Raw genomic sequence first — 54,992 nt, forward strand, 5'->3', positions numbered from 1 at the left:
GCCAGCGGCGTGCGGGCCCTGATGCGGCAGGACCCCGACATCATCATGATTGGCGAGATCCGCGACCTGGAAACAGCAGAAATGGCCATTCAGGCGGCCTTGACCGGTCACCTTGTGCTCTCGACGCTTCACACCAACGACGCGCCGAGTGCCATCAGCCGCCTGCTGGAGTTGGGTGTGCCCCACTATCTACTCAAGGCGACAATCCTTGGCGTGATGGCACAGCGACTGGTCCGTACGCTGTGCCCGCACTGCAAGGCACCGGTGGAGCTCGACGAGGTGGACTGGCAGACCCTGACCCGCCCTTGGCAAGCGCCCGTTCCCAGCGGCGCGCATCGGGCGGTAGGCTGTGCCGAATGCCGCGACACGGGCTACAGGGGCCGCGCGGGGGTGTACGAAATCATGTTGATGTCTGATGCGGTAAAGACCTTGATCACTGCCGACCTGGACCTTACAGCCCTCCGCAGACAAGGCTTCAAGGACGGCATGCGCAGCTTGAGGCTGTCAGGGGCACAGAAAGTCGCCGCGGGGCTGACTACCGTCGAAGAAGTGTTGCGAGTCACACCGCAGAGTGAGCAGCGATAAGCTGCTTCTCCGTTACAACAATCAGTCGCAGAGAGCGCTCCGATCACCGTATCCTCTGTTCATTCGGATTCTTTTCAGCAACCGTCAACAGGGACATGTTATGCAAATCGGCAGTGTGGTTTTACTCTTCGTCGCCTTGGCCATTGCCATCGTTTTCATGGGTTTCAAGGTGGTGCCACAGGGCTACCAGTGGACTGTGGAGCGCTTCGGTCGTTACACCAACACCCTCAAGCCGGGCCTGAACATCATCGTTCCGGTCATGGACCGGATCGGTCACAAGATCAACATGATGGAAACCGTGCTGGACATCCCGCCCCAGGAAGTCATCACCTCCGACAACGCCACGGTTCAGATCGACGCCGTGTGCTTCTATCAGGTGGTCAACTGCGCCCAGGCGGCGTATGAGGTCAACAACCTGCAGCATGCCATTCGCAATTTGCTGCAAACCAACATCCGCACCGTGCTCGGCTCAATGGAACTGGACGCCATGCTGAGCCAGCGCGACGGTATCAACGAGCGCCTCCTGCGGATCGTCGATGAGGCCACGGCACCGTGGGGCATCAAGATCACCCGGATCGAAATCAAGGACATCAGCCCGCCCGCGGATCTGATGGCGGCCATGTCCGGGCAGATGAAAGCCGAGCGGATCAAGCGCGCGCAGATTCTCGAAGCCGAGGGCTTGCGCGCCTCCGCCATTCTGACGGCCGAGGGCAAGAAGCAGGCGCAGATCCTGGAAGCGGAAGGCGAGCGTCAGGCTGCATTTCTGGAATCCGAGGCACGCGAACGTCAGGCCGAAGCCGAGGCTCGGGCGACTCAGGTCGTGTCGGAGGCCATCGCCGCCGGTGATGTGCAGGCCATCAATTATTTCGTTGCGCAGAAATACATCGATGCGCTGGGCAAGCTGTCCTCGGCCAATAACAGCAAGGTGATCCTGATGCCGTTGGAAGCCAGCCAGATGATCGGCGCGGTGGGCGGAATCGGCGAGATTGTCAAAGCGACCTTTGACAAGCCCAAGACCGATACCGGGAAGCGAGTCTGAGCCATGTGGGACTACCTGCAAAATCTATCGTTCTGGGACTGGCTGGGGTTCGGCACGGTATTGCTGATTTTGGAAGTATTCGGCGCGGGAGGCTATTTGCTGTGGATCGGTGTCGCAGCCGCAGCCGTGGGCATCCTCACGTACATCGCGCCGACCCTGAGCTGGGAGCTGCAGTTTCTGCTGTTCGCGGTCTTTGCGGTGTGCACAGCGCTGTATTGGTGGCGGCGTCAGCGCAGCGTATGGCGCAAGTCCGATCAGCCGGGTCTGAATATGCGGGGCTCGGAACTGATCGGCCAGACCTTCGTCGTGCACGACGCGATTGTCGATGGGCGAGGCAAGATCAAGGTCGGCGATGGCGTGTGGATGGTGGTCGGCCCCGATACGCCTGCAGGTGACCGAGTCAGAGTGATCGCTCAAGACGGGGCGATTCTGAAAGTCCAGGCGCTCTGACCTGTTCCGTGCTTGCGGAACTAGATGGAGGCTGGGCGTATCAAATCGTTTCAGAACAACCCCAAGTCGGAGTAACCCGTCATGCGTCTAAAACTCGCTGTAGCCACATTAGCCCTGCTGTCCCTGCCAGTCGGTTCCGCCATGGCTGACGGCTTCCTTCGTGATGTCATCTCGTCCGGAGCCACCACCGGTTCGACCTACCTGACCTTTCGGCATCACAAGCTGATTGTGGCAGCACAGGACGATGCGGGCAGCTTCGTCGCCAGCAACGGCGCCATTCGCGGCCCTTATCTGGAAGCGGCGCTGGATCAGGTGCGCAAGGATAATCCGAGTCTGAACGCATCGGATATGGACTTGGCCAATGCGATTCTGGCCAAAAACCTGGTTGCCGAACAGTAACATCCATTCAAGCCTGTTGGCTTGCCGCCAAGTACCGAGTCAATCTCTGCCGAGGCTGACTCTTTCTGGTCGGCGGCAAGCTCGCGTGCCCAACCAAGCACGCGCAAGAATCATTCGCCGATAGCAGCCTTGTACCCTGCAGCATCCAGCAATTTTGCCAAATCCCCAGTGGCGTCGCTCGGCTTGACCTTGAAGATCCACGACTGATAAGGCGAGTTGTTGAGCTCTTCCGGGGTATCGCCCAGCGCCTCGTTCACCTCAACCACCTCACCGGCCACCGGCGAATAGATGTCGGAAGCCGCCTTGACCGATTCAACGACACCCGCTGCGTCGCCCGCCGCGAAGACCTTGCCGATTTCCGGCAATTCGACGAACACCACATCGCCCAGTGCTTCTTGCGCGTGGTCGGAAATACCGACGACGATCAGATCGCCCTCCTGCTTCGCCCACTCGTGGCTCTCGGCAAAACGCAGTTCGGCGGGAATAGTGCTCATAATCTTTATCCTCTCTACTTCATCAGGTCAGCGGAAAACCCGCCAAGGGTGGCTGTTCAAAACAGGTTAAATCAGGGCTCTGCCGTGACGCACGAACGTCGGCTGAACCACGCGGACCGGGTACCACTTGCCCCGAATCTCCACTTCGGCTCGGTCGGCAGTCGCCGTCGGCACGCGCGCCAGCGCAATGGACTTGCTCAGCGTAGGAGAGAAACTACCACTGGTGATCTCCCCTTCGCCAATTTCCGCTATGCGGACGACCTGATGGGCGCGCAGGACGCCTCGCTCTTCGAGCACCAGCCCTACCAGCTTCGAGCCAACGCCTTTTGCACGCTCGACCTCCAAGGCAGCCCGACCGATGAAGTCGCGCTCCGGTGGCGACCATGCGACGGTCCACGCCATGTTGGAGACCAAAGGAGTTACCTGCTCGTCGATTTCCTGGCCATACAGGTTCATGCCGGCTTCCAGGCGCAATGTGTCCCGCGCCCCCAGGCCAATCGGCGAAATACCCGCACCCACCATGTCGTTGAAGAAGCGGCAGGCCTGCTCGCTCGGCAGGATGATCTCCAGGCCGTCCTCACCGGTGTAGCCTGTGCGAGCGATGAACCAGTCGCCTTCCTGCTGCCCCTCGAACGGTTGGAGCGTATGGATCAGTTCGGTGCGAGCCTGAGTGACGAGCTCGGCGATCTTCTGCCGGGCATGCGGCCCCTGAATGGCCAGCATGGCGAGTTCGGAACGATGAGCGAGGTGGACGTCGAAACCGGCCCGATGAGCATTCATCCAGGCCAGATCCTTGGCACCGGTGGCCGCATTGACCACCAGACGATAACCCGCTTCGGTCAGGTAGACGATCATGTCGTCGACAATCCCGCCGTGGTTGTCGAGCATCGCGGTATAGAGTGCACGCCCGGTACGCTGCAACCTGCCGACATCGTTGGCCAGCAGGTGCTGTAACCACGCCTTGGCCTGGCTGCCAGTGATGTCGATGACGTGCATGTGCGACACGTCGAAAATACCGCAATCGCGACGCACCTGATGGTGCTCCTCGACTTGTGAGCCGTAGTGCAACGGCATGTCCCAACCGCCAAAATCGACCAGCTTGGCGCCAAGGGCCAGATGCAGGTCGAACAGAGGGGTGCGCAATCCCATGGGTTTCTCCTTCCGGGCCAGGACGTTGCAAAGCCAGTGCGGTCTCACATCGCCCTGTAGCGAAGACGCGATCCATCACACCACCCACCGCAATTCCCCCGGATCTGGGGGCTGACACCTTTGCGTACTTGCGGAATTGTCTGACAGACCTTGTCGATTGCGGCGCATTGTAGCCGCATGGGGGGGACCCCGCACCTAGCCGATAGGTCTGGCCGAACGTCTGATCAGGCCAATCACGGGGAGTAAACCGACAATCACCAGCGTCAGTGCCGGCAAGGCGGCACGCGCCCATTCACCTTCGCTGGTCATTTCGAAGATGCGCACGGCCAGCGTATCCCAGCCAAACGGCCGCATCAGCAGCGTCGCGGGCATCTCCTTGAGCACATCGACGAACACCAGGAGGGCCGCACTCAGCGTCCCGGGAATCAGCAGCGGGAGATAAACTCTGAAAAACAATCGTGGACCACTGACACCCAGACTGCGCGCCGCTTCCGGTAGCGACGGCCGGATGCGTGACAGGCTGTTTTCCAAAGGGCCGTACGCCACCGCGATAAACCGCACCAGGTACGCCAGCACCAGCGCGGCCAGGCTCCCTAGCAGCAAAGGTTTGCCCGCTCCGCCGAGCCAAGCGGACAGAGGCACCACCCAGACCCGGTCCAGGTAACTGAAGGCGAGCATTATGGATACCGCGAGTACAGAGCCTGGCAGCGCGTAACCCATGTTGGCCAGGCTGACGCCTGCGCGGATCCCACGGGTTGGGGCGAGGCGACGAGCGAACACCAGCAGCATCGCTACGCTGACGGTCACCAGTGCGGCGATGCTTCCCAGATAAAGGGTATGCAGGATCAGCCCCGTGTACCGCTCGTCCAAGTCGAAACGCCCCCTTTGCCAGACCCAGACCACCAGTTGCAGCAGCGGTACGACGAATGCGCAGCAGAACACCAGCCCACACCAGCCAGCGGCGGCCACTGCCTTGATGCCATGGAGGTGATACAGCGCCTGGATGCGCGGCCGCTCATTGCTCGCCCGGCTGGCTCTTCGAGCGCGGCGCTCGCCGTATAGCACCAGCATCACAGCCAACAAGAGCAGACTGGCGAGCTGCGCGGCACTCGATAGGCTGAAAAAGCCATACCAGGTTTTGTAGATTGCGGTCGTGAACGTGTCGAAGTTAAACACCGAGACGGCGCCAAAATCGGCAAGGGTTTCCATCAATGCCAGTGCCACGCCTGCCCCGATCGCAGGGCGGGCCACCGGCAATGCGACGCGCCAGAAGGCCTGCCAAGGCGTCTGCCCGAGCACACGGGCCGCCTCCATGAGGCCTTTGCCCTGAGCAAGAAACGCGGTGCGCGCCAGCAGGTAGACGTAAGGGTAGAAAACCAGCACCAGCACGACGATGACCCCGCCGGTGGAACGCACGCGAGGAAACCGGACCCCCGCGCCGAACCATTCACGCATCAGGCTCTGCAGCGGGCCGGAGAAATCCAGCAGGCCTACGAATACGAAGGCCAGGACATAGGCGGGAATGGCAAAGGGGAGCATCAGCGCCCAGTCGAGCCAGCGTCGTCCGGGAAACTCACACAGTGCCGTTAGCCAGGCAAGGCTGACACCCAGCAACGTCACGCCGACACCCACGCCCCCGACGAGTGTCAGCGTGTTACCCAACAGCCGAGGCATCTGGGTTTCCCATAGATGGGACCAGATCTCGTAATCGATGGTCTGCCAGGATAGAAACAATACGCTCAGGGGCAGCAGCACCAGTGCTGCGATGGCGTAAACCAGAGGGTACCAGCGGCGCTGGGCAGGATGAGCCAAGGGGGAACCCACACGTTTCAGGATTTACATCGCATTGCTGGGGATGAGCTAGCGCGTCTGACCCAGCGGTCTCATCGCGCGCAGATTCATCCCCACCACTTCGTCATTCGGACATCAGAGTGATCGTACGGGCGGGGAGCAAGGGTCAATTCCAGCCGGCCCGGTCCATCATGCGAATCGCCTCGGCCTGACGCCGACCTGCAATTTCCACGGGGATGGTGTCGGCCTTGAACGCCCCCCAACTTGCCACCTCTTCGGAGGGCGGCACGTTCGGGTTGGCCGGAAATTCCTGATTGGTGCCCGCGAAAATGGCCTGCGCTTCAGGCCCGGTCATCCACTCCACCAATGCCTTGGCCGCCTCGGCGTGGGGTGCATATCGGGTCAGCCCGATCCCCGAGAGATTCACATGAACCCCACGATCATTCTGGTTAGGCCAGAACAGGCGGACGGCCAGTTCAGGGTTCTGTTTGTGCAGTCGGCCGTAATAATAGGTATTGACGATACCCACATCGCACTGCCCGGCGTTGATCGCTTCGAGCACCGCAATGTCATCGGAAAACACGTCAGTGGACAGGTTATTGACCCAACCCTTGAGAATTTTTTCCGAAGCCTCTGCGCCGTGAGTTTCGATCAAGGTGGCAGTCAGCGACTGGTTATACACCTTCTTGGCGGTGCGTAGGCAGAGACGCCCTTCCCACTGTTTGTCAGCCAGCGCCTCGTAGGTCGTCAGATCCTCGCGCTTTACCCGGTCGGTCGAGTAGGCAATGGTGCGCGCGCGCAGGCTCAGGCCCGTCCAGGCGTGAGTCGAAGAGCGGTACTGTGAGGGAATGTTCTGATCGATCACCGGCGATGTGAACGGCTGCAGAATCCCCATTTGCTCGGCTTGCCAGAGGTTACCAGCGTCTACCGTAAGCAGCAGGTCAGCTGTCGCGTTCTGCCCTTCGGCTTTGATGCGCTGCATCAGCGGCGCTTCCTTATCGGTGATGAACTTAACCTTCACGCCAGTCTTTGCGGTATACGCATCGAAAACCGGCTTGATCAGCTCATCGATGCGGGATGAATACACCACCACTTCATCGGCGGCCTGTGCAGCACTGCCGAACACGGCCAATGCCAGGGCAGCCAGAAGACGCTTGCTCGCCTGCATGCGGAGGATCTCTTGCGTTTGAAATGAGGCGAAATGGTAGTGAATCTCATCCGCGAAGTCCGTCTGGAGCCGTTACCAGATGTTGCAGCGCGGGTGCGCCTTGACACTCACAAGCGCCATAGGAGCGTAGGCACGCCGGCCAGATCAGTCTTCTGAAACCAACCCTTGATCGCGCAGCCGGCAAACGCACTGGTGCTACAGGCGCCGCTGTCGAATGCTTTCTTCAACGCCACAACATCCACGTTGTTGATGTAGGCGATGCCGTGCCTGAGGCTATCTTCGCTGCCATAGCCACCATGCTCCATTTCATCAAGCGCAGCCTGCTTGCTCCATCCTTGAATGACGATGCGGTACATGGCCGACACCAGGCCGGTCCGATCCAGCCCATGCTTGCAATGGATCAACACCGGGCCTTTTTGCTGCGCCGTCTGGATGGCGCGCAAGCTTTGAAGGATGTCGGCGTCATCGATATGCGCGGCTTGCAGCGGGATCTGCACCTGCGTCACTGATGGATCGGTCAGCCATGTGTCATCGCTCTCTTTGAGAAAATCGACCACGGTAACCACGCCCAGCGTCTTCAGAAGAGGAAGCGACGCAGCGTCAGGCAAGCGGCTGCGATAGAGGCTTGGGGTGATTTGGTAAAGGTTGTAATGCTTGTCGATGGGTTGCGCCCATTCGCCCGGACGCATTGCAGGCGTCTGGAGATCTTCAGCCTGAACGAGCCCGCCCATGCACAACCCAAACAGTGCAGCCGCAAAACAAGCAAACAGTCGAATGCGCATCGTGGCATACCGTCCAACAGAGTGGTGGTTAAGATGCGGTCAGTGTGAGTAGCTGTGGGTCAAGATGATGTGAGACGGATGTCAAAGGATCGTTGAGCCACTGATCGGCGGGCTCACTCAAAGCGGAGAAAAGGCATGGAGCCAGTGAATGATTCGCGATACTGTATATAAAAACAGTACTCGTGAGGTGAGCATGTCCGTTCAGTTGCCCCCGCGTGGCCGCGGCACGGCCACCAATCCCCACAATCGTTTCGCACCCAACCGCTCGGTTGCCGAGGACGATGGCTGGTACCAGGAAGCACCCTTGACGCAAGGCACGACGGTGACCCTGGAAACCGCCAAGAGCATCATTGCGCGCAACACCTCGCCGGACATTCCGTTCGATCGCTCGATCAACCCCTACCGCGGCTGCGAACACGGCTGCATCTATTGCTATGCGCGTCCTTCCCATGCCTATTGGGACATGTCTCCCGGCCTGGATTTCGAAACGAAGCTGATCGCCAAGACCAACGCCGCCGCGCTGCTCGAACAACAGTTGTCCAAACCCGGCTACCAAGTGGCCCCCATCACCCTGGGCGCTAATACCGATCCGTACCAGCCCATCGAGCGGGACTACAACCTCACTCGGGCCACACTCGAAGTGCTGCTTCGCTATCGTCATCCGGTCACGATCATCACGAAAGGGTCACTCATCCTTCGCGACCTGGATCTTCTCGCCGAACTGGCAAAACTCAATCTGGTGTCGGTATTCATCAGCCTCACGTCGCTGGACGATGAACTCAAGCGTATCCTCGAACCTCGGGCTGCCGCGCCCAAGGCCAGGCTGCGCGCGATCCGCGTCTTGCGCGACGCAGGCGTACCCGTCGGAGTTCTGATAGCGCCAATGATTCCGATGATCAACGACATGGAGCTGGAAAAACTCATGGCCGAGGCCAAGGCGGCCGGGGCGTTGAGTGCCAGCTACGTCATGCTGCGTTTGCCACTGGAGGTGGCCCCGCTGTTCGAGGAATGGCTGCAGGCACATTATCCGCAGCGAGCCGAGCACGTCATGAGCCTGGTGCGCCAGAGTCGAGGCGGCCAGGTGTATGACAGCCGTTTCGGATCGCGGATGCGAGGTGAAGGGGTGTTCGCCGAACTGCTGGCGCAGCGCTACAGTATGGCGGTGAAGAAATTGGGCCTGAACCGGCGCGACAGTTTCAAATTGGACTGTGAAGCCTTCTGTCCGCCGGGCGGCCAGATGTCTTTGTTGTGACTCCGATGTCGTCTTGACTGTCAGTTGCTCACGACCCGTGCGACGCTCTCTGGCGCAGCCCGGTGCGCAGGTGGTACCGGTCTCGAGGGCGCTGCATCCTGCAAAATGGACTGCTACAGGCGTGGGTACAGCCGCAGGTTAAGATTTTCTTAAGCCAAACCCGCGAGCTAGAGCGATGCATTCAGTTTCAATTAAGTTTCTATCGCTAAGGTGTTTCGCAAGTGACCGACTGGTCGCGCACAGATGGAATTGTCCGTCATGCCAGAAAAAAGTGGGTCGTCCACAGGAATCACTGGAAACTCCACTTCAATCCGACAGAGAGGATGAGACATGAGCAACAGGGATAAACAGCCTCAGGCCGCCGCACCCCAGGCCTCGGGCAAAGCCGAATCCGCCAACGAGGCGCTGCAGCACATCGTCGATGGCTTCAAGCATTTTCGCCATGACGTTTTCCCGCAACAGGAAGAACTGTTCAAAAAGCTCGCGACTGCCCAGCATCCGCGCGCGATGTTCATCACCTGTGCCGACTCACGCATCGTCCCGGAACTGATCACCCAGAGCTCGCCAGGCGACCTGTTCGTGACCCGTAACGTCGGCAACGTGGTTCCACCTTACGGCCCGATGAACGGTGGCGTGTCCACCGCCATTGAGTACGCCGTCATGGCGCTGGGTGTTCAGCACATCATCATCTGCGGCCACTCCGACTGCGGTGCCATGCGTGCGGTGCTCAACCCGCATACCCTTGAAAAGATGCCAACGGTCAAAGCCTGGCTACGTCACGCCGAAGTGGCCAGGACCGTGGTCGAGCACAACTGCAGCTGCACCGGCGAGCACGAAACCATGCACGTCCTCACCGAAGAGAACGTCATCGCCCAGCTGCAGCACTTGCGCACTCACCCATCCGTGGCCTCGAAGCTCGCCAGCGGCCAGCTGTTCATTCATGGCTGGGTCTACGACATCGAGACCAGCGAAATCCGCGCCTACGACGCCGAGCAAGACCGCTTCCTGCCGCTGGACAGCGAAGATGCCATTCCGACGGCGACGCCGCCGCGCGCGCGATATTGATCGCCGGCTGATCGCAGGCTCACCCCCGTGAGCCTGCATCGGCACTGACCGCTTCACCCCCACTCAAGCCTGTAACGGCCGCGCTTCGCACGCGCCGTCGGGATTTGTCACGCCTGAAGTTTTTCCGGAGAGTCGTCATGGCTACTGCAGATCTGAAGTCGTTGTTGCCACGGGAGCTACTGGCGTCCGTGGTGGTTTTTCTGGTGGCCCTGCCGTTGTGCATGGGAATCGCCATCGCGTCGGGCCTGCCACCGGCAAAGGGCCTGATCACCGGGATCATCGGTGGCATCGTGGTCGGCTGGCTAGCGGGCTCGCCTTTGCAGGTCAGCGGTCCGGCCGCTGGGCTGGCGGTCCTGGTGTTCGAGTTGGTGCGTGAACACGGCATGGCCATGCTTGGGCCGATACTGGTGCTGGCTGGCCTGCTGCAGCTGGTCGCTGGACGACTCAAACTCGGTTGCTGGTTCCGGGTGACCGCCCCGGCTGTGGTCTATGGGATGCTGGCCGGTATCGGCGTGCTGATCGTACTTTCCCAGGTGCATGTCATGTTCGACAGTGGCCCGAAACCCTCTGGGCTGGACAACCTGATTGCCTTTCCCGAGACCTTGTTCGGTGCCATCGGGCCAGGCAGCGGTATGCAGGCGGGCCTGCTGGGGCTGGGCACCATTGCCGTGATGTGGTTGTGGGAAAAGGCTCGCCCTTCGTCGCTGCGCTTCGTTCCCGGCGCGCTGCTGGGCGTGGGTATCGCGACAGCGATCAGCTTGCTCATGAACTTAGACGTCAATCGTGTGGAAGTCCCGGCCAACCTCGCTGAAGCCATCGATTGGCTGAGCCCGGGGGATCTGCTCAACCTCGCCAACCCCGCCGTACTGATTGCCGCGATTGCCGTGGCGTTCATCGCCAGTGCGGAAACACTGCTGTCGGCAGCCGCCGTGGACCGAATGCATAACGGCCCGCGCTCGGATTTCGACAAAGAGCTCAGCGCTCAGGGCATTGGCAACATGCTCTGCGGTCTGGTCGGCGCATTGCCCATGACCGGGGTGATCGTCCGCAGCTCGGCCAACGTCCAGGCGGGGGCCAGAACGCGCATGTCCACGATCTTTCACGGCCTCTGGTTGCTGGCGTTCGTCATGTTGCTTTCGAGCGTGTTGCAAAGCATCCCGGTGGCAAGCCTGGCCGGTGTGCTGGTGTTCACGGGCTTCAAGCTGGTCGATCTCAAGGCGCTACGCGGACTGGGTCGGTATGGCCGGATGCCAATGTTCATCTACGCCGCCACGGCCAGTTCGATCATCCTCACTGAACTGCTCACCGGGGTACTGATCGGGTTCGGTCTGACCCTGGTCAAGCTGGCACTGAACGCATCGCGCCTGAAGATCAATCTGGTCGACCTAGAGGCCGAGGGAGAAATGGAACTGCGCTTGAATGGCGCTGCGACCTTCCTCAAGGTGCCCGCACTGACGCAGGCTCTGGGCAGCGTCCCACCGGGCACCACATTGCATGTCCCGCTGGGCAACCTTCGCTACATCGACCACTCTTGCCTCGAACTGCTGGAAGAGTGGGGACGGGCCAATGCGGCTCAAGGCTCGCGCCTGCTGCTGGAACAACGTCTGTTGAAGCGCCGTGTCGAAGGACGCATCCGTACCTCGATCGGCGGCGCAGCGATGCATTGAAGCGTGGCTGCCGGAGAGGTGTGGGGTGAGGCGACCGTCCTGGACGCCTCACCCCACCGCCGATCAGGCCGGACGGAGGATCAGAGCCTTGCCAGCTCCGGCAGATCTCCGGCCAGCCCGAGGGCCTGCCTGACGAACAATGCCTTGGCTTCGGTCGACCGGTTGACCATTTTCAAACCGGTGTTGCGCAACCAGCGAAGCGGCAGTGGATCGGCCTGGAATAAACGCTCGAACCCCTCCATGGCCGCCATCAGCGCCAGGTTATGGGGCATGCGACGACGCTCGTAACGGCTCAGTACTTTAACGTCGGCCAATCGTTCGCCCCGCTCCGCTGCCGACTGCAGCACTTCGGCCAGCACTGCAGCGTCGAGAAAACCGAGGTTCACGCCCTGCCCCGCCAGCGGATGAATGGTGTGGGCGGCGTCACCGATCAGCGCCAGCCCCTCGGCTACATAGCGTTTGGCGTGTCGCTGACGCAGCGGTACGCACAGGCGCGGATCCACTGCGAGGACCTTGCCGAGGCGGCCTTCGAAAGCGTTCTGAAGCTCATGACAGAAGGCTTGCTCTCCTAGCTTCATGAGGCGCTCTGACTCATCCGGCGTCACGGACCAGACAATGGAGCACCAGTGCTCTGCGCCGCGGGCAAGGGGCAGGAAGGCGAGCGGGCCTTCGTCCGTGAACCGTTGCCACGCCGTCTGGTGATGGGTTTCGGCCGTCTGCACGCTGGTCACAATGGCATGGTGCATGTAGTCCCATTCCCGCGTGGCGGTGCCGGTCATGCGGCGTACCGTCGAGTTCGCTCCATCAGCGGCCACCACCAGTGGGGCACGCAGTTTGCGACCATCGGAGAGCGTCAGCAGCCAGTCATCTGCGGAGTGGCGCATCTGCTCCAGCCGCGCATTGGCCAGCAACCCGATATCGGTGTCGTGCAAGCGCTCTATCAAAGCATCTTGGACGACCTGGTTTTCCACGATGTGGCCCAGCACATCGGCATGCACGCTGGCGGCTGAAAAATGCACGTTGCCGGTGCCGCTGCCGTCCCAAACGTGCATCTCGCCATAAGGACTGACCCGCCGCGAGGCGATACCTTCCCAGACGTTCAGGCGCGTAAGAATTCGCTGACTGGCCGCCGACAAGGCACTGACGCGCGGCTCGAAGGGTGCTGAATGATCGAACGGTTTGACGCTTAACGGGCTGCCGTCAACCACCAAAATATTCAGACCACTGTTTTGCAACGCCAGCGCCAACGCGCTACCGACCATTCCGGCCCCGACAATCAGCAGATCTGCGCGCGTTTCCATGCTTTATATCGTTCTCGCCTGTGGCATCGGCCACGAATGAATGGAGGGGTTAAACATCGGTTCGCGTTCCCAGCCCCATGGCTTGACGCGCAAACCAGCTCTTGGCCGAAGGCAGAAGGTCGAGCCCCAGCAGGCCAAGGTTACGCCCGGCGGCGATCATGGGTTCGCGGCTGCCGAACAAGCGCGTGACCTGATCGGAGAACCCGACCGTCACCTTCTGGTCCCGGTACTGGCGATCGCGGTAGGTCTGCAGGGTTGCCAGGTCTCCGGGGGAGGCATGGCTGGTCAGCAATGCGTGCGCCAGCGCCGCGGCATCCCGCAGCGACAGGTTAAAGCCTTGCCCCGCGATCGGATGCAGGCTGTGGGCAGCGTTGCCCAGCACCACCAGGTTCGAGCGTACCTGCTCTTCGGCCTCAATCAGTGCCAGCGGATAACTATGGCGTGCACCGACCTGCTGCAATGCGCCCAGGCGGTAACCGAATACGCTCTGCAATTCGGCAAGAAAGCTGCGGTCATCCAGGGCCATCAAGCGTTTTACGTCTTCGCCTGTGCGCGTCCAGACCAGCGCACAGCGGTTTTCCGGCAGCGGCAATAACGCCATCGGGCCGTTATCGGTAAAACGCTCGAAGGCTTGGCCCCCATGGGCCTCGCCGGGCGTAATGTTGGCGATCAGCGCGCACTGGTCATAAGGCACGGTGCGAACACCAATGCCCAATTGTTCGCGCAGGGACGAGCGGCCGCCATCGGCGAGGACCGCCAGGTTGCAATCGATTTCGCTCTCGTCGCTCAGGGTCAGGCGATAGCCGTTCGACAGCGCTTCCATGGCCTTGACTTCGGCGGGCACGCGCCAGCTGATGACGTCCCTGTCCAGCCCCTGCCACAGGCATTGCCCGAGCCAGGCGTTCTCGACCACGTAGCCTAGGGCGGGCACCCCTTCCTGCATGGAGGACAGGCGCGTCGCACCGAAACGGCCCTGGTCCGACACATGAATCTGCAGAATCGGTTCGGCGCGACGGGCGACCTGCTGCCAGAGGCCCAGGCGCTCGTAGATCTGACGCGCACCGAACGACAGCGCGGACGACCGCGCGTCGTAGCTTGGCTGCCAGGCATCGCCGGGGGCGAAGGGTTCGATCAGGACGATCTTCCAGCCGCGCGCCTTGGCCCCGGATTGGAGGGCCATGGCGAGGCTGGCACCCACCAGCCCTCCGCCGACGATGGCCAGGTCAAAACGGCTCATGCAACCTCGCTTCGCGCAGCGGCCATCAATGCCTCGATGTCGGCCACAGACTTGGGTACGTCGCCGGTCAGAATTTCACACCCTTTTTTGGTTACCACGACATCGTCCTCGATTCGCACACCGATCCCGCGCCATTTCTTCGCGACGTTCTGGTTGTCCGGCGCCACGTAAATGCCCGGTTCGACGGTCAGAGCCATGCCGGCCTCCAACACTCGCCACTCACCGCCGACCTTGTATTCGCCGACGTCATGGACATCCATGCCCAGCCAATGCCCGGCGCGGTGCATGTAGAAAGCTTTGTACGCTTCACTGGCAATCAGTTCATCCACATCGCCTTGAAGCAGACCCAGCTCGACCAGCCCCGCCGTGATCACCCGCACGGTGGCCTCGTGGGCCTGGTTCCAGTGATTGCCCGGCTTGATCTCGGCAAACGCGGCCTCCTGAGACTTGAGCACCAACTCGTAGATCGCCTTCTGCTCCGGCGAGAACCGGCCGTTGACCGGGAAGGTGCGAGTGATGTCGCTGGCGTAGCAGTCGATCTCACAACCGGCATCGATCAGCACCAAGTCGCCCTCCTTCAACGCGGCGTCATTCTCCTGGTAATGAAGGATGCAGGCATTGCGGCCGGAGGCGACGATGGAACCATAGGCTGGCATCTTCGCCCCGCCTTTGCGGAACTCGTAATCCAGCTCGGCCTCCAGGCTGTATTCATGAAGACCTGCCCGGCTCGCCTGCATCGCCCGGACATGAGCACGGGCGGAAATACGCGCCGCTTCTCGCATCACTTTCACTTCCGCCGCCGATTTATACAGGCGCATGTCGTGCAGAAGGTGATCCAACGCAACGAATTCCTTCGGTGGCTGCGCGCCCAGATGGGCCTTGGAGCGAATCACGTTGATCCACTCCATGACATGGCGATCGAACTCGGGATTGTTGCCCATCGACGAATACACCCGATCCCGACCTTCGATCAGGCCCGGCAGGATGTCGTCGATGTCGGTGATCGGGAACGCATCGTCCGCGCCGTAATCCTGCACCGCCCCGTCTTGCCCGGCGCGCAAGCCATCCCACAACTCGCGTTCGGCATTGCGCTCTCGGCAAAACAGCACGTACTCGCCATACTCCCGACCAGGAATCAGTACGATCACCGCTTCTGGCTCGGGGAAACCACTCAGGTAATAAAAGTCACTGTCCTGGCGGTAAACATGTTCGACATCACGATTGCGGATGGCCACGGCCGCCGCAGGCAAGATGGCAATGCTGTTGGGCTCCATCTGCTCCATCAAGGCTTTGCGGCGACGGCCGTATTCGGCTTTCGGGATACGGATCATGGGCAAATACGGTCCTCCTGAAGGCGTACGGTCGGCGGTTATCGCACCGTTGACGATCGGATAGCCGGGGGTGGGGAATCAGTGCAGCGAAGGCTTCGCTTGCGGCTCGACTTTCTTGTTGAATTCGGTGAACAGCAGCAGAGGCGCAACGCGCATGTATTCCATGACTTCCATGTAGTCGTTCTCGGCATCTTCGGACTCTTCCAAGGCGTCCTGAATCTGCGCGATGGCCGCCAAATCCTGCAACACGCCCTGGGCGTCTTCGCTCATGCTCTGACCGCCGATCCTCGCGAAACCATGAAGAAAACCCTGGCACCACTGGCCAAGGGCCGCAGCGCGAGTGGCCAGCGGTTCGTCGTCATCCGGAAGCAGCAGCACGACGGCCATTTCGTCGCTGGTCAGTTCACCTTTGACCATCTCCTGCAAGCCAATCAGCGCTTGACGGACATTGGCCTGTGGCTCGGTTTGCAGCAGCTCTTGCGCGTCGTCGAACCAGCCATCGGCGTCAAAGCCGGCGCCTGCGCAACTGCGGCCCAGCAACAGGCCGTGCAATTCGGCGGGAGAAACGGGATGACCTGCGCCGCTGAGCAGGGCGGCGAAGGCGTTGTAAGGGGAATTCGGATTAGGCATGGGCAACTAGGCGCCAAGCGGCGCAATGTCTAGAATGAAGGGCTTGTATCGTAGCACCGGCAGACGCGCGCAAGCTATCCAGGCGACAGTGAAGGCAGTTCCTGAGGCCAGCTCCTGCACCACTCATCAGAAAACTATCAGTGGAAAACGATGGAAGACAACGACCTGCAAGCGCTGATGGCCCGACTGGAGTTATTGATCGGCCGTGTCGAGCAACTAAAAAGCCAAAACGGACTCCTATTAGCTCAGGAAAAAAGCTGGCGCGAGGAACGCGCTCACCTCATTGAAAAGAACGAAATCGCCCGGCAGAAGGTCGAGTCGATGATTTCGCGCCTCAAGGCCCTGGAGCAAGACTCATGAGTAACGGCAACAGCATCACTGTGCAGATCCTCGACAAAGAGTATTCGATCATCTGCCCTCAGGAAGAGCGCACCAACCTCGTCAGCGCCGCACGCTACCTCGATGGCAAGATGCGGGAGATCCGCAGCAGCGGCAAAGTCATCGGTGCCGACCGCATCGCCGTAATGGCAGCCTTGAACATCACTCACGACCTGCTGCACAAACAGGAACGTCCCGAATCGTCGACCAGCGGCGCAACCCGCGAGCAGGTACGCGACCTGCTGGACCGCGTAGATCTGGCCCTTGCCACGGATTCGGATAAAGCACAAGGCTGATTGTTCGGACATCATTCGGTATACTGACGCCCGCTCCCTGGAGTGCTTGCCAGTCGGTCATGTCCCTGAGCCGATACGCACAACCACGGGGGTTGCACGTTGGGGCTGGTGTGCATGTCCGCTCGACGGAAAGCCTTAAAGCCTCCTGCAATCTCCACCTTGAACTTTCGGGTTCAAGGGCTACACCGACAGCGGTTCGTCGGGGAGCCCCGAATTCCAACCCGCGCCAGGCCACCTGCCTGGCAGTAGGATCGTGAGTCTCTGACGCGCGGTCCTCACGCTCTCACGGACCCGCCGCATGACCTCCTCTGGCGCCGCTTCCCTGACCGACTCCGCCCTGCTTTCCCGCCCCCAGTTACGTCGCCTCCTGCGCAAAACTCGTCGCTCGCTCAGCCGCGCTGCGCAGCGAAAGGCAGCCGAGGGTTTGTATCGGCAACTGGCGCAGAATCCGCTTTTCCGTCGTGCCCGACATGTTTCTCTGTACCTTCCGATGGACGGTGAAATCGATCCGCGCCTCTTGATGCGGGAGGCGCAACGGCGTGGCAAGAAAACGTACCTGCCCGTTCTGAGCCCTTGGCCGCGCACGCGCATGGTCTTTCAGCGAATTCGGCCGGGCGACCGTCTCAAACCCAACCGTTTCCGCATTCCCGAACCCCACATCAACCTGCGTCAACAGCGCAGAATCTGGGCGCTGGACTTGATCCTGATGCCGCTGGTGGGCTTCGACGATCAGGGCGGGCGCCTTGGGATGGGCGGCGGCTTCTATGACCGGAGCCTGGCCTACCGTGCACGAAGGGGCGCCTGGCAGAAGCCCGTCTTGCTGGGACTGGCTCATGAGTGTCAGAGAGTGGAAAAACTGGCTATAGCCAGTTGGGATGTGCCGTTGCAAGGAACGGTGTCGGACAAGCGCTGGTATATCGCGTAATCGGGATCAATGCCCGATTCTGTTCCACCGGCTCAGCACGGTGGTGCGCTTGCGTCAGAGCGGCGGAGGCGAATTGTCCATCCCAGCGTTGCTGCAGTGACCCGCTCCATTGCCGAGCGGGCTCACTTCCATAGCCCAATGCGCAGTCTGCGTTCGGTTAACGATGAACGGGTTGCTGTTGCTGCTGAGTGACCTCAACCGGTGCATCGGTTTTAGACGCCCACAAACTTTGCGCGTAACCGGTAGTGACGATACCCAAGCCGAACAAAATGACCAAAATCCATAGTAAATCCGGCTTGCGTTGCATTGATCGCCCCCCTTTGGCAAATCAAAATCCTGACGTCCACGGCATGTTTTGTGAGGCCGCGTAACGGTGTAGCGCTGAAAATGGCGGCATTCTGCGGTAACGTGATCCAACACGCAAATGCTGGCGTCAACCGACTGTCGGTTTGTCATAAAAGCGTCGGACAACCTGTCCAGACCACCCTCCGGAGCCCTAGAAAATGGCCTATTGGCTGATGAAATCCGAGCCCGACGAGTTGTCGATCACTGACTTGCAAACTCTCGGCCAAGCTCGCTGGGACGGTGTGCGTAATTATCAGGCGCGCAACTTTTTAAGAGCGATGGCGCCGGGTGACGCGTTCTTTTTCTATCACTCCAGTTGCCCTGAGCCAGGCATCGCGGGCATTGGAAAAATCATCCGGCCTGCGTACCCGGACCCCACTGCCCTGGACAAAGGCAGTCACTACTTCGATAGCAAAGCCAGCGCGGAAAAGAACCCATGGAGCGCCATCGATGTTGGCTTCATGGAAGCCTTTCCCAAGGTGCTTGGCTTGGGCTATCTCAAACAGCAGGCTGCACTGGAGCAACTGCCTCTCGTACAAAAAGGCAGCCGCCTCTCGGTCATGCCGGTAACGCCCGATCAATGGGCAGCGGTGCTGGCACTGCGCTAATTCCGCCCTGTAGGCGCGGCAGCGATTTCAAATACGCCACCGTCGGCAAGCCGTAATGCTACAGAGAGGCAATGCCACTCACTGCGCAATAAAGTTGTTGAACAGCAAATCATCTACCACAGGCTTGCCGGTCTCTTGGCTCAGCACCTGCTGAGTCTGCTTCAACGCCTCCTGACGCAGTTTCTCTTTGGCGTCCACGTTGCTCATGCTGTCGACGGTTTGCTGGGTGAACAAGGCGACCAACTGGTTGCGAATCAGCGGCTCATTGGCCTTGACCAGCTTCTGCGCTTCAGCGCCCGTGACACGCAGGGCCACGTCGGCCTTGTAGACGTGCAGTTTCGGCCCACCGTCAAGCGCGTAGTTACCTACGAATGGCGGGGTCAGGGCCACGTACGAAACCTTGTTCGGGTCGTCCTTCTCGCCCCCGCCCTCTTCGGCCATGGCCACCACGGGCATCGACAACGCCAGCACCATCAGAATCCACGCTTTCACAGTCCACTCCTCATTCGGTTCGCGCCATAGCTTACTTCAGCTTATGCACGCCTATCAGGCCGGGGCATGCTCGTTGACCCCTAAACCTCTCTACCTACACTTATCGGCCATCACTGGAAAAGGAATAGCCCTCGATGAAAGCCGTGCTCTGTAAAGCCTTTGGCCCTCCGCAAACGCTGGTGCTCGACGACGTTCCGCCGCCCGAGCCGAAGAAAAACGAAATCCTGCTGACGGTGCACGCCGCCGGGGTCAATTTTCCTGACACGCTGATCATCGAGGGCAAATACCAATTCAAACCACCCTTTCCCTTTTCGCCTGGCGGAGAAGCCTCGGGGGTGGTCGCGGCGGTGGGGGAGAAAGTCAGCCACCTGAAGGTTGGCGACCGCGTCATGGCGTTAACCGGCTGGGGCAGCTTTGCGGAGCAGATTGCCGTTGCCGGTTACAACGTCCTACCCATTCCAGAGGCGATGGACTTCACCACCGCCGCCGCATTCAGCATGACCTACGGCACCTCCATGCACGCCCTCAAACAGCGCGCCCACCTGCAACCGGGTGAAACCCTGCTCGTCCTCGGCGCCTCAGGCGGCGTAGGCCTGGCGGCGGTCGAAATCGGCAAAGCCATGGGCGCCCGCGTCATCGCCGCCGCCAGCAGCGCCGATAAACTCGACGTGGCCAAAAACGCAGGCGCCGACGAACTCATCAACTACAGCGAAACCAGCCTCAAGGACGAACTCAAACGCCTCACCAACGGCAACGGCGTCGACGTCATCTACGACCCTGTCGGCGGCGACCTTTTCGACCAGGCCGTCCGCGCCGTCGCGTGGAACGGCCGTCTCCTCGTCGTCGGCTTCGCCAGCGGCCGCATTCCAGAATTGCCCGTGAACATCGCCCTGTTGAAAGGCGCTTCAGTGGTCGGCGTGTTCTGGGGATCGTTCGCTCAGCGGCAACCGCAGGACAATGCGGCGAACTTTCAGCAGTTGTTCAAGTGGTTTGGCGAGGGGAAGTTGAAGCCTCTGGTGTCGAAGGTTTATCCGCTTGAGCAGGCTGGGGAGGCGATTGATTCGTTGGGGCAAAGGAAGGCGGTTGGGAAGGTGGTGATTCAAGTCGCGTGACAAAAAACGTATTACGAGCCCGCTGCAATGGCGGGCTTTTTGGCCTGTTGCGCCAAATCAATGCGCATCGAAAGGTAATTAATAGCGTTGCATTTACAGAAGATGAAAACGGAACTGACCAACAGGGAAATATTTACGAATGGGACTTTCGTCACAGCACTTTTGAGAAATACAGCAAGCGAGGAATACACCTCGGAGAGTATGATCCTACCACCGGAGTCCAAACGAAAAGCGCTAACCCTGCTAGGAAAATTTCATGAAACATTACGTAACAGGCTATAAGCCTAATGAAGACGATCAAGCATTCAAAGTTAGAATCCCTCTATCGCTACCTGAACTGAGGGAGATCATGCGCTGGACAGATGACGGCGACTGCGTATTCGACAATGAGATGAGCGAATTGCATAGACAAAAAATTGAGGATACATGCAGCATTGACCTTCCAAAAAACCTGGATCTTTTTCTAACCACCGAATCAAGTTGAGCAACCAAAAGCTGAAGCAAACCATGCACAATGAATCAATCGAAGATATGACAGAAGCTGAATTTTTAGACTTGGTCATCAAAATCTGCAATGTAGATTACAAAACAGAGCACCAACATACCCAAGCTGTTATGCGTTTTGAGCGACTCAGCGAACACCCTGATGGCTCAGATCTGATTTATTACTCAAACCCCTCGGCAGACAGCACCCCCGAGGGTATTGTCAGCACAATCAAACGTTGGAGAGCCGAAAACGGCAAAGCCGGATTCAAATCATGAAACACTGCATGACCGGCTACAAACCTAGCAATGACGAACTGGTGTTCAAGACGCCACTTGAGCTACCCACTTTGAGAGAAATCATGCAATGGACGGACGATGGGGATTGCTTTTTTGATCACGACTTAACTCAACTTCAAATTGAAAAATAGAAAAAGCAAGCGAGATGAAATTCTCCTCAGATTTAAAGCTTGTCTCAACCACTGAGTCAGACTGAGTTCCATGAAAGCAAAAACATGAAAGACCGAAAAATAGAAGACATCACAGAGGCCGATTTTCTCGCCTTTGTTAAAAAAATATGCAAAGCAGCATATCGAACAAAACGTCAGCACGGAGAAGCTATTTACCAGTTGAATCAAATGTGCGAACACCCGTATGGCTCTGATCTAATATATTATCCGAAACCATCATCCGACAACTCACCCGAAGGCATCGTTAAAGAAGTTAAGGAATGGCGCGCCGCTAACGGTAAGCCGAGTTTCAAATCAGAAAATTAACAGCACCCAAATAGAATTGGGTACTGACAAAAAAAAAGGATTTTTAGAATGTCTAGCTATATCGCTTTACTACAACAGCAGCCTCGACGCATTCAGGAAGAAATTGCTGGGCACATTGGTTCAACAGCAGGCATGTCAGAAGTACAGGCTGCTACACGCTATAGGGATGTTGCCGTGTGGCTTAGGTCTGTAAAACTTGCGGCCTTGCCTCCGGGGTTTTCCCCGCCAGCAGGGCATTTGACGGCGCAAGAATTTAATGGCACAGGCACTCCCGTCGGGATAGCACCAGAGCTTGCAGAAATCATGAACCAATTCATCGCCTATGAAAGTGCCTGGCATCTCGAGAACTTTATTCACCAACTCTCGGTACTCATCGGCCAGCTACACGAGACTGCTCGCCGGGAAGCCCAGCGCCAGGCTGAACAAGCGGCTCGCCAACTGGCACAACGCCAAGCTGAAGAGGCTGCGCGGCAGCTTGCTCAACGGCAGGCGGAAGAGGCTGCGCGCGCATATGCTCAACAGCAGGCAGAACAGGCGGCACGAGAATTGGCACAGCGGCAGGCGGAGGAAGCCGCGCAACTCGCGGCCCAACTGCTAGCGGAGCAACAAGCTCGTGAAGCCGCACAAGCGTTAGCCGAACAGAAGGCGCAAGAAGCGACAATACAGGAAGCGCGCATTGCATTGGAGTTGTCCACTCCCGTAGCGGCGCAACCCGCTGCGGTACCTGCGAATGGTGAGCAGGGCTGGAATGAAAGCGTTCCGACAGATAGCGCGGCGAACAGAATCGTATTCATCCCCGGCCCAGCAGCCATGGCAGAAATCGACCGAGCCACTCTGGCGCTCAAGCACAGCGTTGATGCGGCGGTGACTCAATACGCGTCCGTTATCGCGCCGTATTTGAACGCGCCACAAACTTTCGACGCTACCGCACACTGACCTTAAGCTAAAGTGACGAAATCAGGGGGGACGCAGGTCCAGAATCTGCGTCCCCCTGAATCGCTTCCCGCCGAGACTCACATTCGAGCCCGAATCACCTTCGGTAACACATCCAGATATTTGAGCGCTGGATTCTCCAGGCACTGGCTCAATAGCCCCGGCATCGCATTTACGAACTGATCGGAGATTTCCTGCTCAGCCGAAAACGGCAATTTCTCGTTGTGCGCCTTGCGCACCAGCAGTTGCCGGGCGTGCGAAACGTAGGAATCGGGACCGCGAGCTCCTCGGACACAATCGGTCCAAGCAGCTGTTCAGCTGTATTCGTACATCAGCCTTACCACTCGGCAATGCCTGCACACGTACTTGTAAAAGACAAGATCCTCGTTCGGTACGTAACTACGGAATTCCGCAATCCAGTGTTCTCTGTGATCCTCCTGGCCCTCTAGAAATGCCTCGAACGTATCAGCGGTTGCTCCCTGAATATCCTGTGCAGAAGCATCGCCATGAAACTCGCATGCGTCACCACAGTGATGCAGCCACACTTTCTCCTGCCAGGAGCTATAGCTTGGCGTTCGCTCATTCACCTCCTTAACTACGGATTTAGGGATGCCCACTTCGATCAATGAATCAACATCATTGAACGTCCCCTCAAACTTGGTGGCCGCCGAACCATCCGCGATGCACCACGGGCAGAACATGAGCTCGGCATCGCACTTGGCGTAAATACCACCCCGGTATATGTAGCCTCGAGCACGCTTACAGCAATCGCACACCTCATCGCCAACGTCTATCGCCCCAGTCGCAATCGGATCCGGGTGGTAGCAAAACACTGGAAATACTTCTTTCATGACCCTCCTCTCCTTTCCCACGAAATCACCATTCGCAACCTTTTCTCCAGCCGCTCCTGATCGAATAGGAATTGCACCGACTCACCGATTACCGCTGGCATGTCCCCGGTCACCTCCCAAGGCTTGAGGCGCCAGCGTTTGACGGCCGCGACCACGGCGTTTGCGGTTTTCGGGTCCGTACGTTCGATGACCCGGATATCACTCACCGAACCATGTGATGGACGTCGTAATGCACCAAAGCACTGGAAAACAGCTTGCCGCCGCGCAAGGCGGAGGGATAAACGGGAGATACGTACTGATCGAATTGAGGTCGTTCCGTTGTGCCGCTCGACGTCTCGATGAGCAACAGCGCACAGCACCCCAGAATGGCTGACAGCCTCCATCGCGGTTTCACCTTCACCTCGTCTCTGAGCGCCATGCGGCGAATGACGGCGATGTTAGAGCGTGAACGGTGTGCCAGTAAGGTTATCGATTCTGATTCTCAAGTAGGACGCTGCTGAACGCCGCAAGCCGCCGCATACCATCTCGTCATGTTCGCAATCCAACACGCCAATCTGCCGAAATTTCGGAACTTTTGCCGATGGGAAGCCTTCCTATTTTCTGTAATGAAAATGTAATATTCGATTTCGCATAACAATACGAACAATCTGGAGTGTGTCGATGTTTGCCTTTTTCCGACCAGCCGCGCATCAGGCTCGCATGCCTGCCGAGCGTGTCGACCCTACGTATCGCCGTCTGCGCTGGCAGATTTTTGCAGGCATCTTCTTCGGTTACGCGGGCTACTACCTGCTGCGCAAGAACTTTTCCCTAGCCATGCCGTACCTGATCGACGAAGGCTACACCCGAGGTGAGCTCGGGGTGGCGATCTCGGCCATCGCGATTGCCTATGGTTTGTCGAAGTTCTTGATGGGGCTGGTGTCTGATCGCTCCAACCCCCGTTACTTCTTGCCGTTTGGCCTGCTGATTTCGGCGCTGGTAATGTTCGTGTTCGGCTTTGCGCCTTGGGCAACGTCGAGCGTGACGATCATGTTCATTCTGCTGTTCATCAACGGCTGGGCACAGGGCATGGGCTGGCCACCGAGCGGGCGGACCATGGTGCACTGGTGGTCACAGAAAGAGCGCGGCGGCGTGGTGTCGGTATGGAACGTGGCCCACAACGTGGGTGGCGGCTTGATCGGTCCGCTGTTCTTGCTGGGTCTGGGCTGGACGAATGACTGGCACGCGGCGTTCTACGTACCGGCGGCAGTGGCGCTGTTCGTGGCATTGTTCGCGTTTGCCACGATGCGCGACACCCCACAGTCGGTGGGTCTGCCACCGGTCGAGGAGTACAAGAACGATTACCCGGAAGGCTATAACGCCAGCCATGAAGAGGAATTCAGCGCCAAGGAAATCTTCGTCAAATACGTGCTGCGCAACAAAATGCTGTGGTACATCGCCCTCGCCAACGTATTTGTCTACCTGCTGCGCTACGGCGTACTGGACTGGGCGCCGACCTACCTCAAGGAAGCCAAACACTTCAATGTCGACAAGACCTCCTGGGCATACTTCTTTTACGAGTGGGCAGGTATTCCGGGCACGCTGCTGTGCGGCTGGATGTCGGACAAAATTTTCCGTGGCAACCGTGGGTTGACCGGTATCGTGTTCATGCTGCTGGTGACTGTAGCGACGCTGGTGTACTGGCTCAATCCGCCGGGTAACCCGACAATCGACATGATTGCACTGGTTTCCATCGGCTTCCTGATCTACGGCCCGGTCATGCTGGTTGGCTTGCAAGCGCTGGAACTGGCACCGAAAAAGGCAGCGGGCACTGCGGCAGGTTTTACGGGGCTGTTCGGCTACTTGGGCGGCTCAGTCGCGGCGAGTGCGCTCATGGGCTATACCGTCGATCATTTCGGCTGGAATGGCGGGTTCATCATGCTGGTCGGCGCTTGCGTGCTGTCGATCGTTTTCCTGGCACCTACGCTGCGGCATACGCGGGTGGCGAGCCAGTCGCGAGAAGCAAACGCGTAACGTGAGGGAGAACACGCGTAGCCGTCTAGGCAGACCGCTACGCGTTACGTTTTCGGCCATGTGGCCGGATCAAACCGCCAACAACACCGGCCTGCAACGTTTGAAGCGCTTCTCCAGGCTGACATCCGGCATGGCGTGATTACGCAGTGCATGGATGGTCTGTTCGACGTACTCCCACGTCGTGCCGTATCTCCCGCTGGCGCTGGCCAGAACTTGAGTCAGCACACTGTCCGGCAGATTACCGGCGTAGCTGGGCAAATGCCTTTCCAACACAAAGCCCAGCGCCTGAACCTTGGTGCCATCCTCCAGTCGGCAACTCAGCCAATGAGGGCGGTAAGACGGATATGGCATTTCTCGCTGCCACAGCGCCAGCAGCGATTCTTCGATGTTCTCTTCCGGCAGGCGATAGGCAAAGCCACTGCAAGAGCCCCCGCGATCAAGGCCAAAAACCAGTCCCGGCTGCTCGGGCGTGCCGCGATGCTCGTGCGACCAAAGGTAAAGACCGCGATGATAGCCGTGCACTCGCCCCCGCTGACGCTCCACCGCGGAGCACTCGGGGCGCCAGATCAATGATCCGTAGGCGAATAGCCAGACCGGCCCTCCCTCGTGCCTGGACAGCGTGGCGTGCATTGAAGCGAGGAGCTGTTCGTGGGTGAGTTTGGGCCCGAGGTCGATAACAGGCGGGTAGGACAATCCGAGGCCATCATGGACGGCCTCTACCAGGCTATTGATTCGATTCACCATCTGGCTCCCCCGCTGGCCTGCTGATGGCCAGCGTCAGCGCTGAACTCTGTAAAGCAGCTCTGCCAACAGCGGATCAACAACTACCGCAATCAGCGAGCAACAGGCAGGTCGATGCGTCGTAAAGCCGACCTGCCGTTATTTTGATGCAATTAACTTTCCACTGCCGCTGCCATCGGGCGAACGGTCATGTACGCGGGGCGTAGGCAAACACATCTGCGCGCATCTGCCGTGCGTCCATACCCGCCATCACCAACGCATCGAGCGTCGAGTACACCATCGTCGGCGACCCGCTGGCGTAGACCTGAATCGATTTCAAATCAGCGAAGTCTTCACATACGGCTTCATGCAACAACCCGCAACGCCCTTCCCACCCGCACAGGTCGCTGACGATTTTGTGCAGGTGCAGGTTAGGCAGCGTTTTCCACTCGTCCCAATGCTTGAGCTCGTAGAAGTCCTCGGGGCGGCGCACCCCCCAATAGACATGCACCGGATGCGGGAATCCCTTGGAGCGGCAATGTTCGATCAGGCTGTGCATCTGCCCCATCCCGGTACCCGCTGCAATCAGTACCAGCGGGCCGTCGGGCAGCTCACCCAAATGGGTATCGCCAAACGGCAGTTCAACGCGCGCTGTACCGTCGCGCTGGAGCTGTTTGATCAAGTTTTGCGCGCTGGCCTCACGGGCCAGGACATGGATCTCGAGGTCTCGACCGCTTTCGGGGGCCGACGCCATGGAAAACGCCGATTTCTCACCGTCATCACGCGCGATCATCAGGTATTGCCCGGCGTGGTAGCGAGGTGGCTTGCCTGCGGGCGCGCGGAGCATGACACGCCACACGTCTCCGCCGACTTCCACGCATTCGGTGACCTGGCAGCCAAACGTACGCACCGGCAATTCGCCCAGCGGCAAGACGCTGTCCCACACGACGACGCAGTCTTGCTGCGGCACCGCGATGCAGGTGTAGATCTCGCCGTGCCCTCGCAGCTCACCCCCCTGCTGGACAGTACCTTCGACCAGCAGTGCCGAACAGATGTGGCAGTTGCCATTACGGCAGCTCTGCGGACATTCATAGCCCAGGCGCTGAGCGGCGTCGAGGATCGGCTCGCCGGGCAATGTCTCGAGCACTGCGCCCGACGGCTGCAAGGTTACACGCATCAATCTATTCCCAGCTGATTCCAGATATCGTCGATCCGACGAGTGACGGCGTCATCCTTGACGATTGCACGCCCCCACTCACGCGTCGTTTCGCCCGGCCATTTGTGCGTGGCATCCAGCCCCATCTTCGAACCCAGCCCGGAGACGGGGGACGCAAAGTCGAGGTAGTCGATCGGTGTGTTGTCGATCATCACCGTATCGCGCTTGGGGTCCATGCGCGTGGTGATTGCCCAGATGACGTCGTTCCAGTCCCGCGCGTTGATGTCATCATCGGTGACGATAACGAACTTGGTGTACATGAACTGTCGCAAAAACGACCAGACGCCCAACATCACGCGCTTGGCGTGCCCCGGATACTGCTTCTTCATGGTCACGACGGCCATGCGGTAGGAGCAGCCTTCGGGGGGAAGGTAGAAATCGGTTATTTCCGGAAACTGCTTCTGCAGAATCGGCACGAACACTTCGTTCAACGCCACACCCAGAATGGCCGGCTCATCCGGTGGACGCCCCGTGTAGGTGCTGTGATAGATCGGCTTAATGCGGTGAGTGATGCGTTCGACGGTGAACACCGGGAAGCGATCGACTTCGTTGTAGTAACCGGTGTGATCACCGTAAGGGCCTTCGTCAGCCATTTCACCAGGATGAATCACACCTTCAAGCACGATTTCCGCACTCGCTGGGACTTGCAGGTCATTGCCCCGGCATTTGATCAGTTCGGTACGGTTGCCACGCAGCAGTCCCGCGAATGCGTATTCGGACAAGCTATCCGGCACAGGCGTGACCGCACCCAGGATGGTCGCCGGATCAGCACCCAATGCCACGGATACAGGAAAAGGCTGGCCAGGATGCTTGTCACACCACTCCTTGAAATCCAGCGCGCCGCCACGATGGCTCAGCCAGCGCATGATGACCTTGTTGCGACCAATCACTTGCTGGCGGTAAATACCGAGGTTCTGACGTTCTTTGTTAGGGCCCTTGGTGACCGTCAGCCCCCAGGTGATCAGCGGGCCGACATCGCCAGGCCAGCAGGTCTGCACTGGAAGCATGCCCAGATCGACATCATCGCCCTCGACGACCGTTTCCTGGCAGGGTGCTTCCTTGACGACTTTAGGCGCCATGGCGATGACTTTCTTGAAAATCGGCAGCTTCGACCAGGCGTCCTTCAGCCCTTTGGGCGGCTCGGGTTCTTTGAGAAAGGCCAGCAGCTTGCCAATCTCCCGCAACTCGCCGATGGATTCAGCCCCCATGCCCATGGCCACGCGCTCAGGCGTTCCGAACAGGTTGCCCAGCACCGGAATATCGAAGCCGGTGGGGTTCTCGAACAGCAAGGCCGGGCCCTTGTTGCGCAAGGTCCGATCACAGACTTCGGTCATTTCCAGCACAGGGGAAATGGGTACGTGGATGCGTTTCAATTCTCCGCGCTGCTCAAGCTGCTGCACGAAATCCCGGAGGTCGTTGAATTTCATTAACCCGGCCACTTAACAAATAGATGCACATCCTACCTGCTCTGAAGGCCTACGGCAGCAGCCTGACGCGTAATCATCCGCCTTGACGGGCGTTTTCAGGCATGAATATCGGCGCGAGCAGGGGCTGCATGCGTTCGCCGCCGGCATCGGAGAGGTGATTCTCGTCCATGTATTGCGAGTGGCCGTCGAATTCCGCCCGGCAGATCCCGCCCGGACACATCAGCGGCGTCGGGTCGAGGGTACGAACGTTCGGGTCTTCGGCACTCAGTCGTCCGAAAAGCCCGTTCAAAAACTGCTGACGCGCCAGATGCTCGGCCATTGGCCGCCCCAGCTTTTCAGCCGACCGGCCGACCATGGCCAGGCTGGCCAACCGCGCCACGGTACCCTGTCGTTGCAACGGGACTTCCTTGAGGATCCACACCGTCGCCCCTGCCGCGCGCAAGCTGTGCACCATGGCGCTCAGGTCCCTGGCCATCTCCTGTTGGGCCACCGAGCGGCTTTCATCGCGATAAAACGCATTGCGCATGTCGCCGTCCTCTTCGCCGTAGAGGTACAGGCTCCAGCGCGCCGCGAGCACCACGTTGCGAATGCCGTGGTCGCGCACGGTTTGCAGCGTGGCTTGATTGAAAGCCTGGCATTGCTGACGGGGCTCGTGCCCTAGAATCGGCGGACAGCCAGACAGGCTGGCCAGCCAGACCGGGCTGCCGTAGCGCTCGGCGTCCGCTTCAATGGCCGGCTTGAGCGCAGCGGCGTGACTATCACCCCAGACCAGTTGCCTCGGCGCCGCTCGCTCGTCACCTCCAAAGCGGCATATCTTGCGCAGGTCTTCGCTGTCCCGTTGCAGCAGACACTCCATCTGACCTCGCTGCCAGTCTCGCGCCTGCGCATATTGCAGCGCCTGCCCCGAGAGCCGCTCTGGAACCCCGTCACGGTAGCGCACCGCTTGACCGGCGATACCGATCACCACCAGCGCCGTCAGCCCGGCCAGCAATACCGACCGACGCCCAGGCAGCAAGCGTTTTTCGCGGAACGGCAGCTCAACCAGCCGCCAACTCAGCCAGGCCAGCACCAACGTCAGCACGACCCAAGCCCCCGCCTCACGAGCCTGCATCCCATCGACCGAAACCGCATTGGCGTAAACGAATACCGGCCAGTGCCAGAGGTACCAAGAGTAGGAAACCAACCCGACCGCCACCATCACGCGCCCGCTTAACAGCCGCCCGACCAGCGTCGGCCCCTGCCCGTTGGCCCAGATCATCGCAGTGGCGCCCAGAACCGGCAGCAGGGCAGCCCAGCCGGGAAACGGCGTGTATTTATCGAGTGCAAGGATGGCGTAAAGCACCGCCAACAGGCCGGCCAGGCTGACGCCCTGATACGCCCATGGCGACAGTTTGCGTGGGGAAGCAGGAAGGACAGCCAGCATTGCACCGCACAGCAATTCCCACGCGCGCATCGGCAATAGGAAAAACGCCGCGTCGGGCTGACGCTTGACCATCCCGACATTCAAGGCGAACGAGACCACCAGCACGCCCAGCAGTATCCAGCGCCAATGACGAAAATAACGGGTCAGCGCCACCATCAGCAGCGGAAAAAGAATGTAGTACTGCTCTTCGACAGAGAGCGACCAGGTGTGCAGCAGCGGTTTGAAATCCGAGGCGGGATTGAAATACCCGTCCTGACGCATGAACAGGATATTGGACGCGAACATCGCCTGGTAGCGCACCGCTCGCCCTAACTGCGAATAGTCGTTGGCGGGCATCAATACCCAGCCGACCACCAAAGCGGCGAGCATCATCACGGTAAGGGCAGGAATGATCCGCCTGGCGCGCCGCGCCCAGAAATCGACAAAACTGAAGCGTCCCGCGCCGATCTCTCGAACGATGATCGAGGTGATCAGGAAGCCGGAGATGACGAAAAACACATCGACACCCACGAAGCCGCCGCTGAATACGCCAAATCCGAAGTGATACAGCACCACTGGAATGACGGCCAAAGCCCGCAGCCCGTCGATATCCCGACGATTGCCAAACGTGTGCATGACGCTCCTTGTCTCGCGTTGTCGCAGTACGAAAAAAAAGGGTGCCCGAATGGACACCGCTTCTCTCCCACCGCCCCGCGCGCGGCGGGCAATGGGTTGTTTACCCTGTCGTTACTTGCGCTTCATCGACAGGAAGAACTCATCGTTGGTCTTGGTCGTTTTCAGCTTGTCGACCAGGAATTCGATCGCAGCGACTTCATCCATCGGATGCAGGAGCTTGCGCAGGATCCACATGCGCTGCAGCTCGTCATCGGCGGTCAGCAACTCTTCGCGGCGAGTACCGGAGCGGTTAATGTTGATGGCCGGGAAGACGCGTTTTTCAGCGATCTTGCGATCCAGAGGCAACTCCATGTTGCCGGTGCCTTTGAATTCTTCGTAGATCACTTCGTCCATCTTCGAGCCGGTTTCTACCAGCGCGGTGGCGATGATGGTCAGCGAACCGCCTTCTTCGATGTTACGGGCCGCACCGAAGAAACGTTTCGGTTTTTCCAGCGCGTGGGCATCGACACCACCAGTCAGGACCTTGCCGGAGCTCGGAATGACGGTGTTATAGGCGCGAGCCAGACGAGTGATGGAGTCAAGCAGGATGACCACGTCTTTCTTGTGCTCGACCAGACGCTTGGCCTTCTCGATCACCATTTCGGCGACTTGCACGTGACGGGTCGGCGGCTCGTCGAACGTAGAGGCAACCACTTCACCGCGAACGGTGCGCTGCATCTCGGTCACTTCTTCCGGACGCTCGTCGATCAGCAGGACGATCAGATGGCACTCTGGGTTGTTACGGGTGATGTTGGCTGCGATGTTCTGCAGCATGATGGTCTTGCCTGCCTTAGGCGGCGCGACGATCAGGCCACGCTGACCTTTGCCGATGGGAGCGCACAGGTCGATGACACGACCGGTCAAGTCCTCGGTGGAGCCGTTGCCAGCCTCCATCTTCAGACGCTCGTTGGGGAACAACGGCGTCAGGTTTTCGAACAGGATCTTGTTTTTCGCGTTTTCCGGACGGTCGAAGTTGATAGTGTCGACCTTGAGCAGCGCGAAATAACGCTCGCCTTCCTTAGGTGGGCGGATCTTGCCGACGATGGTGTCACCCGTGCGCAGGTTGAAGCGGCGGATCTGGCTAGGAGAAACGTAGATGTCGTCCGGGCCGGCGAGGTAGGAAGCGTCTGCAGAGCGAAGGAAGCCGAAGCCATCCTGGAGGATCTCCAGCACGCCATCACCCGAGATTTCCTCGCCGCTTTTAGCGTGCTTTTTCAGCAGGGAGAAAATCACATCCTGCTTGCGCGAACGGGCCATATTTTCTATGCCCATCTGTTCGGCCATTTCGAGCAGATCGGTAATAGGCTTTTGCTTGAGTTCAGTCAGGTTCATATAGGAATGACGTAATCATGTATGAGGGGAAATTAAGCTTTTGGCTTAATGAGGCCGCGCCGCAGAGAAGGCGACAGGATCGCGAGCAAATCGAAAGGAGAACGTCGGCGACGGCTATGCAGGGGGCAACGGAGAAGCCGTTGCGGGGCCGAATGTACCACTTGATTTTCTGAGCGTCTAGTGCAGTACCAGAAAAAAGCCCCGCGTTTTGCGGGGCTTTAGCGCCATCAGATGTTGGCGTCGAGGAAGGCTTGCAGTTGCGACTTGGACAATGCGCCGACCTTGGTCGCCGCGACTTCGCCGTCCTTGAACAGCATCAGGGTCGGAATGCCGCGCACGCCGTGCTTGGCCGGCGTCTCCTGGTTTTCGTCGATATTCAGCTTGGCAATGGTCAATTTGCCTTCGTAGGTACCGGCGATATCGTCCAGAACCGGGGCAATCATTTTGCAGGGGCCGCACCATTCAGCCCAGTAATCGACCAGCACAGGGCCACTCGCCTTCAGGACATCGGCTTCGAAGCTCGCGTCGCTGACGTGTTTGATAAGGTCGCTACTCATGAGATTTCTCCGAGGTCATAGGCAAAAAAACGTGGGTCATCATAACTGTGTCAACGCGTGACAGGAAGGCTGGAGCGATTGTCTCTTGCTATGGGACGCGATGACGAGCTTTATTGAAGTGACTCCCGCCCAGCGCCCAACATTCCGGCGTCGGGCGGACCCACGCGTTAAGGGGAAGGCGCCACGAACACAATGCCAGTCCGCAACGCAGCTCCGCGGATATGCTCCTGCATCGCCTTCTGCGCCGGGCCGGACGCGTTGCGCGCCAAGGCTCGGAGGATCTTGCGGTGTTCTTGCCACGTCTCCATGGCACGTCCCGCTCGGATGAACGGCAGCTTCTGACTTTCCAGAAAAATGTCGGCGCTGGCGGTGATGATGCCGAGGATGGCCTGATTGCCGCTGGCCACGAGGATGCGGCGATGGAAATCGAAATCCAGTTTTGCAGCGCTGTCGAAGTCACCGGCCTTCAATTCCAGGCGCATGGCCTCGACGTTGTCTTCGAGCACGTCGCGCTCGTCAGCGGTCAACGTCACTGCGGCCAGCCCCGCCGCAAACCCTTCCAGCGCATAACGCAGCTGGAAGGTCTCGGAAGGCGACGCATGGGCAGCGTATGGCCAGGAAAAACCGCTCGTGCTCGTTTGTGGTTCGGAAATCGCCTGGACAAACACCCCTTTTCCAGGCTGCACGCTCACCAGGCCCAAGGCGCTGAGAGACGACAGCGCCTCTCGTAATGAGGCACGACTGACCCCCAGTCGAAGGGCCAGATCCCGTTGCGAAGGCAGGCTGTCACCGGGCCCGTAGCCTTGTTCGGCGATCAGCTTACGGATCGCCTGAAAGGCCGCTTCAGGTACTGCAATCGAGTTGGAGTGCATAGGAACTCAGGCGCAAATCGGCGGAAAAAATCTCTTTTATCGTCATCGCGAACATTCGGCAAGTGACGCCCAAGCGAGGGGCGACGCGGCCTCCAAGCGCGCCAAAGCGGGGCGCGCATGGCTTCAACTGTTCAGACCAGTTAGACCGGAATGTCCGCCCAGCCCGCATTCCCCCGTCAGAAACGGATGGCTGGCATGGGCTGTGCACTGGCGGTGGAACACTACACATCCCTCGCCTACTCCTACGATTCGGAGACGTCATATGATCAAGCGTTACAGCGCACTGCTCGCCGCCCTGTTTGCCAGCCTGATGCTGGGCCAGGCCCCCGCCCAGGCCAATGGTCTGGATGACGTGACCGCCCGCGGCACCCTGAAAGTCGCCGTACCGCAAGACTTCCCACCTTTCGGCTCGGTAGGCCCCGACATGAAGCCACGCGGCCTGGACATCGATACCGCGCAGCTGATCGCTGACAAGCTGAAGGTCAAACTCGAACTGACCCCGGTCAACAGCACCAACCGCATTCCCTTTCTGACCACCGGCAAAGTGGATCTGGTGATTTCCAGCCTCGGCAAGAACCCGGATCGGGAGAAGGTCATCGACTTTTCCCACGCTTATGCGCCGTTCTATCTGGCCGTGTTCGGGCCACCGGAAGCCACCATCCACAGCGTGGACGACCTGAAAGGTAAAACCATCAGCGTGACCCGCGGCGCCATCGAAGACATCGAGCTGACTGCCGTCGCGCCGAAGGAAGCCACCATCAAACGCTTCGAAGACAACAACTCCACCATCGCTGCCTACTTGGCGAACCAGACCGACCTGATCGCCAGCGGTAACGTGGTGATGGTCGCGATCAGCGAGAAAAATCCCAAACGCATCCCGGCGCTCAAGGTGAAACTCAAGGATTCGCCCGTCTACGTCGGCGTAAACAAAGGCCAGCCTGAGCTTTTGGCCAAGGTCAACGAGATTATCGAGGCGGCGAAGAAAGACGGTACGTTGGAGAAAAACGCCCAGACCTGGCTGAAACAGCCGTTGCCGGCCGATCTCTGATCGGAGCTCATTCAGATGGCCTATCAGTTCGACTTCATCCCGGTTCTGCAAAATGCTGACCTGCTGCTACGTGGTGCGCTGTTCACGCTGGAATTGACGGCCATCGGCACTTTGCTGGGTGTCAGCGTGGGCATCGTCGGCGCGATTGTCAGGGCCTGGAAGATCCAGCCGTTCTCAGCCGCGTTTGGGGTGTATGTCGAGCTGATACGCAATACGCCCTTCCTGGTGCAGCTGTTCTTCATCTTTTTCGGGCTGCCGTCGCTGGGGTTGCAGATTTCCGAATGGCAGGCAGCCGTGATGGCGATGGTCATCAACTTGGGCGCTTATTCCACGGAAATCATTCGAGCGGGCATTCAGGCGATTCCTCGGGGCCAACTGGAAGCTTCGGCAGCCCTGGCGATGACACGCTTCGAGACGTTCCGTTACGTCGTGTTGATTCCAGCCTTGGGCAAGGTCTGGCCCGCGCTGAGCAGTCAGATCATCATCGTGATGCTCGGCTCGGCAGTGTGTTCGCAGATCGCCACGGAAGAACTGAGCTTCGCGGCGAATTTCATCCAGTCGCGTAATTTCCGCGCCTTCGAGACATACATCATCACCACACTGATCTACCTGTTCATGGCCCTGCTGATTCGTCAGTTGCTGGGATGGGTTGGCCAGCGTTACATCGCAAGGAGACGCTGATGGACTTCACCGTATGGGACATCGTGCGCAACCTGCTTACCGGCCTGCAATGGACGCTGTTGCTGTCGCTGGTGGCGTTTCTCGGCGGTGGCGTCATCGGCCTGCTGGTGATGACCGCCCGCATTTCGCACACATCGGCAGTGCGCACGCTGGCTCGCGCCTACATCGAGCTGTTTCAGGGTACGCCATTGCTGATGCAGCTGTTTCTGGTGTTTTTCGGGGTGGCATTGCTGGGCGTGGACATCTCCCCGTGGCTGGCGGCGGCCTTGGCGCTGACGCTCTTCACCAGCGCCTATCTGGCCGAAATCTGGCGGGGTTGCGTGGAGTCCATTTCCAACGGCCAATGGGAAGCCTCGGCGAGCCTGGCACTGACCCGTTTCGAACAACTTCGCTACGTGATACTGCCGCAAGCCTTGCGCATCGCCGTGGCCCCCACCGTGGGATTTTCGGTGCAAGTGGTCAAAGGTACGGCAGTGACTTCGATCATCGGCTTTACCGAACTGACCAAAACCGGCGGCATGCTCGCCAATGCCACCTTTCAGCCTTTCATGGTCTATGGCTTCGTCGCCTTGGGCTACTTTCTGCTCTGCTACCCGTTGTCGCTCAGCGCGCGCTACCTGGAAAGGAGACTTCATGCCTCTGCTTAGAATTTCCGCCTTGCACAAGTACTACGGCGACCACCACGTGCTCAAAGGCATCGACCTGAGCGTGGAAGAAGGCCAGGTGGTAGCAATCATCGGCCGAAGCGGGTCGGGGAAAAGCACGCTGCTGCGCACGCTCAACGGCCTGGAGTCGATCAACGACGGGGTGATCGAAGTCGATGGCGAATATCTCGACGCTGCACGCGCGGATCTGCGCAGCCTGCGGCAGAAAGTCGGCATGGTGTTCCAGCAGTTCAACCTGTTTCCACACCTGACCGTCGGTGAGAACGTGATGCTGGCGCCGCAGGTGGTCAAGAAGACCTCGAAATCCGACGCCGCCAGACTGGCAAAACAGATGCTCGATCGTGTGGGGCTCGGTGAGAAATTCGATGCCTTTCCTGACCGCTTGTCCGGTGGTCAGCAGCAGCGTGTGGCCATTGCCCGGGCGTTGGCGATGTCGCCAAAAGTGCTGCTATGCGATGAGATCACCTCGGCGCTGGACCCGGAGTTGGTCAACGAAGTACTCAGCGTGGTACGAGAACTGGCCAAAGACGGCATGACGCTGATTATGGTGACGCACGAGATGCGCTTCGCCCGGGAGGTGGGCGACAAACTGGTGTTCATGCATCAGGGCAAGGTGCATGAAGTGGGTGATCCGCGGGAGTTGATGGCCAATCCGAAGACGCCTGAACTGGCCAACTTCATAGGCTCGGTGGAGAGCGCCTGACGATCTCCGCGCGCCCAGCGAATGCATCGCGCTGTTTGGCGACAATGGCGGTTCGTGGCACGATGTCGGGGTTATTGACCGGGACCTTTGACCATGCCGCCAATCGCCGAAAAAAATCTCTCGCTGATCGCCGCGATCGATCTGGGCTCCAACAGCTTCCACATGGTGGTTGCCAAGGCCCACCAAGGTGAAATTCGCATCCTTGAGCGGCTCGGCGAGAAGGTGCAGTTGGCCGCCGGGATCAACGACGAGCGTCAACTCACCGAAGAATCCATGCAGCGCGGGCTCGATTGCCTCAAGCGCTTCGCCCAGTTGATCAACGGCATGCCCGCCGGTTCGGTGAGGATCGTCGGCACCAACGCCCTGCGCGAAGCCCGCAACCGCAACGAATTCATTCACCGCGCCGAGAAAATTCTCGGGCATCCGGTGGAAGTCATCTCCGGACGTGAAGAAGCCCGCCTGATTTACCTGGGCGTTTCCCACACGTTGGCCGACACCTCAGGCAAACGTCTGGTCGCCGACATCGGTGGCGGCAGTACCGAATTCATCATTGGCCAGCGCTTCGAACCCCTGTTGCGCGAAAGCCTGCAAATGGGCTGCGTGAGCTTTACCCAGCGTTATTTCAAGGACGGCAAGATCACCCCCGCGCGCTACGCGCAGGCGTACACGGCGGCGCGGCTGGAAATCATGAGCATCGAGCACGCCCTGCATCGCCTGACCTGGGACGAAGCTATCGGTTCGTCCGGTACCATTCGTGCCATCGGCCTGGCCCTGAAAGCCGGCGGCCATGGCAACGGCGAGGTCAACGCAGACGGATTGGCGTGGCTCAAACGCAAGCTGATGAAGCTGGGCGAGGTCGACAAGATCGATTTCGAAGGCATCAAACCGGATCGCCGGGCTATTTTTCCGGCCGGCCTGGCGATTCTCGAGGCCATCTTCGACGCCCTCGACCTGCAACGCATGGACCATTGCGAAGGGGCCCTGCGCGAGGGGGTGCTGTATGACCTGCTCGGCCGCTACCACCACGAAGACGTCCGCGAACGCACGCTCAGCTCGCTGATGGACCGTTATCACGTCGATCTGGAACAGGCTGCCCGCGTCGAACGCAAGGCACTCTCAGCACTGGATCAGGTCGCCCAGGCCTGGGAGCTCGAAGACGACCTTTACCGCGATCTGCTCAGTTGGGCCGCCAAAGTGCATGAGGTGGGCCTGGACATCGCTCACTACCACTACCACAAGCACGGCGCTTACCTCATCGAGCACTCGGACCTGGCAGGGTTTTCTCGGGAGGATCAACAAATGCTCGCGTTGCTGGTACGCGGGCACCGTCGCAACATCCCGAAGGACAAGTTCGCCGAATTCGGGGATGAGGGAGTGAAGCTGATTCGTTTGTGCGTGCTGCTGCGCTTTGCAATCCTGTTTCACCACATCCGCGGCACGCAGGAAATGCCGCAACCGGTGTTGACTGCAAACGACCACCAACTCGACATCCAGTTTCCGCACGGGTGGCTGGAAAACAACCAGCTGACTCAGGCCGACTTCGCGCTGGAAGCGGAGTGGTTGACCCGAGTCGGAATCGTCCTCAGCGTACGCTGAGGACCGGGTTGCTGAGTTTTTCCAGCAGCGCTGCCTGCACATTGCGAGCGTTCTGGTTGCCGGTCGGCGTGCTGCGGATATAGCGCCCGTCCGGCTGCAGCAGCCAGGCGTGGGTGTTGTCGGTGAGATACCCCTCCAACTCCTTTTTCACCCGCAAAATCAGCTTCTTGCCTTCGACCGGGAAGCAGGTCTCGACACGCTTGTCGAGGTTGCGCTCCATCCAGTCGGCACTGGACAGGAACATCTGCTCGTCGCCGCCGTTGAGGAAATAGAACACACGGGTGTGCTCCAGAAAGCGGCCCACGATCGAACGCACCTGAATGTTGTGTGACACGCCTGGAACACCCGGCCGCAGACAGCACATGCCACGCACCACCAAGTCGATCTTCACGCCCATCTGGCTGGCCTTGTAAAGCGCACGGATGATCTTCGGGTCGGTGAGCGAGTTGAACTTGGCGATGATATGCGCAGGCTTGCCGTCCGTCGCGAATTGCGTCTCGCGAGCGATCATGTCGAGCATGCCTTTCTTGAGCGTGAACGGCGCATGCAGCAGCTTTTTCATGCGTAACGTCTTGCCCATGCCGATCAACTGGCTGAACAGTTTGCCGACGTCTTCGCACAATGCATCGTCAGAGGTCAGCAAGCTGTAGTCGGTGTACAGACGGGCGTTGCCGGCGTGGTAGTTTCCGGTACCCAGATGCGCATAGCGAACGATTTCGCCTGCCTCACGACGCAGGATCAGCATCATTTTGGCGTGGGTCTTGAAGCCAACCACACCGTAGATCACCACGGCACCGGCAGCTTGCAGGCGGCTGGCCAATTGAAGGTTGGACTCTTCGTCGAACCGCGCGCGCAGCTCGATGACGGCCGTCACTTCCTTGCCGTTACGCGCGGCGTCCACCAGCGCGTCGACGATCTCCGAGTTCGCGCCGCTGCGGTAGAGGGTCTGGCGCACCGCCAGGACGTGAGGGTCTTTAGCGGCCTGGCGCAGCAAATCCACGACCGGAGTGAAGGATTCGAAGGGGTGCAGCAGCAGAATGTCCTGCTTGCTGATCACGTTGAAGATGTTTTCGCTGTTCTGGAGAAGCTTCGGAATGGCGGGCGTGAACGGCGTGTATTGCAACTCCGGATGGCTGTCCAGGCCGGTGATGCTGAACAGACGCGTCAGGTTGACCGGGCCGTTGACCTGATACAGCTCGGTTTCGCTCAGGTTGAACTGCTTGAGCAGGTAGTCCGACAGGTGTTTCGGGCAGGTGTCGGCCACTTCCAGCCGCACCGCATCGCCGTAGCGGCGTGAGAACAATTCGCCCCGCAACGCGCGAGCCAAGTCTTCAACGTCTTCGGAATCCAGCGCCAGGTCCGCGTTACGGGTCAGACGGAACTGGTAGCAGCCCTTGACCTTCATGCCCTGAAACAAGTCATCGGCGTGAGCATGGATCATCGACGACAGGAACACATAGTTATCCCCCGGCCCCCCGACATCTTCCGGCACTTTGATGATCCGCGGCAGCAGACGCGGCGCCGGAATGATCGCCAGCCCCGAATCCCGACCGAAGGCGTCGATGCCCTCCAGCTCCACAATGAAGTTCAGGGATTTATTGACGAGCAGAGGGAACGGGTGCGTCGGGTCCAGACCGATGGGGGTGATGATCGGCGCGATCTCGTCGCGGAAATACCGACGCACCCAGGTTTTGAGCTTGGTGGTCCAGTAACGGCGGCGAATGAAGCGCACCTGATGCTTTTCCAGCTCGGGCAGCAGGATGTCGTTGAGAATCGCGTACTGACGGTCTACGTGACCATGAACCAGCTCACTGATGCGGGCCAGGGCCTGGTGAGGCTGCAGGCCGTCGGCACCAGCTTGCTCGCGGGCGAAGGTGATCTGCTTTTTCAGCCCCGCGACGCGGATTTCGAAGAATTCGTCCAGGTTGCTGGAAAAGATCAGCAGGAACTTGAGACGTTCGAGCAGCGGATAGGATTCATCCAGCGCCTGTTCCAAAACCCGGATGTTGAACTGCAGCTGTGACAGCTCGCGATGAATATACAGGCTGCTGTCATCCAGATTCGGGATGACGACGGCTGGCGCGGCGGGCGTGTGCGCTTCAGGAACGGGCACAACCTCGATGGTCGGCTCGACCACGGAGGTGACTTCCTGAGACATGACCGGGGGGTCGATTTCAATGGCTGCTTGGGATGTTCCTTCGGTACTCATGAATAATCCTGTAAGGCAATCGCCCTTATCACAGTTGGGCCGTGGGAACGGCTGAGGAGATCAACCTGCCGGTCCCGCCACAGAAAGGGGACGAACAGCGGCGAAGACCGGTCACACCGGGCTCCTGCGGACAAACGTGACAGTTATAAGCCAGCATTGTGACTCTTGCATGACAGTTGAAAGTTCACCATACAGGCCGCGACGCAAACCTGCTCGTTAGACGACAAATCTAGCGATGTCGTAAGAAACTTTAACGTGGAGACACATTTCGACACTTTCCTGAATGTGCCCGGCGCGTTAGGCTGCGCGTTCATTTCGCCAGCACCCATATGATGCTCCAGCATTTTTTACAAGAATTTGGCTACTTCGCCCTTTTCCTCGGCACCTTTTTCGAAGGTGAGACCATTCTGGTTCTCGCTGGATTTCTGGCGTTTCGTGGGTACATGGACATCAATCTGGTCGTGGTAGTTGCCTTCTTCGGCAGCTATGCCGGGGACCAGCTCTGGTATTTCATGGGGCGCAAGCACGGCCGCAAGCTTCTGGCACGCAAACCACGCTGGCAAATGCTCGGTGATCGTGCGCTGGAACATATTCGCAAGCACCCGGACATTTGGGTGTTGAGCTTCCGTTTCGTCTATGGCCTGCGCACCGTCATGCCTGTGGCCATCGGCTTGTCCGGTTATCCACCGGGGCGCTATCTGCTGCTCAACGGCATTGGCGCCGCCATCTGGGCCGCCGCGTTGGGCGCAGCGGCCTACAAATTCGGGGCTGTGCTCGAAGGCTTGCTGGGCAACGTGAAGAAATACGAACTCTGGGTATTGGGCGCCTTGCTGGTCATCGGTGGCCTGCTGTGGATCAGACGTCGCATCAAGAACGCTCGTATCGCACGCGAAGAAGCAAGGTTGGCGAAGTCGGCCGCGGCCGAGGCCAAGGACCGGCCAGACGAGTGACCCCACCCCGAGCGCAACGAACGCCATTGCGCCTCACAGGCCCTTTACACGCGCCTTGATCCCAAACACAGTGAATGCCATTGCGGCACGTTCCCTGCCAGCGTCTTCCCGTCCAAGTTCAAATTAACGCCCTCTAGAGCGCCGCATGGGCGCTTCACGATGATGGAATTTCCATAAACAGGCGTTCTCAAAACGAACGTCCTGTGGCAACCAATGACAAATTAAGAGACATTGGAAGACATCGCGGGTGTAGTCCACGCCACGGAGCACGACATATCTGGCGTACCCGGCTCGACCGGATCGCCCTGAAGGGGAAAATACGATGAGCAAAAAGGTAGCGGTCATTCTTTCCGGTTGTGGCGTGCAGGACGGCGCGGAAATTCATGAAAGCGTGCTCACCCTGCTGCGCCTCGACCAGCGCGGCGCCCAGGTCAAATGCTTCGCGCCGAACATCCCTCAACACCACGTCGTCAACCATCTCACCGGCGAAGAAATGCCCGAAACCCGCAACGTATTGGTGGAGTCGGCACGGATCGCCCGGGGAGCCATCGAAGACATTCGTGAGGCCGATATCAGTGAATTCGATGCCCTGATCATTCCTGGCGGATTTGGCGCAGCGAAAAACCTCTCGAATTTCGCGACAGAAGGATCGGGCTGCAGGGTTCAGGCGCAAGTGCTGGCCATGGCCGAAGCATTCGCCGAGGCGGGCAAGCCGATCGGCCTGATCTGCGTAGCCCCTGCCCTGGCCGCCAAGATCTACGGCCCAGGCGTAACCTGCACCATCGGCAACTGCGCCGAAACAGCCGCGAAGATCACCAAGATGGGCGGCCAGCATCAGACGTGTGACGTGGCCGATATTGTCGAAGACAAAGACCGCAAGCTGGTCAGCACACCGGCGTACATGGTCGCCAAATCAATCAGCGAGGTGGCGACCGGTATCAACAAGCTGGTGGACCGGGTGTTGGAATTGGCGATGGAAGAACCGCAACCCTGAGCCCACGAGCGGCACGTGCGATTCAGCCTCGCGCCAAGCGCGTCAGGATTCGATCCAGCGCGTTGGCGAAGGCCTGTTTTTCACGATCTCCGTAGGCGCTTTGCCCTCCTCCCACTTGGCCCTGCTCACGCAAATCGGTGAATAGGTTACGCACAGCCAGGCGCTCGCCCATGTTCTGGGCATCGAACTCTTTGCCACGGGGATCCAGAGCAGCGACCCCCTTCTTGACCAGTCTGTCTGCCAAGGGAACATCGCTGCAAATCACCAATTCACCCGGCACCGCGTGCTCCACGAGATAATCGTCGGCGGCATCAGGCCCGCTTGGCACCACGATCAGCTTGACCAACGCGAAAGCGGGTCGAGGGACGGCCTGCCCGGCGACGAGCACCACTTCGAATTGCCGCTTGAGGGCAAACTTGACCACTTGATCCCGCGCGGCCTTGGGACAGGCATCGGCGTCGATCCAAACACGCATGATTGAAAAGTCCTGGTGACGATTTTCTAGTGAACCGTATGGGCCGAACCACGACGTGTGCGTCGCGATTTGCGTGACGGAAAGGGGCGCCATGCGGCAGCCCCTTAACAGGTTTCAAGCAGCTTCGATGCGACGCTTTCCCACCAGACGACTACGGCCATACAGTATGGCAATCGCGATCAAGGCAATGGCCTGAGCACTCAGTGAGTACGCATCGGCGTGAATGCCCAGCCAGTCGAACTCGAAGAACGGCACCGGACGTGTTCCGAAGATGCCGGCCTCTTGCAACGCTTTGACACCATGCCCGGCAAATACGACGGAAAGCGCGCACAACAGCGCGGCGTTGATACCAAAGAACATGGCCAGAGGCAGCTTCGCCGAGCCGCGCAATATCACCCAGGCCAAGCCGACCAAAAGTACCAGCGCTGTGGCGCCCCCGGCCAACACAGCGTTATGCCCGGCCGGACCTGCCTGCAACCACAGGGTCTCGTAGAACAGGATCACTTCGAACAACTCGCGATAGACCGAGAAGAACGCGAGCACCGCGAAGCCGAAGCGGCCACCACCGCCGACCAGGCTGCTCTTGATGTAGTCCTGCCAGGCCGCTGCATGGCGACGGTCGTGCATCCAGACGCCCAGCCACAACACCATGACGCTGGCGAACAGCGCAGTGGCGCCCTCCAACAATTCACGCTGCGAGCCACTGACGTCGATCACGTACGCCGCCAGCGCCCAGGTTCCCAGCCCTGCGAGCAGCGCCAAGCCCCAGCCGGCGTTTACGCTGCGCACCGCCGATTGCTGCCCGGTGTTGCGCAGAAACGCCAGAATTGCCGCCAACACCAGAATGGCCTCCAGCCCCTCCCGCAGCAGAATCAGCAGACCGGAAATGAAGCTCAACGAGGTGCTCAGGCCATCGCTGCCAAGCAAGTCCGCCGATGCCTGCAATTTCAGCTTCGCCGCGTCGAGCCTCTCGGCGGCCTGAGCAGGTGGCAATCCATCCTGCAGGGCTTGCCGGTAAGCCATCAGCGCCTTTTCGGTATCCTTGCGCACGTTGGCGTCGACGTTATCCAACGAGCTTTCCACCAGCTCGAAACCTTCGAGGTAGGCGGCCACCGAAAGGTCATACGCCTGTTCGCGATCACCGGCCTGATACGCGGCAAGGCTTTTGTCCAGCGTCGCACGGGTGTAGTCGAGCAACTGCGCCGGGCCACGCTGCACCTGCGGCGGCTGAGCACGCTGGGCTCGAAACGCGGCCGCCGCCTGTGCGCCTTCGGCCGACGCGATTTCGGCAGGCGTCTGGCGTGCGAGATCAGGGAGGTTGAACGTCTTGACCGGCTGAGCCTGTTTCTCAGCGCTGAAACCCGCGATGTAGGTCGCGACGTCCCAACGCTGACGCTCGTCCATCTGGTCGGCGAACGAGGGCATGTCAGTCCCCTCGATGCCCAGACCGAGGGTGTTGAAGATATCGTAGAGACTCAGTCGGTCCAGTCGCGCCGCGTCCCGCAGATTGGCCGGAGAGGGCGTCATGCCAATGCTCGCCGGGCCATCACCGCCGCCGACTTCGCCGTGGCACACGGAACAGTTCTGTGCATAGAGCGGCGCGCCACGGGAGGGGTCCGGCGTGATGACAGGCGCCTGACTCACCTCGTAGGCTGCTGCCAGCTTCGCACCGAGCTGACGCGCCTGGCGTGCGACGACGGTCCCGTCCCGCTTCTGATCGACAGCACCTTGTAATGCCTTGACGCCTTGGGCCAGTTCGCCGCGCTCCGCCCGCGGAGGCAGCGCCTCGATCAAGCCAGCCAGTGCACCCAGAAACTCCACCTGTTCTTGGTATTCGGCCTCATCGACAACCTTTCCATCAGCCACCGTCGGCGGGTAATCGGCACTCACGTAATCGAGCAAGTGCAGCGCCTGGGCAGCGCCATCGACGGCACCTGCCGAGGCAGGCGTGCTCAATAGACTCACGAGCATCAAGCCCAGGCAGGCCAAATAGCGAGAAGCGGGAAACATGAGTGGATCTCAAATAGGAATGCGAAGGGTTGCTATTGTTCATGTTGAACGTCGCGCACTCAAGCGCTCTTCTTCGCCGGTATGATTTCCCGGTGTCGGCAGTCTCAATGACGCCCCACCGGGAAAGGTATGACTGCAGCAGCGCGGGTGCGATCAAGCCCGATGCAGGGTCGCCAGAAACGCCGCCGCGCTGACGAACAAACCGGCGAAGGTGCGGTTCATCCGCCGCTGCTGCCGTGGCGTCTTGAGGGCACGTAACACCTTCGCAGCCAGCCCCGTATAGCCCGCCATCACAATCAGGTCGACACTGACCATCGTCGCGCCGATCGTGAGGTACTGCGGTAGCAGTGGAAGATGGGGGTCGATGAACTGCGGCAGGATCGCCAGCATGAACACCAGCGCCTTCGGGTTACTGATATTGACCAGAAAGCCCCGTGTCACCAACGCCAGCGGCTTGCCCACGGGGCGGACGGAATCGCTATCGGCAAGGTCGCTCGGCAAGGCACGCCACTGCTTGATGCCCAAGTACACCAGGTAGGCGACACCAAACCATTTGATCAGCGTGAAGGCCAGCGCCGACGTCGCAAGGACGGCACCCAGCCCCGCGGCAACGATCGCAATCTGGACAATGAGCGCCAGCTGCAAGCCCAGGGCGTTCCAGTAGCCGCGCAAAAACCCATATTGCAGGCCACTGGACATCGATGCGATCGCACCGGCGCCTGGAGACAGACTGATGACCCAACAAGCAGCGAAGAAGGCCAGCCACGTTTCAAGCGACATTGCACACCTCAGGGAGAACGAAAGCTGCGCCCTAAACTAGTGCCCGTGACGGACAAAAACCAATGGTTTGTAACTGTTACGCCGAGTTCGCAGGCAACTGTGAGGCTATTTCGGCACTGCGCCGTCGCTCGCCCGGTTTTCCCCGGAAATAATGGCTACCCCGTCAGTACCGCGCCAGCGGCGAATCGACTTCTGGAAAAACTGACTATTGGGCACCTGGACCAATGTGCCACCCAGCTCGGCGGACTCGACCAGCGTGGTAAACATCAGATTGATAGCGGTCACACGACCTTTGATACCCGGCTTGTCCGTCGTGTCCACCAGTTCAACCACATCACCGATGCGAAATGGACCCATGGTGAAGATGAACACCGCGCACAGCAGATTGGAGAGCACGCTCCACATGGCGAAAAAGGCGACAGCAGCAACGGCGACGAAGCCTGAAAGCGCCGCCCACAACACCGAGGCCGATACTCCCAGGCGGCCCAGCACCGCCACCAGGGCCGTCCCCATGATCAGCCAGCGCAAACCACCTCGCACCATCACCAGCAACTCAGGCGGCAACAACGGATAGCGCTCGGCGATGCGGGTGAGAAAGCGTCCGACAAAGCGCTGCAGGGTGTAGCCGATCAACAGAATCAGCAGGATCTGCAAGCCAACCAGAATCGGTTCGATCCAATAAGCGGGCACCGGCAAGGCCAACGACTCCATCAGGACAGCGCTTCCAGTTCGGCCTGCATCGACTCGAGTAACTCGAGGGCTTCCATCCAGGCTTCTTCAAGCTCGGACTCGCGACTCTTTAACTTTGCCTGATCGGCGAGCAAATCGCGCAGCTTGTCCTTGTTGGCGGCATCGTAAACCGCACTGTCGCCCAACGCCGCTTCGATCTTCGCCAGTTTCTCGTGAACCGTACCCAATTCCTTTTCCAGCTTTTCTGCTTCTCGCTTGTGCGGCGCCAACTGCTGTCGAAGGGCCGCGGCCTGCTGGCGCTGAGCCTTCTTATCGGTTTTGTCAGGGTTGACCTGCGTGTTGCTCACCGGCGCGTTGCGCTGACGATAGTCCGCCAGCCAGCGGGTGTAATCGTCGAGATCGCCGTCGAATTCCTCGACCGCCCCGTCAGCGACCAGCAGGAAGTTGTCGGTCGTGCTCTTGAGCAGGTGACGATCGTGAGAGACCACCAGTACCGCCCCGCTGAACTCCTGCAACGCCAGGGTCAGCGCCAGACGCATTTCCAGGTCCAGGTGGTTGGTCGGCTCATCGAGCAGCAGCAGATTCGGTTTGTCCCAGGCAATCAACGCCAATGCGAGACGGGCCTTTTCGCCGCCGGAGAAATTCAACACCGGCTCTTCCAGCCGCGCACCCCGGAAGTCAAAACCGCCCAGAAAATCGCGCAGTGTCTGTTCGCGCTCGGCAGGAGCGATGCGTTGCAGGTGCAGCAACGGACTGGCCTTGGCATCCAGCGAATCAAGCTGGTGTTGGGCGAAGTAGCCGACCACGGTGTTCTCACCCCGCAACAGCCGCCCGCTCAAGGGTGACAGCTCGCCAGAGAGGTTTTTGATCAGGGTGGACTTACCTGCCCCGTTGGGGCCCAGCAAGCCGATACGGGCTCCCGGCGTCAGCTGCAGCTTGACCTTCTGCAAAATGGTTTTGTCGCCATAGCCCAGACGCGCGTCTGACAAATCCAGCAAAGGGCTGGAAATCTTGTCGGATTCACGAAAAGTGAAATTGAACGGCGAGTCGACATGGGCGGCGGACAGCTCTTCCATACGCTCCAGTGCTTTGATCCGGCTCTGGGCCTGGCGGGCCTTGGTCGCCTGAGCCTTGAAGCGGGCGATGTACTTTTCCATGTGCGCGCGCTGGGCCTGTTGCTTCTCGTAGGCCTGTTGCTGCTGAGCCAGACGTTCGGCACGGGCGCGCTCGAAGGCGCTGTAGCCACCGCGGTAGAGCGTGATTTTCTTCTGCTCGACATGCGCGACGTGATCCACCACCGCGTCAAGGAAATCCCGGTCGTGGGAAATCAGCAGCAGGGTGCCTGGGTAGCCCTTGAGCCAGTCTTCGAGCCACAAAATCGCGTCGAGATCCAAGTGGTTGGTCGGCTCGTCGAGCAATAGCAGATCCGAGGGGCACATCAAGGCCTGCGCCAGGTTCAGCCGCATCCGCCAGCCGCCGGAAAAACTGCCCACCTGACGCTCCATCTGCTCGTTGGTGAACCCCAGGCCGGCGAGCAATTTGCGTGCGCGGGCATCGGCGGTGTAGCCGTCGGCGCTGTCCAGCTCCGAATGCAGGCGTGCTTGGGCAGCCCCGTCCTGGGCCGCTTCTGCCGCCGCAAGGTCGCGCTGGACCTGACGCAGCCGTACATCCCCATCGAGGACGTAGTCCACCGCCAGGCGTTCGAGGGTATCGACTTCCTGGCGCATATGGGCAATGCGCCAATCCGCGGGCAACGAACAATCGCCATTGTCGGGGGACAATTCGCCACGAAGCAAGGCGAACAGGCTGGATTTACCGGCACCGTTGGCGCCGATCAGGCCGGCTTTCTGACCGGCGTGCAAGGTCATCTCGGCATCTTCTAGCAGACGCTGCGGACCACGCTGTAAGGTAAGGCTCTGAAGTCTGATCATAATGGCGGCGGAGTCTACCAGCTTCGCCCAAAACAGGTAGATGACGATGCCTTCCGACCTTTGGAGCTTTACCCTTGATTTCTACGCCAGACCCGGCGTTGAGCAGGCCTGCCTCGCGCTACAAACCAATGGGGGCAATGTGTGTGCGCTGTTGTGCGGCGTCTGGCTGGACCAACGGCGCATTCCCTTCGACCCGGAACGCGCCGAAGAAATCAGACAATTGGCGACCCCTTGGCACGACGACGTGGTAGGCCCGCTGAGAGCAATCCGGACGCGATGGAAAGCAGCGGCCGCCGCCGACGAAGAATTGGGCGCGTTACGGGAACGGTTGAAGGGATTGGAGCTGGACGCCGAACGCGAACTGCTGGTCAGGCTGCAGCGACTGGTGCAGAACTGGCCCAGGCAGGACGTGCAGGCAGCGGGGGCGTGGCTGAAGGCGCTGGCGGGAAAAGCGGGGACTCAATCGCCCGACGCGCTGCAAGTGCTGCAACGCGTCGGGCTGGACGCGGCTTAAGAAGCGCTGGTCGAGGACGAGCCGGTCGACGCAGTAGCCGGCGCGGTCGGCGCTGCTGGAGCGGGGGCCGAGGTCGATGCGGCTGGCGCAGGTGCCGCAGGTTTGGCCGCCGAGGCCGCGGGCGTTGAAGGTTTGGCCGACTTTGCCGCAGGCTTGGCAGCAGCAGGCTTGCGGGCAGCTTTTACGGCGGTTTTCGCCGCTGCTGGTTTGGCCGCCGTTTTTGCAGCGCTCGTCTGCTTCGTCACGGGCTTGGCCGCGACTGGCTTGGCCGCTGCGGTGGATGAAGCCTTGGCCGCGGACTTCGCGACTGGCTTGGCCGCGGGCTTGGCAGCAACGGGTGCAGGTTTGGCGGCGGTTTTGGCAGTGGCCGCTTTTGTCGAAGCTTTGGCGGCAGCCGGTGCTTTTACGGTTGGCTTGGCGGATGCCTTGGCGGCCGGTTTGGCCGCAACGGGGGCCTTAGCGGCAGCAGCTCTAGTACCGGCAGTTTTAGCAGCGGGCTTGGCCGCAGCCGTTTTAACAGGCGCTTTACCAGCCAGCTTGGTCGCAACCGGTTTTGCGGCAGCAGGCTTGGCCGCCGCTACTTTTGCAGGTGCCTTTGTCGGTGCTTTCGCCGCGGGCTTGGTTGCCAGCTTCGAAGGCGCCTTGGACGGGGCTTTTGCCGGAGCCTTGGCCGCACGGTCACTCAACGCCTTGGCCACCGCTTCTTTTACACGACCAATGCCTTGCGCCAGCTTAAGGCTCTCCTGTGCATCGCGCTTGAGGTTCTGGATGTACGTGCGGGTTTCGGTTTGACGGTCCTTCAAAGCATCGAGCAGGGCTTCGAGTTCGGCGACGGCGTCTTTGGCTTTGGCCTGTGCCTTGGCCTTACCGGCGCTGGCGGCGTCCTGCAATTTGGTGCGGGACTTGTGCAGTTTTTCTTGCGCCTTACCGCGTTGTTTTTCAAGTTTGGCGAGCAGCTTTTCCGCATCAGCCAGGGCTTGGGAGCAGGCGTCTTCAAGGTGTTCGAGCAAGCTGCTCGAGAGGTGTTGAAGCAAATGCAACGGAGTGTTTACTGGCTTCTTGGTGGCCGACATGACGTTCCTCCTAGCTGATTTGAATGCGGCTCATACTAGACCTCTGCCCGTTACGCCGCTAGGGCATCTTGACACTACAATCTTTGCTCTGTTGCACGGCCCGCAAAATCCTCCCACATCCGCCATCACATTCCCCGTTCGGCACTGGCATAATCGCCACTTCCCAGGCCGGAGAGCATTCATGTCGCGCTACCTGTTTATGTCGTTGTTCCTCTTGGTACCCCTTGCCCACGCGACCGATACCCCGCCCGCCGACAATGCTCATGATCTGGCCTATAGCTTGGGCGCAAGTCTGGGGGAACGCCTGCGCCAGGAGGCTCCGGACCTGCAATTGCCGGCCCTGATCGAAGGTTTGCAGCAGGCGTACCAAAACAAGCCGCTGGCGATCAAGCCCGAGCGCATGGAGCAGATCCTGAGCGACCATGATGCGGCCCTTGCTCAGGCTGAAAATTCAGGCCAGACGGAGCCGCAGACCGAAGCCGCACTCAAGGAGGAACGTCGCTTCATGGAGGCCGAGAAAGCCAAGCCAGGTGTTCGCCAATTGGCCGATGGCATCCTCATGACCGAGCTGACGCCGGGGAGCGGGCCGAAACCGGATATCAATGGCCGCGTTCAGGTGAAGTACGTCGGACGCCTGCCCGACGGCACGATTTTCGACCAGAGCCAGCAGCCCCAATGGTTTCGGCTCGACAGCGTGATCGCAGGCTGGACGACGGCGCTGGCCGACATGCCAGTGGGGGCGAAATGGCGGCTCGTGATTCCATCGGCACAGGCATACGGCGCAGAGGGTGCAGGTGACTTGATCGACCCTTACACACCGTTGGTGTTCGAAATCGAGCTGCTGGCAGTGTCGCAGTGACGCAGGACGGCACTGCCTTCGCCGTGTGAGCGGCACAAAAAAGGGTGCCACAGGGCACCCTTTTTTGTTTGCGAGCCGCTCAAGCCTGAACGGCGTCCTGTGCCTGGTGCGCGTTGTGCAGCACCTCGATCAGGCAATCTTCGAGTTCGAAGCGTTCGTGTAACAAGCCGCCCAATTCCTTGAATTTTTCTGCGACGCATTTGCCTTCATCGCACAGATCATTGAACGCGAGCAGTTTCTCAGTGATGACGTCGATGCGTGGATAGAGCGTGTCGGCCAGTTCAAGGCCGCGTTGATCGTTAAACGCCTTGGCCTCGCCGGTCAGTTGTTCGTAGATTTCGAAGTGACCGGCCGATGCATAATCGACCAGCCTGCCGCAGAACTCCTGCAGTTGCTTTCGGGTTTCAGACAGCGCTTCGGGCTCTGCGCCCAGCACATCGTAAGCCTGAATCAGTTCGTTGCGCTCCTGCAGCCAACGGTCGATCAGCTTGTGAACCCCACCCCAGCGTTCCTGAGCATTCTGGCAACTTTCCAGCATGATGTTCTCTCTTCCTTTCAGGGCTCCTCGACTCCGGAGCCAAGGGGCGATCCGGCTCGTAGCCTATGAAAACCGGCTTTGAAAAAACGTCGACAGCAGCATGATCCGATGTTGCGTGCGGCCCAGATTATGCCCGCGCGACCAGGCCTTCAAGGTACGCAGTCGATAAAGTTCATACAAGCGTTTAATCCGCATTCCCAGTATTCATTGGCTTCGGCCTACGAAACTCGACGAATAGGTAGTACAGCGCAAACAGCGTCATGCCTGAAAACGCCAGCAGACTCCACTCGGGCAAACTGATGCCGAACAGCGACCAGTTGATTTCAGAACAGCCAGCATTTCCGGCAATCACCAATGAAAACACCTTCAACCAGGGTTGAGTATCGAGCAGGAACAGCAAGTTCTGGGCGCACGCATCCAGATTCTCAGCCGGCGCCCCCTGCAACCAGACCTGCCGGGCGGCGACCGCCGCACCGGTCAGACTGACCGCAAGGATCAGCCCTGAATAAACGCGCCAGCCGGTATTACCGGGGGCATGCAAGGCGGCAATGAGGCAGGCAGCAGAACAGATCGACAGCAAAACACGCTGAGCCTGACACAAGGGACAAGGGAAGGAGCCCAGGTAATGCTGCAGATAGACAGCCACCCCCACGATCAACGCGCAAGCGAGAAACGCCAGAAAGAACAAAGAGCGCGTGCGAGCCAGATGCATGGAGAATCCGTAACAAAAGACGAGGGCCGTAACGGTAGAGGAAAGCGAGACTCGCTTTCAAGGCAGCCGGAGGAGGACGTTTCCGAGTGCGATTAAGGATCTATTGATTACACCGATGGGAAATTTACTCTAATCACTCGATGAGCAAGGAAGCCTCTTCCGCACTTTTCGGAAAAGCCCTACACGAAGAGGCGACACCATAACAAAAAAGGCCCTGTTTCAGGGCCTTCTCTAAACTGGGTCTGTCGCCTCAAACGCGAGCAAGGGCCGGTAATGGACGGGCGAGTAAACGTTCGTCCAGCAACCCCAGGCCCTCTTGAAACAGCTGGTTACTTCGCTCTGTTTCGCCCAGCTGCCCTAGCAGGCGAGCCAATTCGGCGCAGGCCTCAGGGTTGCGCTGGAGCTTCAGACTGGCATCCAGGTAATCGCGCGCCTTGCCCCATAGACTGTTTTGCAGACACAGACGACCCAGTGTCAGCAGCAAGCCCGGATCATCGGCGTGCTGCTTGAGCCAGCCCTCCGCCGTTTGCAGTTGACGCTGGGGATCCTCCCCCCGAACCAGCCCGTACAGGCGTGCCAGGTGGCTGTTGTATTCACGTTTGAGCGCGTTGCGTAGCACTTCTTCGGCCTGCGCATCAGCCCCGTGCCGACGCAGTTGGTCCGCGTAGGCAAGGATCAATGCAGGCTCCTGGCGTTGAGCCGATGTCAATTGCTGCCACGCCGCTTCCAACGCAGCCAAACCGGCCGGGCCGACATCACTTTCCGCATCGCGGTAAGCCGCCAACGAAAGGTTTTCGCCCCACGCGCGCTTTTCCAGTTCAGCCAGTTCTTGTGCAGGAAGAACCTTGTCCTTGCGCAATTCCGGCATGAGTCGAATCAGCTCGGACCATTGCCCTCGCTGGCGATAGAGCCGTTGCAACTGCCGTAAGACCTGAGGGTTGTGAGGATGTCGCTCGTGCATGGCCTGCAAGGTCGTCAGCGCGCCCTCGCTGTCACCCCGATCCACCTGCAATTGCGCATGGCTCAACGCGATGGCCAGTTCGGCGTGAGGCTGGCGTTCAAGGGCGCGCTCCAAAAGCATGTCGCTGTCTTCGTAGCGACCTTGCTCGTTCGCCGCCCGCGCGGCACCCAGGTAGTACAGCAGTGGCTGGCGTTCAGCCTCGGCTGCACGGTGCAAATGTTTCTGAGCGCTGGCCCAACGACCTTCCGCGAGGTCCAACTGGCCCTGTTCGATAGCCCTTTGCACACGACGGCTACGGTTGCGGCGCGACCATGGATTGACAACCCCACCCGAGGTGGTCAGCAGCCTGATCACCCCTCGCACAAGCCAGACCAGCAAAACGACAGCAATCAACAAGGCCAGCGCTGCCCACAGGCTCGATTCGTAGCGGAACGTGTCGTAGGCGATCAGGACATAGCCCGAATGACGAGAAATGGCGAGCCCTGCGCCTGCCGCGATAATGATCAGAATAAAGACGATCAGGTACGCGCGCTTCATGGCTTGCTCCCCGGCTTGGCCTCTTCTGACGGCTGCTCGGCTGCTCCACCTACCGGTTTGTGGCGTTGCTCAAGGTAGGCTTGCAGCGCACTGAGGCTTTGAGTCAGATCCGGCGTCGCTACGGAAACCGGTTGCTTTGCCAGCGCATCCAGTCGCTCACCGAGCGACTTGCTCTGCGGATTATCCTGGTTGAAGTTGGCGTCGAGCACGCTCCGCGCCTCGTTGACGGCTTGGACATACACCTGCTGTTGGCCATTGAGCGCGGCCCATTGAGCCTGCTCGAGCGCCAGACTCAACGAAAGACGAACTTGAGTGAGGCTTTGCCCTGCCAGTAATGGGCGAATGTTCTTGTCAGCATGGAAATCGACGCGGAAGTACTGGGAAATCTTGTCCCACCACTTCGCCCATTCACTGTCTTCGGAGCCATCGGTGAGGCCGAGCAGCGATTCGCCCTTGTCCTTGTATTCCGGAGCAAGGGCATTAAGCTGAGCCGCTTGGTCGCGCAGGGCAGCCAACTGCAGGAAAAGGCCCGTCCGATCAGGCTGGTCGACGCTTTGCAGCGCGGCCATGCTTTTCGCCAACTGCTCGCGGGCGGCATAGGCTCCCGGGTCGTCCTGCTCGCGGAGGATCTCATCGGCCCCCTGGACCAAGGCCTGCGCGCTGCTGATGTCTTGCAGCGCGGACAGACGCAAGCTCGCCAGGCGCAGCAAATGCTCGGCCTCGGCCAAGCGCCAATCCTTGCGGCTGGCGCCCAGCACGGTTTCGAGGCGTTGGCTCAGACGTTGCTGATCTCCCTGCAACTGAGTGACCAGTCGACGACGGTCCTCCAGCTCTTCGGCCGGGGGCAGAGCAGCAAGACGGGCTGCCAACTGCTGCTCGCTCTGTTTGAGGACCTGGGTCTGCGCACCAATGTCCTGCAATTGCCCGGCCTGTTGCTGGTGGCCCGTCTGCATGGCCCTGAGTTGCCATACGCTCCAGCCACCCACCGCCACTCCGGCAGCGCCCAACAGCAAGGCCAGCACAGCCAGCCCGTTGCTTGAGCGGCGGTTGGAGGGTTCTTTTTGCACGGAATCCGGCAACGGCTCGGGTTTGACCACTACCGGTTCTGCGTCATCTTTTGGCAAGACTGTTTCGCTCACGTATCCATCCTTTGCATTTGGGCGTGATCACGTCATCCGACGGGTCGATCATGACGCCGGGGAGACAGGTGCGGGGTACGCCCGCAGCGCTGTCAGCAAGGCCGAAGCGCTGGCGCCACGGCAGTCCACTACGGTTTGGGCGCCGGCTTCACGCGCCAGTTCAGCGACCCGGGGGCT

The 54,992-nt window shown here is 59.7% G+C and carries 59 protein-coding genes and 1 other RNA gene (2 of these 60 cut by a window edge); 29 read left to right on the forward strand and 31 right to left on the reverse strand.

Annotation, left to right across the window (positions count from 1 at the left end; translation table 11 throughout):
• The 4 genes from N5D61_RS05690 to N5D61_RS05705 form a co-directional block, all read left to right on the forward strand.
• Window positions 1-585: the final stretch of a GspE/PulE family protein gene (locus tag N5D61_RS05690; protein ID WP_108236101.1), read on the forward strand. 1,200 nt of this gene lie to the left of the window's left edge; 585 of the gene's 1,785 nt are visible here — the last part of the coding sequence; its start codon lies off the left edge, out of view; its stop codon occupies window positions 583-585.
• A 100-nt stretch (window positions 586-685) separates the two neighbouring features.
• Entirely contained in the window at window positions 686-1,624 is a 939-nt protein-coding gene (locus tag N5D61_RS05695; RefSeq protein ID WP_108236102.1) for an SPFH domain-containing protein, read from the forward strand.
• A gap of 3 nt (window positions 1,625-1,627) precedes the next feature.
• Window positions 1,628-2,074 (forward strand): NfeD family protein, encoded by a 447-nt coding sequence (locus N5D61_RS05700; RefSeq protein WP_108236103.1) that lies wholly within the window; start codon window positions 1,628-1,630, stop codon window positions 2,072-2,074.
• 81 nt (window positions 2,075-2,155) lie between these two features.
• Window positions 2,156-2,473, forward strand: coding sequence for a DUF2388 domain-containing protein (locus N5D61_RS05705; RefSeq protein WP_108236104.1), 318 nt, complete (start codon window positions 2,156-2,158; stop codon window positions 2,471-2,473).
• A gap of 110 nt (window positions 2,474-2,583) precedes the next feature.
• Here N5D61_RS05705 and gcvH read toward each other — a convergent pair whose 3' ends face one another.
• The 5 genes from gcvH to N5D61_RS05730 all read right to left on the reverse strand — a co-directional run bounded on the left by gcvH (window position 2,584) and on the right by N5D61_RS05730 (window position 7,857).
• A complete protein-coding gene (gene gcvH, locus N5D61_RS05710; protein ID WP_108236105.1) occupies window positions 2,584-2,967 on the reverse strand; it encodes a glycine cleavage system protein GcvH in 384 nt (127 codons plus the stop codon).
• Window positions 2,968-3,033: 66 nt separating this feature from the next.
• Window positions 3,034-4,116, reverse strand: a complete 1,083-nt coding sequence (gcvT, locus tag N5D61_RS05715) for a glycine cleavage system aminomethyltransferase GcvT (protein WP_108236106.1) — start codon at window positions 4,114-4,116, stop codon at window positions 3,034-3,036.
• Window positions 4,117-4,311: 195 nt separating this feature from the next.
• Window positions 4,312-5,928: an iron ABC transporter permease gene (locus N5D61_RS05720; protein ID WP_108236417.1), complete on the reverse strand. Its 1,617-nt coding sequence runs from the start codon at window positions 5,926-5,928 to the stop codon at window positions 4,312-4,314.
• A gap of 145 nt (window positions 5,929-6,073) precedes the next feature.
• Complete coding sequence (locus N5D61_RS05725; protein ID WP_108236107.1) at window positions 6,074-7,075, reverse strand: extracellular solute-binding protein; 1,002 nt, start codon at window positions 7,073-7,075, stop codon at window positions 6,074-6,076.
• Between the two features lie 107 nt (window positions 7,076-7,182).
• Complete coding sequence (locus N5D61_RS05730) at window positions 7,183-7,857, reverse strand: dual specificity protein phosphatase family protein (protein WP_279891340.1); 675 nt, start codon at window positions 7,855-7,857, stop codon at window positions 7,183-7,185.
• A gap of 193 nt (window positions 7,858-8,050) precedes the next feature.
• On the opposite strand from N5D61_RS05730, the gene N5D61_RS05735 reads away from it, so the two are divergent.
• The 3 genes from N5D61_RS05735 (at window position 8,051) to N5D61_RS05745 (ending at window position 11,841) form a co-directional block, all read left to right on the forward strand.
• Complete coding sequence (locus N5D61_RS05735) at window positions 8,051-9,109, forward strand: PA0069 family radical SAM protein (RefSeq protein ID WP_279891342.1); 1,059 nt, start codon at window positions 8,051-8,053, stop codon at window positions 9,107-9,109.
• Window positions 9,110-9,439: 330 nt separating this feature from the next.
• The gene (locus tag N5D61_RS05740) at window positions 9,440-10,174 is read left to right on the forward strand and encodes a carbonic anhydrase (protein WP_279891343.1); all 735 of its coding nucleotides are present in this window, start codon (window positions 9,440-9,442) and stop codon (window positions 10,172-10,174) included.
• 137 nt (window positions 10,175-10,311) lie between these two features.
• Entirely contained in the window at window positions 10,312-11,841 is a 1,530-nt protein-coding gene (locus N5D61_RS05745) for a SulP family inorganic anion transporter (RefSeq protein ID WP_279891344.1), read from the forward strand.
• 80 nt (window positions 11,842-11,921) lie between these two features.
• Here the strand turns inward: N5D61_RS05745 and N5D61_RS05750 are convergent, their stop codons facing one another.
• The 4 genes from N5D61_RS05750 to N5D61_RS05765 form a co-directional block, all read right to left on the reverse strand.
• Window positions 11,922-13,142 carry a 2-octaprenyl-3-methyl-6-methoxy-1,4-benzoquinol hydroxylase gene (locus N5D61_RS05750; RefSeq protein WP_279891346.1) on the reverse strand — a complete coding sequence of 407 codons (1,221 nt, stop codon included), beginning with the start codon at window positions 13,140-13,142 and terminating at the stop codon, window positions 11,922-11,924.
• Window positions 13,143-13,191: 49 nt separating this feature from the next.
• Window positions 13,192-14,379: a 2-octaprenyl-6-methoxyphenyl hydroxylase gene (gene ubiH, locus N5D61_RS05755; protein WP_279891347.1), complete on the reverse strand. Its 1,188-nt coding sequence runs from the start codon at window positions 14,377-14,379 to the stop codon at window positions 13,192-13,194.
• Entirely contained in the window at window positions 14,376-15,710 is a 1,335-nt protein-coding gene (gene pepP, locus N5D61_RS05760) for a Xaa-Pro aminopeptidase (protein ID WP_279891349.1), read from the reverse strand. Before pepP ends, ubiH begins: the two co-directional genes overlap by 4 nt.
• Window positions 15,711-15,788: 78 nt before the next feature.
• Window positions 15,789-16,340 carry a YecA family protein gene (locus tag N5D61_RS05765; RefSeq protein ID WP_108236113.1) on the reverse strand — a complete coding sequence of 184 codons (552 nt, stop codon included), beginning with the start codon at window positions 16,338-16,340 and terminating at the stop codon, window positions 15,789-15,791.
• A gap of 150 nt (window positions 16,341-16,490) precedes the next feature.
• Between N5D61_RS05765 and N5D61_RS05770 the strand changes: the two genes are divergently transcribed.
• The 4 genes from N5D61_RS05770 to N5D61_RS05785 all read left to right on the forward strand — a co-directional run bounded on the left by N5D61_RS05770 (window position 16,491) and on the right by N5D61_RS05785 (window position 17,939).
• Window positions 16,491-16,700 (forward strand): TIGR02449 family protein, encoded by a 210-nt coding sequence (locus N5D61_RS05770; protein ID WP_279891351.1) that lies wholly within the window; start codon window positions 16,491-16,493, stop codon window positions 16,698-16,700.
• A complete protein-coding gene (locus N5D61_RS05775; RefSeq protein ID WP_279891353.1) occupies window positions 16,697-17,014 on the forward strand; it encodes a cell division protein ZapA in 318 nt (105 codons plus the stop codon). The genes N5D61_RS05770 and N5D61_RS05775 overlap by 4 nt, the downstream gene beginning before the upstream one ends.
• A 31-nt stretch (window positions 17,015-17,045) precedes the next feature.
• Window positions 17,046-17,224, forward strand: a non-coding RNA gene (gene ssrS, locus N5D61_RS05780) — 6S RNA.
• 112 nt (window positions 17,225-17,336) lie between these two features.
• Entirely contained in the window at window positions 17,337-17,939 is a 603-nt protein-coding gene (locus tag N5D61_RS05785; protein ID WP_279891612.1) for a 5-formyltetrahydrofolate cyclo-ligase, read from the forward strand.
• 157 nt (window positions 17,940-18,096) lie between these two features.
• On the opposite strand, the gene N5D61_RS05790 is transcribed toward N5D61_RS05785, so the two are convergent.
• A complete protein-coding gene (locus N5D61_RS05790) occupies window positions 18,097-18,246 on the reverse strand; it encodes a hypothetical protein (RefSeq protein ID WP_108236116.1) in 150 nt (49 codons plus the stop codon).
• Window positions 18,247-18,442: 196 nt separating this feature from the next.
• Here N5D61_RS05790 and N5D61_RS05795 point away from each other — a divergent pair, with 196 nt between their 5' ends.
• Window positions 18,443-18,892, forward strand: coding sequence for an EVE domain-containing protein (locus tag N5D61_RS05795; RefSeq protein WP_279891354.1), 450 nt, complete (start codon window positions 18,443-18,445; stop codon window positions 18,890-18,892).
• A gap of 78 nt (window positions 18,893-18,970) precedes the next feature.
• Here the strand turns inward: N5D61_RS05795 and N5D61_RS05800 are convergent, their stop codons facing one another.
• A complete protein-coding gene (locus N5D61_RS05800; protein ID WP_108236118.1) occupies window positions 18,971-19,384 on the reverse strand; it encodes a flagellar basal body-associated protein FliL in 414 nt (137 codons plus the stop codon).
• A gap of 134 nt (window positions 19,385-19,518) precedes the next feature.
• Between N5D61_RS05800 and N5D61_RS05805 the strand changes: the two genes are divergently transcribed.
• The 7 genes from N5D61_RS05805 (at window position 19,519) to N5D61_RS05835 (ending at window position 22,691) form a co-directional block, all read left to right on the forward strand.
• On the forward strand, window positions 19,519-20,496 hold the full coding sequence (locus N5D61_RS05805; RefSeq protein ID WP_279891357.1) for an NADPH:quinone oxidoreductase family protein: 978 nt from the start codon (window positions 19,519-19,521) through the stop codon (window positions 20,494-20,496).
• Window positions 20,493-20,756 (forward strand): colicin E3/pyocin S6 family cytotoxin, encoded by a 264-nt coding sequence (locus N5D61_RS05810; protein ID WP_279891359.1) that lies wholly within the window; start codon window positions 20,493-20,495, stop codon window positions 20,754-20,756. The genes N5D61_RS05805 and N5D61_RS05810 overlap by 4 nt, the downstream gene beginning before the upstream one ends.
• Window positions 20,753-20,980 (forward strand): hypothetical protein, encoded by a 228-nt coding sequence (locus tag N5D61_RS05815; protein ID WP_279891361.1) that lies wholly within the window; start codon window positions 20,753-20,755, stop codon window positions 20,978-20,980. The genes N5D61_RS05810 and N5D61_RS05815 overlap by 4 nt, the downstream gene beginning before the upstream one ends.
• On the forward strand, window positions 20,977-21,258 hold the full coding sequence (locus N5D61_RS05820) for a bacteriocin immunity protein (protein WP_347881575.1): 282 nt from the start codon (window positions 20,977-20,979) through the stop codon (window positions 21,256-21,258). Before N5D61_RS05815 ends, N5D61_RS05820 begins: the two co-directional genes overlap by 4 nt.
• Window positions 21,259-21,266: 8 nt before the next feature.
• Entirely contained in the window at window positions 21,267-21,410 is a 144-nt protein-coding gene (locus N5D61_RS05825; RefSeq protein WP_279891363.1) for a hypothetical protein, read from the forward strand.
• An 84-nt stretch (window positions 21,411-21,494) separates the two neighbouring features.
• Window positions 21,495-21,755 (forward strand): bacteriocin immunity protein, encoded by a 261-nt coding sequence (locus N5D61_RS05830; protein ID WP_279891365.1) that lies wholly within the window; start codon window positions 21,495-21,497, stop codon window positions 21,753-21,755.
• 48 nt (window positions 21,756-21,803) lie between these two features.
• On the forward strand, window positions 21,804-22,691 hold the full coding sequence (locus tag N5D61_RS05835; protein WP_108236122.1) for a hypothetical protein: 888 nt from the start codon (window positions 21,804-21,806) through the stop codon (window positions 22,689-22,691).
• A gap of 311 nt (window positions 22,692-23,002) precedes the next feature.
• Here the strand turns inward: N5D61_RS05835 and N5D61_RS05840 are convergent, their stop codons facing one another.
• Window positions 23,003-23,539, reverse strand: coding sequence for a CbrC family protein (locus N5D61_RS05840; RefSeq protein ID WP_108236123.1), 537 nt, complete (start codon window positions 23,537-23,539; stop codon window positions 23,003-23,005).
• A gap of 660 nt (window positions 23,540-24,199) precedes the next feature.
• Between N5D61_RS05840 and glpT the strand changes: the two genes are divergently transcribed.
• Window positions 24,200-25,549 carry a glycerol-3-phosphate transporter gene (glpT, locus tag N5D61_RS05845; protein ID WP_279891367.1) on the forward strand — a complete coding sequence of 450 codons (1,350 nt, stop codon included), beginning with the start codon at window positions 24,200-24,202 and terminating at the stop codon, window positions 25,547-25,549.
• A 69-nt stretch (window positions 25,550-25,618) separates the two neighbouring features.
• Here glpT and N5D61_RS05850 read toward each other — a convergent pair whose 3' ends face one another.
• The 7 genes from N5D61_RS05850 to N5D61_RS05880 all read right to left on the reverse strand — a co-directional run bounded on the left by N5D61_RS05850 (window position 25,619) and on the right by N5D61_RS05880 (window position 33,750).
• Window positions 25,619-26,293, reverse strand: coding sequence for a gamma-glutamylcyclotransferase (locus N5D61_RS05850; RefSeq protein ID WP_108236125.1), 675 nt, complete (start codon window positions 26,291-26,293; stop codon window positions 25,619-25,621).
• Between the two features lie 184 nt (window positions 26,294-26,477).
• A complete protein-coding gene (locus N5D61_RS05855) occupies window positions 26,478-27,446 on the reverse strand; it encodes a CDP-6-deoxy-delta-3,4-glucoseen reductase (RefSeq protein ID WP_108236126.1) in 969 nt (322 codons plus the stop codon).
• A complete protein-coding gene (gene ubiD, locus N5D61_RS05860) occupies window positions 27,446-28,912 on the reverse strand; it encodes a 4-hydroxy-3-polyprenylbenzoate decarboxylase (RefSeq protein WP_108236127.1) in 1,467 nt (488 codons plus the stop codon). The genes N5D61_RS05855 and ubiD overlap by 1 nt, the downstream gene beginning before the upstream one ends.
• Before the next feature lie 73 nt (window positions 28,913-28,985).
• Entirely contained in the window at window positions 28,986-30,950 is a 1,965-nt protein-coding gene (locus N5D61_RS05865) for an acyltransferase family protein (RefSeq protein WP_279891369.1), read from the reverse strand.
• Window positions 30,951-31,061: 111 nt separating this feature from the next.
• A complete protein-coding gene (gene rho / locus N5D61_RS05870; RefSeq protein ID WP_108236129.1) occupies window positions 31,062-32,321 on the reverse strand; it encodes a transcription termination factor Rho in 1,260 nt (419 codons plus the stop codon).
• 227 nt (window positions 32,322-32,548) lie between these two features.
• Window positions 32,549-32,878 (reverse strand): thioredoxin TrxA, encoded by a 330-nt coding sequence (gene trxA, locus N5D61_RS05875; protein WP_081564805.1) that lies wholly within the window; start codon window positions 32,876-32,878, stop codon window positions 32,549-32,551.
• Window positions 32,879-33,045: 167 nt separating this feature from the next.
• Complete coding sequence (locus N5D61_RS05880) at window positions 33,046-33,750, reverse strand: FadR/GntR family transcriptional regulator (RefSeq protein WP_108236130.1); 705 nt, start codon at window positions 33,748-33,750, stop codon at window positions 33,046-33,048.
• Window positions 33,751-34,012: 262 nt separating this feature from the next.
• Between N5D61_RS05880 and N5D61_RS05885 the strand changes: the two genes are divergently transcribed.
• The 5 genes from N5D61_RS05885 to ppx all read left to right on the forward strand — a co-directional run bounded on the left by N5D61_RS05885 (window position 34,013) and on the right by ppx (window position 38,443).
• Window positions 34,013-34,798, forward strand: a complete 786-nt coding sequence (locus N5D61_RS05885; protein ID WP_279891371.1) for a transporter substrate-binding domain-containing protein — start codon at window positions 34,013-34,015, stop codon at window positions 34,796-34,798.
• A gap of 15 nt (window positions 34,799-34,813) precedes the next feature.
• The gene (locus N5D61_RS05890) at window positions 34,814-35,479 is read left to right on the forward strand and encodes an amino acid ABC transporter permease (RefSeq protein WP_108236132.1); all 666 of its coding nucleotides are present in this window, start codon (window positions 34,814-34,816) and stop codon (window positions 35,477-35,479) included.
• A complete protein-coding gene (locus N5D61_RS05895) occupies window positions 35,476-36,126 on the forward strand; it encodes an amino acid ABC transporter permease (RefSeq protein ID WP_279891614.1) in 651 nt (216 codons plus the stop codon). Before N5D61_RS05890 ends, N5D61_RS05895 begins: the two co-directional genes overlap by 4 nt.
• Complete coding sequence (locus N5D61_RS05900) at window positions 36,113-36,847, forward strand: amino acid ABC transporter ATP-binding protein (protein ID WP_108236134.1); 735 nt, start codon at window positions 36,113-36,115, stop codon at window positions 36,845-36,847. Before N5D61_RS05895 ends, N5D61_RS05900 begins: the two co-directional genes overlap by 14 nt.
• Window positions 36,848-36,940: 93 nt before the next feature.
• A complete protein-coding gene (gene ppx / locus N5D61_RS05905) occupies window positions 36,941-38,443 on the forward strand; it encodes an exopolyphosphatase (RefSeq protein WP_108236135.1) in 1,503 nt (500 codons plus the stop codon).
• Here ppx and ppk1 read toward each other — a convergent pair.
• Complete coding sequence (ppk1, locus tag N5D61_RS05910; RefSeq protein WP_108236136.1) at window positions 38,430-40,652, reverse strand: polyphosphate kinase 1; 2,223 nt, start codon at window positions 40,650-40,652, stop codon at window positions 38,430-38,432. The genes ppx and ppk1 overlap by 14 nt on opposite strands.
• Window positions 40,653-40,981: 329 nt before the next feature.
• Here ppk1 and N5D61_RS05915 point away from each other — a divergent pair, with 329 nt between their 5' ends.
• Window positions 40,982-41,602 carry a DedA family protein gene (locus N5D61_RS05915; protein WP_279891372.1) on the forward strand — a complete coding sequence of 207 codons (621 nt, stop codon included), beginning with the start codon at window positions 40,982-40,984 and terminating at the stop codon, window positions 41,600-41,602.
• Window positions 41,603-41,924: 322 nt separating this feature from the next.
• Window positions 41,925-42,596, forward strand: a complete 672-nt coding sequence (elbB, locus tag N5D61_RS05920) for an isoprenoid biosynthesis glyoxalase ElbB (RefSeq protein WP_108236138.1) — start codon at window positions 41,925-41,927, stop codon at window positions 42,594-42,596.
• Window positions 42,597-42,618: 22 nt separating this feature from the next.
• On the opposite strand, the gene N5D61_RS05925 is transcribed toward elbB, so the two are convergent.
• The 5 genes from N5D61_RS05925 to N5D61_RS05945 all read right to left on the reverse strand — a co-directional run bounded on the left by N5D61_RS05925 (window position 42,619) and on the right by N5D61_RS05945 (window position 48,482).
• The gene (locus N5D61_RS05925) at window positions 42,619-43,071 is read right to left on the reverse strand and encodes a YaiI/YqxD family protein (RefSeq protein ID WP_279891374.1); all 453 of its coding nucleotides are present in this window, start codon (window positions 43,069-43,071) and stop codon (window positions 42,619-42,621) included.
• A gap of 114 nt (window positions 43,072-43,185) precedes the next feature.
• Complete coding sequence (locus N5D61_RS05930; RefSeq protein WP_279891375.1) at window positions 43,186-45,081, reverse strand: FTR1 family protein; 1,896 nt, start codon at window positions 45,079-45,081, stop codon at window positions 43,186-43,188.
• Between the two features lie 153 nt (window positions 45,082-45,234).
• Entirely contained in the window at window positions 45,235-45,861 is a 627-nt protein-coding gene (locus tag N5D61_RS05935; RefSeq protein ID WP_279891377.1) for a LysE family transporter, read from the reverse strand.
• Window positions 45,862-45,966: 105 nt separating this feature from the next.
• On the reverse strand, window positions 45,967-46,572 hold the full coding sequence (locus tag N5D61_RS05940) for a mechanosensitive ion channel family protein (protein WP_279891379.1): 606 nt from the start codon (window positions 46,570-46,572) through the stop codon (window positions 45,967-45,969).
• Window positions 46,572-48,482 carry an ATP-binding cassette domain-containing protein gene (locus N5D61_RS05945; protein ID WP_279891381.1) on the reverse strand — a complete coding sequence of 637 codons (1,911 nt, stop codon included), beginning with the start codon at window positions 48,480-48,482 and terminating at the stop codon, window positions 46,572-46,574. The genes N5D61_RS05940 and N5D61_RS05945 overlap by 1 nt, the downstream gene beginning before the upstream one ends.
• A gap of 46 nt (window positions 48,483-48,528) precedes the next feature.
• Between N5D61_RS05945 and N5D61_RS05950 the strand changes: the two genes are divergently transcribed.
• Entirely contained in the window at window positions 48,529-48,996 is a 468-nt protein-coding gene (locus N5D61_RS05950; RefSeq protein ID WP_108236144.1) for a TIGR02444 family protein, read from the forward strand.
• Here the strand turns inward: N5D61_RS05950 and N5D61_RS05955 are convergent.
• Entirely contained in the window at window positions 48,993-50,069 is a 1,077-nt protein-coding gene (locus tag N5D61_RS05955) for an AlgP family protein (RefSeq protein WP_108236145.1), read from the reverse strand. The two genes, N5D61_RS05950 and N5D61_RS05955, sit on opposite strands and share 4 nt — an antisense overlap.
• Before the next feature lie 181 nt (window positions 50,070-50,250).
• Between N5D61_RS05955 and N5D61_RS05960 the strand changes: the two genes are divergently transcribed.
• Window positions 50,251-50,928, forward strand: a complete 678-nt coding sequence (locus N5D61_RS05960; RefSeq protein WP_108236146.1) for an FKBP-type peptidyl-prolyl cis-trans isomerase — start codon at window positions 50,251-50,253, stop codon at window positions 50,926-50,928.
• Window positions 50,929-51,007: 79 nt separating this feature from the next.
• On the opposite strand, the gene rsd is transcribed toward N5D61_RS05960, so the two are convergent.
• The 5 genes from rsd to N5D61_RS05985 all read right to left on the reverse strand — a co-directional run.
• Window positions 51,008-51,466, reverse strand: a complete 459-nt coding sequence (rsd, locus tag N5D61_RS05965) for a sigma D regulator (protein WP_108236147.1) — start codon at window positions 51,464-51,466, stop codon at window positions 51,008-51,010.
• Window positions 51,467-51,650: 184 nt separating this feature from the next.
• A complete protein-coding gene (locus N5D61_RS05970) occupies window positions 51,651-52,178 on the reverse strand; it encodes a disulfide bond formation protein B (protein WP_108236148.1) in 528 nt (175 codons plus the stop codon).
• Window positions 52,179-52,428: 250 nt separating this feature from the next.
• On the reverse strand, window positions 52,429-53,676 hold the full coding sequence (locus N5D61_RS05975; protein WP_279891385.1) for a heme biosynthesis HemY N-terminal domain-containing protein: 1,248 nt from the start codon (window positions 53,674-53,676) through the stop codon (window positions 52,429-52,431).
• Window positions 53,673-54,815: a uroporphyrinogen-III C-methyltransferase gene (locus N5D61_RS05980; RefSeq protein WP_279891386.1), complete on the reverse strand. Its 1,143-nt coding sequence runs from the start codon at window positions 54,813-54,815 to the stop codon at window positions 53,673-53,675. Before N5D61_RS05980 ends, N5D61_RS05975 begins: the two co-directional genes overlap by 4 nt.
• Window positions 54,816-54,863: 48 nt before the next feature.
• Window positions 54,864-54,992 carry the 3' portion of a uroporphyrinogen-III synthase gene (locus tag N5D61_RS05985; protein ID WP_279891387.1) on the reverse strand. 651 nt of this gene lie beyond the right edge of the window, so only the last 129 of its 780 coding nucleotides appear in the window; its start codon lies beyond the right edge, outside the window — the gene reads right to left on this strand; the stop codon is at window positions 54,864-54,866.

The organism is Pseudomonas sp. GD03842 (assembly GCF_029841165.1).
Lineage (GTDB): Bacteria > Pseudomonadota > Gammaproteobacteria > Pseudomonadales > Pseudomonadaceae > Aquipseudomonas.

What these genes read in the sequence shown, in the direction of transcription:
- N5D61_RS05925 (WP_279891374.1), bottom strand. Translation starts at nt 43,071, where the DNA reads ATGCGTGTTTGGATCGACGCCGATGCCTGTCCCAAGGCCGCGCGGGAT.
- N5D61_RS05945 (WP_279891381.1), bottom strand. Translation starts at nt 48,482, where the DNA reads ATGATCAGACTTCAGAGCCTTACCTTACAGCGTGGTCCGCAGCGTCTG.
- trxA (WP_081564805.1), bottom strand. Translation starts at nt 32,878, where the DNA reads ATGAGTAGCGACCTTATCAAACACGTCAGCGACGCGAGCTTCGAAGCC.
- N5D61_RS05730 (WP_279891340.1), bottom strand. Translation starts at nt 7,857, where the DNA reads ATGCGCATTCGACTGTTTGCTTGTTTTGCGGCTGCACTGTTTGGGTTG.
- N5D61_RS05740 (WP_279891343.1), top strand. Translation starts at nt 9,440, where the DNA reads ATGAGCAACAGGGATAAACAGCCTCAGGCCGCCGCACCCCAGGCCTCG.
- ppk1 (WP_108236136.1), bottom strand. Translation starts at nt 40,652, where the DNA reads ATGAGTACCGAAGGAACATCCCAAGCAGCCATTGAAATCGACCCCCCG.
- N5D61_RS05890 (WP_108236132.1), top strand. Translation starts at nt 34,814, where the DNA reads ATGGCCTATCAGTTCGACTTCATCCCGGTTCTGCAAAATGCTGACCTG.
- N5D61_RS05735 (WP_279891342.1), top strand. Translation starts at nt 8,051, where the DNA reads ATGTCCGTTCAGTTGCCCCCGCGTGGCCGCGGCACGGCCACCAATCCC.
- N5D61_RS05880 (WP_108236130.1), bottom strand. Translation starts at nt 33,750, where the DNA reads ATGCACTCCAACTCGATTGCAGTACCTGAAGCGGCCTTTCAGGCGATC.
- elbB (WP_108236138.1), top strand. Translation starts at nt 41,925, where the DNA reads ATGAGCAAAAAGGTAGCGGTCATTCTTTCCGGTTGTGGCGTGCAGGAC.
- N5D61_RS05885 (WP_279891371.1), top strand. Translation starts at nt 34,013, where the DNA reads ATGATCAAGCGTTACAGCGCACTGCTCGCCGCCCTGTTTGCCAGCCTG.
- gcvH (WP_108236105.1), bottom strand. Translation starts at nt 2,967, where the DNA reads ATGAGCACTATTCCCGCCGAACTGCGTTTTGCCGAGAGCCACGAGTGG.
- N5D61_RS05770 (WP_279891351.1), top strand. Translation starts at nt 16,491, where the DNA reads ATGGAAGACAACGACCTGCAAGCGCTGATGGCCCGACTGGAGTTATTG.
- N5D61_RS05950 (WP_108236144.1), top strand. Translation starts at nt 48,529, where the DNA reads ATGCCTTCCGACCTTTGGAGCTTTACCCTTGATTTCTACGCCAGACCC.
- glpT (WP_279891367.1), top strand. Translation starts at nt 24,200, where the DNA reads ATGTTTGCCTTTTTCCGACCAGCCGCGCATCAGGCTCGCATGCCTGCC.
- N5D61_RS05725 (WP_108236107.1), bottom strand. Translation starts at nt 7,075, where the DNA reads ATGCAGGCGAGCAAGCGTCTTCTGGCTGCCCTGGCATTGGCCGTGTTC.
- N5D61_RS05750 (WP_279891346.1), bottom strand. Translation starts at nt 13,142, where the DNA reads ATGGAAACGCGCGCAGATCTGCTGATTGTCGGGGCCGGAATGGTCGGT.
- N5D61_RS05775 (WP_279891353.1), top strand. Translation starts at nt 16,697, where the DNA reads ATGAGTAACGGCAACAGCATCACTGTGCAGATCCTCGACAAAGAGTAT.
- pepP (WP_279891349.1), bottom strand. Translation starts at nt 15,710, where the DNA reads ATGATCCGTATCCCGAAAGCCGAATACGGCCGTCGCCGCAAAGCCTTG.
- N5D61_RS05745 (WP_279891344.1), top strand. Translation starts at nt 10,312, where the DNA reads ATGGCTACTGCAGATCTGAAGTCGTTGTTGCCACGGGAGCTACTGGCG.
- N5D61_RS05935 (WP_279891377.1), bottom strand. Translation starts at nt 45,861, where the DNA reads ATGTCGCTTGAAACGTGGCTGGCCTTCTTCGCTGCTTGTTGGGTCATC.
- N5D61_RS05900 (WP_108236134.1), top strand. Translation starts at nt 36,113, where the DNA reads ATGCCTCTGCTTAGAATTTCCGCCTTGCACAAGTACTACGGCGACCAC.
- N5D61_RS05790 (WP_108236116.1), bottom strand. Translation starts at nt 18,246, where the DNA reads ATGCAACGCAAGCCGGATTTACTATGGATTTTGGTCATTTTGTTCGGC.
- N5D61_RS05850 (WP_108236125.1), bottom strand. Translation starts at nt 26,293, where the DNA reads ATGGTGAATCGAATCAATAGCCTGGTAGAGGCCGTCCATGATGGCCTC.
- rho (WP_108236129.1), bottom strand. Translation starts at nt 32,321, where the DNA reads ATGAACCTGACTGAACTCAAGCAAAAGCCTATTACCGATCTGCTCGAA.
- N5D61_RS05840 (WP_108236123.1), bottom strand. Translation starts at nt 23,539, where the DNA reads ATGAAAGAAGTATTTCCAGTGTTTTGCTACCACCCGGATCCGATTGCG.
- N5D61_RS05970 (WP_108236148.1), bottom strand. Translation starts at nt 52,178, where the DNA reads ATGCATCTGGCTCGCACGCGCTCTTTGTTCTTTCTGGCGTTTCTCGCT.
- N5D61_RS05915 (WP_279891372.1), top strand. Translation starts at nt 40,982, where the DNA reads ATGATGCTCCAGCATTTTTTACAAGAATTTGGCTACTTCGCCCTTTTC.
- N5D61_RS05835 (WP_108236122.1), top strand. Translation starts at nt 21,804, where the DNA reads ATGTCTAGCTATATCGCTTTACTACAACAGCAGCCTCGACGCATTCAG.
- N5D61_RS05815 (WP_279891361.1), top strand. Translation starts at nt 20,753, where the DNA reads ATGAAACATTACGTAACAGGCTATAAGCCTAATGAAGACGATCAAGCA.
- N5D61_RS05695 (WP_108236102.1), top strand. Translation starts at nt 686, where the DNA reads ATGCAAATCGGCAGTGTGGTTTTACTCTTCGTCGCCTTGGCCATTGCC.
- gcvT (WP_108236106.1), bottom strand. Translation starts at nt 4,116, where the DNA reads ATGGGATTGCGCACCCCTCTGTTCGACCTGCATCTGGCCCTTGGCGCC.
- ubiD (WP_108236127.1), bottom strand. Translation starts at nt 28,912, where the DNA reads ATGAAATTCAACGACCTCCGGGATTTCGTGCAGCAGCTTGAGCAGCGC.
- N5D61_RS05975 (WP_279891385.1), bottom strand. Translation starts at nt 53,676, where the DNA reads ATGAAGCGCGCGTACCTGATCGTCTTTATTCTGATCATTATCGCGGCA.
- N5D61_RS05865 (WP_279891369.1), bottom strand. Translation starts at nt 30,950, where the DNA reads ATGCACACGTTTGGCAATCGTCGGGATATCGACGGGCTGCGGGCTTTG.
- N5D61_RS05795 (WP_279891354.1), top strand. Translation starts at nt 18,443, where the DNA reads ATGGCCTATTGGCTGATGAAATCCGAGCCCGACGAGTTGTCGATCACT.
- N5D61_RS05955 (WP_108236145.1), bottom strand. Translation starts at nt 50,069, where the DNA reads ATGTCGGCCACCAAGAAGCCAGTAAACACTCCGTTGCATTTGCTTCAA.
- N5D61_RS05765 (WP_108236113.1), bottom strand. Translation starts at nt 16,340, where the DNA reads ATGCCTAATCCGAATTCCCCTTACAACGCCTTCGCCGCCCTGCTCAGC.
- N5D61_RS05930 (WP_279891375.1), bottom strand. Translation starts at nt 45,081, where the DNA reads ATGTTTCCCGCTTCTCGCTATTTGGCCTGCCTGGGCTTGATGCTCGTG.
- N5D61_RS05805 (WP_279891357.1), top strand. Translation starts at nt 19,519, where the DNA reads ATGAAAGCCGTGCTCTGTAAAGCCTTTGGCCCTCCGCAAACGCTGGTG.
- N5D61_RS05830 (WP_279891365.1), top strand. Translation starts at nt 21,495, where the DNA reads ATGAAAGACCGAAAAATAGAAGACATCACAGAGGCCGATTTTCTCGCC.
- N5D61_RS05705 (WP_108236104.1), top strand. Translation starts at nt 2,156, where the DNA reads ATGCGTCTAAAACTCGCTGTAGCCACATTAGCCCTGCTGTCCCTGCCA.
- N5D61_RS05700 (WP_108236103.1), top strand. Translation starts at nt 1,628, where the DNA reads ATGTGGGACTACCTGCAAAATCTATCGTTCTGGGACTGGCTGGGGTTC.
- N5D61_RS05855 (WP_108236126.1), bottom strand. Translation starts at nt 27,446, where the DNA reads ATGCGTGTAACCTTGCAGCCGTCGGGCGCAGTGCTCGAGACATTGCCC.
- ppx (WP_108236135.1), top strand. Translation starts at nt 36,941, where the DNA reads ATGCCGCCAATCGCCGAAAAAAATCTCTCGCTGATCGCCGCGATCGAT.
- ubiH (WP_279891347.1), bottom strand. Translation starts at nt 14,379, where the DNA reads ATGAGCCGTTTTGACCTGGCCATCGTCGGCGGAGGGCTGGTGGGTGCC.
- N5D61_RS05825 (WP_279891363.1), top strand. Translation starts at nt 21,267, where the DNA reads ATGACCGGCTACAAACCTAGCAATGACGAACTGGTGTTCAAGACGCCA.
- N5D61_RS05940 (WP_279891379.1), bottom strand. Translation starts at nt 46,572, where the DNA reads ATGGAGTCGTTGGCCTTGCCGGTGCCCGCTTATTGGATCGAACCGATT.
- N5D61_RS05960 (WP_108236146.1), top strand. Translation starts at nt 50,251, where the DNA reads ATGTCGCGCTACCTGTTTATGTCGTTGTTCCTCTTGGTACCCCTTGCC.
- rsd (WP_108236147.1), bottom strand. Translation starts at nt 51,466, where the DNA reads ATGCTGGAAAGTTGCCAGAATGCTCAGGAACGCTGGGGTGGGGTTCAC.